The organism is Arthrobacter sp. 10N44_2, assembly GCF_056394385.1.
Genome location: NZ_JBFTHT010000005.1, coordinates 1 through 57671, shown reverse-complemented (window position 1 = coordinate 57671; position 57671 = coordinate 1). Strand labels below are relative to the sequence as shown.

General features: G+C 67.5%; 45 protein-coding genes and 1 rRNA gene (1 of these 46 running past the window's edge). 31 read left to right on the top strand and 15 right to left on the bottom strand.

The genetic code is table 11. The annotated features are described in order from the left end of the window. Positions 1–485, top strand: partial view of a PucR family transcriptional regulator gene (locus AC1DBX_RS07690; RefSeq protein ID WP_476931470.1) — the 3' portion only. The gene continues 1291 nt to the left of window position 1, outside the view; the window shows 485 of its 1776 coding nt (coding positions 1292–1776); the start codon falls outside the window, past its left edge; it ends in the stop codon at positions 483–485. On the opposite strand, the gene AC1DBX_RS07685 is transcribed toward AC1DBX_RS07690, so the two are convergent. Beyond that, entirely contained in the window at positions 464–1270 is an 807-nt protein-coding gene (locus tag AC1DBX_RS07685) for a nitrilase-related carbon-nitrogen hydrolase (protein ID WP_476931469.1), read from the bottom strand. The genes AC1DBX_RS07690 and AC1DBX_RS07685 overlap by 22 nt on opposite strands. 241 nt (positions 1271–1511) lie before the next feature. Between AC1DBX_RS07685 and AC1DBX_RS07680 the strand changes: the two genes are divergently transcribed. The 10 genes from AC1DBX_RS07680 to AC1DBX_RS07635 all read left to right on the top strand — a co-directional run bounded on the left by AC1DBX_RS07680 (position 1512) and on the right by AC1DBX_RS07635 (position 14171). Continuing rightward, positions 1512–2702 carry an ROK family transcriptional regulator gene (locus AC1DBX_RS07680; protein ID WP_028277321.1) on the top strand — a complete coding sequence of 397 codons (1191 nt, stop codon included), beginning with the start codon at positions 1512–1514 and terminating at the stop codon, positions 2700–2702. 131 nt (positions 2703–2833) lie between these two features. After that, on the top strand, positions 2834–4390 hold the full coding sequence (gene mmsA, locus AC1DBX_RS07675; protein WP_476849130.1) for a multiple monosaccharide ABC transporter ATP-binding protein: 1557 nt from the start codon (positions 2834–2836) through the stop codon (positions 4388–4390). Positions 4391–4444: 54 nt separating this feature from the next. Continuing rightward, positions 4445–5713 (top strand): multiple monosaccharide ABC transporter permease, encoded by a 1269-nt coding sequence (gene mmsB, locus AC1DBX_RS07670; RefSeq protein ID WP_476849131.1) that lies wholly within the window; start codon positions 4445–4447, stop codon positions 5711–5713. Between the two features lie 65 nt (positions 5714–5778). After that, a complete protein-coding gene (locus AC1DBX_RS07665; RefSeq protein ID WP_476849132.1) occupies positions 5779–6882 on the top strand; it encodes a substrate-binding domain-containing protein in 1104 nt (367 codons plus the stop codon). Positions 6883–7159: 277 nt separating this feature from the next. Further along, positions 7160–8608: an ABC transporter permease gene (locus AC1DBX_RS07660; RefSeq protein ID WP_476931468.1), complete on the top strand. Its 1449-nt coding sequence runs from the start codon at positions 7160–7162 to the stop codon at positions 8606–8608. 2 nt (positions 8609–8610) lie between these two features. Then, positions 8611–9318 (top strand): ABC transporter ATP-binding protein, encoded by a 708-nt coding sequence (locus AC1DBX_RS07655; RefSeq protein ID WP_476931467.1) that lies wholly within the window; start codon positions 8611–8613, stop codon positions 9316–9318. 184 nt (positions 9319–9502) lie between these two features. Beyond that, positions 9503–10573 (top strand): Gfo/Idh/MocA family protein, encoded by a 1071-nt coding sequence (locus AC1DBX_RS07650; protein ID WP_459384147.1) that lies wholly within the window; start codon positions 9503–9505, stop codon positions 10571–10573. A gap of 152 nt (positions 10574–10725) precedes the next feature. After that, positions 10726–11961, top strand: coding sequence for a hypothetical protein (locus AC1DBX_RS07645; RefSeq protein ID WP_476931466.1), 1236 nt, complete (start codon positions 10726–10728; stop codon positions 11959–11961). Positions 11962–12435: 474 nt separating this feature from the next. After that, positions 12436–13638, top strand: a complete 1203-nt coding sequence (locus AC1DBX_RS07640; RefSeq protein WP_476931525.1) for a serine/threonine-protein kinase — start codon at positions 12436–12438, stop codon at positions 13636–13638. Then, on the top strand, positions 13635–14171 hold the full coding sequence (locus tag AC1DBX_RS07635) for a mucin-associated surface protein (protein WP_476859179.1): 537 nt from the start codon (positions 13635–13637) through the stop codon (positions 14169–14171). The genes AC1DBX_RS07640 and AC1DBX_RS07635 overlap by 4 nt, the downstream gene beginning before the upstream one ends. Before the next feature lie 213 nt (positions 14172–14384). Here the strand turns inward: AC1DBX_RS07635 and AC1DBX_RS07630 are convergent, their stop codons facing one another. Next, on the bottom strand, positions 14385–16607 hold the full coding sequence (locus AC1DBX_RS07630) for an NADP-dependent isocitrate dehydrogenase (protein ID WP_476931465.1): 2223 nt from the start codon (positions 16605–16607) through the stop codon (positions 14385–14387). 245 nt (positions 16608–16852) lie between these two features. Between AC1DBX_RS07630 and AC1DBX_RS07625 the strand changes: the two genes are divergently transcribed. After that, positions 16853–17851 (top strand): trypsin-like serine peptidase, encoded by a 999-nt coding sequence (locus tag AC1DBX_RS07625; protein ID WP_476871215.1) that lies wholly within the window; start codon positions 16853–16855, stop codon positions 17849–17851. Between the two features lie 1030 nt (positions 17852–18881). On the opposite strand, the gene purH is transcribed toward AC1DBX_RS07625, so the two are convergent. Continuing rightward, complete coding sequence (gene purH / locus AC1DBX_RS07620) at positions 18882–20567, bottom strand: bifunctional phosphoribosylaminoimidazolecarboxamide formyltransferase/IMP cyclohydrolase (protein WP_476931464.1); 1686 nt, start codon at positions 20565–20567, stop codon at positions 18882–18884. A gap of 150 nt (positions 20568–20717) precedes the next feature. Here purH and AC1DBX_RS07615 point away from each other — a divergent pair, with 150 nt between their 5' ends. Further along, entirely contained in the window at positions 20718–22070 is a 1353-nt protein-coding gene (locus AC1DBX_RS07615; protein ID WP_243180242.1) for an MFS transporter, read from the top strand. A gap of 1156 nt (positions 22071–23226) precedes the next feature. Here AC1DBX_RS07615 and purN read toward each other — a convergent pair. Next, positions 23227–23802 carry a phosphoribosylglycinamide formyltransferase gene (gene purN, locus AC1DBX_RS07610; RefSeq protein ID WP_476931463.1) on the bottom strand — a complete coding sequence of 192 codons (576 nt, stop codon included), beginning with the start codon at positions 23800–23802 and terminating at the stop codon, positions 23227–23229. Positions 23803–23841: 39 nt separating this feature from the next. Between purN and AC1DBX_RS07605 the strand changes: the two genes are divergently transcribed. Next, positions 23842–24285 (top strand): hypothetical protein, encoded by a 444-nt coding sequence (locus AC1DBX_RS07605; RefSeq protein WP_476931462.1) that lies wholly within the window; start codon positions 23842–23844, stop codon positions 24283–24285. Between the two features lie 22 nt (positions 24286–24307). Here AC1DBX_RS07605 and AC1DBX_RS07600 read toward each other — a convergent pair whose 3' ends face one another. Beyond that, entirely contained in the window at positions 24308–25627 is a 1320-nt protein-coding gene (locus AC1DBX_RS07600; protein WP_459384140.1) for a cell division protein PerM, read from the bottom strand. Positions 25628–25847: 220 nt separating this feature from the next. Here AC1DBX_RS07600 and AC1DBX_RS07595 point away from each other — a divergent pair, with 220 nt between their 5' ends. Continuing rightward, positions 25848–26267, top strand: a complete 420-nt coding sequence (locus AC1DBX_RS07595; protein WP_476859188.1) for a DUF4383 domain-containing protein — start codon at positions 25848–25850, stop codon at positions 26265–26267. A 231-nt stretch (positions 26268–26498) separates the two neighbouring features. Here AC1DBX_RS07595 and AC1DBX_RS07590 read toward each other — a convergent pair whose 3' ends face one another. Together AC1DBX_RS07590 and AC1DBX_RS07585 are read right to left on the bottom strand one after the other, a co-directional pair. Continuing rightward, positions 26499–27008, bottom strand: coding sequence for a cytidine/deoxycytidylate deaminase family protein (locus tag AC1DBX_RS07590; protein ID WP_476859189.1), 510 nt, complete (start codon positions 27006–27008; stop codon positions 26499–26501). Positions 27009–27114: 106 nt separating this feature from the next. Beyond that, a complete protein-coding gene (locus AC1DBX_RS07585) occupies positions 27115–28419 on the bottom strand; it encodes an MFS transporter (protein ID WP_459384138.1) in 1305 nt (434 codons plus the stop codon). Positions 28420–29009: 590 nt separating this feature from the next. Between AC1DBX_RS07585 and AC1DBX_RS07580 the strand changes: the two genes are divergently transcribed. The 8 genes from AC1DBX_RS07580 (at position 29010) to fdxA (ending at position 36986) form a co-directional block, all read left to right on the top strand. Next, a complete protein-coding gene (locus AC1DBX_RS07580; protein ID WP_028277301.1) occupies positions 29010–29618 on the top strand; it encodes a helix-turn-helix domain-containing protein in 609 nt (202 codons plus the stop codon). Positions 29619–29882: 264 nt separating this feature from the next. Further along, on the top strand, positions 29883–31265 hold the full coding sequence (locus AC1DBX_RS07575) for an FAD-dependent oxidoreductase (protein WP_476931461.1): 1383 nt from the start codon (positions 29883–29885) through the stop codon (positions 31263–31265). Beyond that, positions 31262–32509 (top strand): CaiB/BaiF CoA transferase family protein, encoded by a 1248-nt coding sequence (locus tag AC1DBX_RS07570; protein ID WP_476871207.1) that lies wholly within the window; start codon positions 31262–31264, stop codon positions 32507–32509. The genes AC1DBX_RS07575 and AC1DBX_RS07570 overlap by 4 nt, the downstream gene beginning before the upstream one ends. Further along, entirely contained in the window at positions 32506–33336 is an 831-nt protein-coding gene (locus AC1DBX_RS07565) for an enoyl-CoA hydratase-related protein (RefSeq protein ID WP_476931460.1), read from the top strand. Before AC1DBX_RS07570 ends, AC1DBX_RS07565 begins: the two co-directional genes overlap by 4 nt. Before the next feature lie 61 nt (positions 33337–33397). Further along, complete coding sequence (locus tag AC1DBX_RS07560; protein WP_476931459.1) at positions 33398–34330, top strand: dihydrodipicolinate synthase family protein; 933 nt, start codon at positions 33398–33400, stop codon at positions 34328–34330. Then, complete coding sequence (locus AC1DBX_RS07555; protein WP_223915886.1) at positions 34330–35118, top strand: SDR family oxidoreductase; 789 nt, start codon at positions 34330–34332, stop codon at positions 35116–35118. Before AC1DBX_RS07560 ends, AC1DBX_RS07555 begins: the two co-directional genes overlap by 1 nt. A gap of 56 nt (positions 35119–35174) precedes the next feature. Then, the gene (locus AC1DBX_RS07550; protein ID WP_476931458.1) at positions 35175–36650 is read left to right on the top strand and encodes an aldehyde dehydrogenase family protein; all 1476 of its coding nucleotides are present in this window, start codon (positions 35175–35177) and stop codon (positions 36648–36650) included. A gap of 6 nt (positions 36651–36656) precedes the next feature. Beyond that, positions 36657–36986, top strand: coding sequence for a ferredoxin (gene fdxA, locus AC1DBX_RS07545; protein WP_476872663.1), 330 nt, complete (start codon positions 36657–36659; stop codon positions 36984–36986). A 41-nt stretch (positions 36987–37027) separates the two neighbouring features. Here fdxA and AC1DBX_RS07540 read toward each other — a convergent pair whose 3' ends face one another. The 3 genes from AC1DBX_RS07540 to AC1DBX_RS07530 all read right to left on the bottom strand — a co-directional run bounded on the left by AC1DBX_RS07540 (position 37028) and on the right by AC1DBX_RS07530 (position 39928). Beyond that, on the bottom strand, positions 37028–38740 hold the full coding sequence (locus AC1DBX_RS07540; protein ID WP_476931457.1) for a SulP family inorganic anion transporter: 1713 nt from the start codon (positions 38738–38740) through the stop codon (positions 37028–37030). A gap of 156 nt (positions 38741–38896) precedes the next feature. Then, complete coding sequence (locus AC1DBX_RS07535; RefSeq protein ID WP_230012177.1) at positions 38897–39334, bottom strand: VOC family protein; 438 nt, start codon at positions 39332–39334, stop codon at positions 38897–38899. A gap of 54 nt (positions 39335–39388) precedes the next feature. Next, positions 39389–39928, bottom strand: coding sequence for a GNAT family N-acetyltransferase (locus AC1DBX_RS07530; RefSeq protein WP_476931456.1), 540 nt, complete (start codon positions 39926–39928; stop codon positions 39389–39391). Between the two features lie 211 nt (positions 39929–40139). Here AC1DBX_RS07530 and AC1DBX_RS07525 point away from each other — a divergent pair, with 211 nt between their 5' ends. Together AC1DBX_RS07525 and AC1DBX_RS07520 are read left to right on the top strand one after the other, a co-directional pair. After that, positions 40140–41366, top strand: coding sequence for a serine hydrolase domain-containing protein (locus tag AC1DBX_RS07525; RefSeq protein WP_476849153.1), 1227 nt, complete (start codon positions 40140–40142; stop codon positions 41364–41366). Then, positions 41363–42310, top strand: a complete 948-nt coding sequence (locus AC1DBX_RS07520) for an HNH endonuclease (protein WP_476931455.1) — start codon at positions 41363–41365, stop codon at positions 42308–42310. Before AC1DBX_RS07525 ends, AC1DBX_RS07520 begins: the two co-directional genes overlap by 4 nt. A gap of 23 nt (positions 42311–42333) precedes the next feature. On the opposite strand, the gene AC1DBX_RS07515 is transcribed toward AC1DBX_RS07520, so the two are convergent. Next, the gene (locus AC1DBX_RS07515; protein ID WP_476931454.1) at positions 42334–43755 is read right to left on the bottom strand and encodes a phenylacetate--CoA ligase family protein; all 1422 of its coding nucleotides are present in this window, start codon (positions 43753–43755) and stop codon (positions 42334–42336) included. Between the two features lie 355 nt (positions 43756–44110). Here AC1DBX_RS07515 and AC1DBX_RS07510 point away from each other — a divergent pair, with 355 nt between their 5' ends. The 6 genes from AC1DBX_RS07510 (at position 44111) to AC1DBX_RS07485 (ending at position 54038) form a co-directional block, all read left to right on the top strand. Beyond that, entirely contained in the window at positions 44111–45547 is a 1437-nt protein-coding gene (locus AC1DBX_RS07510) for a flotillin family protein (RefSeq protein WP_476859199.1), read from the top strand. A 66-nt stretch (positions 45548–45613) separates the two neighbouring features. Next, entirely contained in the window at positions 45614–45868 is a 255-nt protein-coding gene (locus AC1DBX_RS07505; RefSeq protein ID WP_476931453.1) for a hypothetical protein, read from the top strand. Positions 45869–46239: 371 nt separating this feature from the next. Then, positions 46240–47412 carry a glycosyltransferase family 4 protein gene (locus tag AC1DBX_RS07500; RefSeq protein WP_476931452.1) on the top strand — a complete coding sequence of 391 codons (1173 nt, stop codon included), beginning with the start codon at positions 46240–46242 and terminating at the stop codon, positions 47410–47412. A gap of 148 nt (positions 47413–47560) precedes the next feature. Then, positions 47561–49834, top strand: coding sequence for a putative bifunctional diguanylate cyclase/phosphodiesterase (locus tag AC1DBX_RS07495; protein ID WP_476931451.1), 2274 nt, complete (start codon positions 47561–47563; stop codon positions 49832–49834). Between the two features lie 103 nt (positions 49835–49937). Continuing rightward, positions 49938–52073: a putative bifunctional diguanylate cyclase/phosphodiesterase gene (locus AC1DBX_RS07490; RefSeq protein ID WP_476931450.1), complete on the top strand. Its 2136-nt coding sequence runs from the start codon at positions 49938–49940 to the stop codon at positions 52071–52073. A 147-nt stretch (positions 52074–52220) separates the two neighbouring features. Further along, on the top strand, positions 52221–54038 hold the full coding sequence (locus tag AC1DBX_RS07485; protein WP_476931449.1) for a putative bifunctional diguanylate cyclase/phosphodiesterase: 1818 nt from the start codon (positions 52221–52223) through the stop codon (positions 54036–54038). Positions 54039–54339: 301 nt separating this feature from the next. Here AC1DBX_RS07485 and AC1DBX_RS07480 read toward each other — a convergent pair whose 3' ends face one another. The 4 genes from AC1DBX_RS07480 to rrf form a co-directional block, all read right to left on the bottom strand. Continuing rightward, the gene (locus AC1DBX_RS07480; protein ID WP_223915864.1) at positions 54340–54630 is read right to left on the bottom strand and encodes an excalibur calcium-binding domain-containing protein; all 291 of its coding nucleotides are present in this window, start codon (positions 54628–54630) and stop codon (positions 54340–54342) included. Between the two features lie 94 nt (positions 54631–54724). Next, the gene (locus tag AC1DBX_RS07475) at positions 54725–55585 is read right to left on the bottom strand and encodes an SDR family NAD(P)-dependent oxidoreductase (RefSeq protein WP_476931448.1); all 861 of its coding nucleotides are present in this window, start codon (positions 55583–55585) and stop codon (positions 54725–54727) included. Positions 55586–55721: 136 nt separating this feature from the next. Then, positions 55722–57113, bottom strand: a complete 1392-nt coding sequence (locus AC1DBX_RS07470) for a CBM96 family carbohydrate-binding protein (protein WP_476931447.1) — start codon at positions 57111–57113, stop codon at positions 55722–55724. 465 nt (positions 57114–57578) lie between these two features. Beyond that, positions 57579–57671: ribosomal RNA gene (rrf, locus tag AC1DBX_RS07465) — 5S ribosomal RNA — on the bottom strand; the annotation flags it as partial.

Here is a 57671-nt window from a genome sequence, read left to right as displayed (position 1 = left end):
GCACCGATTTCGCGAACCTGCCGGAGGCTTACCGGCAGGCCGCTTCACTGCGCAACCGCGTTCTCACGAGCCGCCGGAGCGTCCGGGCGGATGACGTGACGTGGTCGGTGGCCGGCCTGTTGGGACCCGCTGCCGGCACCCTGCTGGCGGGCCATCTGCTGGCGCCCCTGCTCGCCCTCGAGCCGGAGCGCCGCGACAGCCTGCTCGGCATCCTGCGGGCCTGGCTGGGCGAAAACGGAAGCTGGGACGCCACGGCAAAGGCCACGGGACTGCATAGAAACAGCGTCCGCCGGCAGATCGGCATCATCGCTGAGTTGCTGGGCCTTGACCTCAACCAGGCCCAGGCGCGCGCGGAACTCTGGATCGCCCTGCAGTACCAGGCCGAGCCTGAGCCGCCCGCCCCGGCCACCGCAGGTCAGGCGTCCGGCGCACCGGCCAGCGCAGGTCAGGCGTCGGCTGCCGGTCAGACTCCCCAGGAGCGGTAGACCTCCGGGCGGCGGTCGCGCAGGTAGTCCACGGCGTCCTCGATGCCGTCTGCCGCGGCGTGGCCGGTCTCACCCAGCTCGGCAAACAACAGTTCCGGCCCGGCCCCGGCCGCGGCCAGGACCGAGCCGTCCGGGCCTGCGACCATGCTGCCGCCGCGGAAGTCGCTGTCATCCTCCGAACCGGTGTGATTGGCGTAGGCGACCGTCAGCTGGTTCTCCAGGGCGCGGGCCCGGATCAGCACCTGCGGCACGACGTCGAATCCGCCGGCGAGTGCCGTCGGCACCAGCAGCAGGTCCGCGCCGCGCAGTGCGGCCGCCCGCGCCGACTCGGGAAACTCGATGTCGTAGCAGATGACCAGCGCCGTTTTGAGCCCGTGGAAATCCACGACGCCGGGGGCAGCCGCGGCGGGCGTGAACGCCGCCCGCTCGTCCGGGCCGAACAGGTGCACCTTGTCGTAACTGAGCAGCTCCTCGCCCGCCTCGTCGACCAGGGTGGCGGAGATGTGCCACCCGCCGGCCGGCGTCACCGTGGGCAGGCTGTAGACCAGGGCGATGTCGTTGCGCCGCGCGATGCCGGCCAGGGCTTCCCGGAGCGCGGGCAACCTGCCGGGATCGAACGCCTCCCGCAGCCGCCGCGGCGCGTAGCCCACGGGGAAGAGTTCCGGGGTCACCAGCAGCTGCGCGCCCGCGGCGGACGCATTGCGCGCCGCGGCCTCCACCGCGGCGCAGTTCGCCTCGATGTCCAGCACGGCGGAGTTCGCCTGCATAAGGGCCAGCAGCACCATTACCACCTCACGTTTCCGGACGCCTCCGCGGGTCGCGGCGGGTTCTCCCGACCAGAGTAGCCGGGTCCCGGAACGCGGAGTGTGGTGCAATTCCACCCGACCAGCGTGCCGGCGGGGCAGAACGTCCTTGCCGCGGAGACGGCGGGTGCTGACCGCCCTCTCCCCGGCATTCGACCGGCGCGGCCGTTATCGTTGCGTTAACTTCTTGACTACAAGGCGCGAATGCGTCACGCTTCATAGCATGCCCTCACCAACGCGCTCAACGAGGAGCCGAACCAAGAACCCCGGATCGCAGTCCGCCCTCCGGCATTTGAACCAGCAGCGGATCATCGAATGCCTCCTCGCGGGCCCGTCCACGCAGGCGGAACTGGCCCGCCAGACCGGGCTTTCGACAGCCACGGTCTCGAACATCGTCAAAATCATGCAGGACGCCGGGCTGGCCTCGACTGAACCGATTACCAGTTCCGGGCGGCGCGCCCTGAACGTCCGGCTCAACAGCAACGGGGCCGTCGCCGTCGGAATCGACTTCGGCCGGCGCCACCTGCGCGTCGTGCTGGCCTCGCTGAGTTACCACGTGATCGCCGAAGAGTCGGTCCTGCTGCCCTTGGGCCATCACGCCGAGGAAGGCATCCAGGCCGCCGTCGGCGTGCTGGACCGGCTGCTCACGGACAGCGGTGTGGAACGCAGCGCCCTGGTGGGTGCCGGCGTCGGAATTCCCGGCCCGATCGACCGCCGCACCGGCACCGTGGCGCAAGGCGCGATCCTGCCCGAATGGGTGGGCATCAACATCCTCAAACGCCTCGAGGAAGCGCTGGAACTCCCCGTCTTCGTGGACAACGACGCCAACCTGGGGGCCCTCTCCGAGGTCACCTGGGGGCCGCACAGCGGCATCAGCAACCTGATGTTCCTCAAGATCGGCTCGGGCATCGGCGCGGGGCTGATCCTCAACGGCGTCCCGTACTACGGCAACGTGGGCATCACCGGCGAAATCGGCCATGCCACCATCCACGAGCACGGACTGATCTGCCGCTGCGGGAACCGCGGCTGCCTGGAAACCATCGCCTCCACCACCACCATGATCGAGCTCCTGAGCCGCGGCGAGGACCGGCCGCTCTCGCCCGGGGACATCGTTCGCAAGGCCCTGGAGAAGGACTCCGCCACGCTCCGTGTCGTGGACGACGCCGGGCTCGCCGTCGGGCGCGCGCTGGGCAACGTGGCGAACCTGATCAACCCCGAGGTCATTGTGGTCGGCGGCCCGCTGGCGGGCCTTGGCCAGCTGCTGCTGGACCCGATCCGGCGCGGCCTGATCCGCCACGCGGTGCCGGTCATAGGCGAAACAACCACCCTCACGATGTCGTCCCTGGGCGACCGGGCCGAGGCCCTCGGGGCCACGGCTTTGGTCTTCCAGCACGCCGGAATCCGGCGAAACTAACCATTTCGTTATGTGGCTGTTGCGTTAAAGACTTGACGACAAGGGCTGTGATCCAGTTTACTTTTCCATCAGACGGCCCTGCGGTTTGCAGGGGCGGACAACGAAGTCATGCATTGGAGGCGTAAGGGCAGATGACGTCCCTCAACACGCACAGTGATCCGCTAATCCTCGAGATGCGATCCATCACCAAGGAGTTCCCCGGCGTTAAAGCTTTGGCCGATGTGAGCCTGCGGGTGAAGGCCGGCGAGATCCACGCCATCTGCGGTGAGAACGGCGCCGGGAAATCGACCCTGATGAAGGTACTCTCAGGCGTGTACCCCTACGGCACGTACACCGGGGACATCGTTTACCAGAACGAAGTCCAGGAGTTCAAGGACATCAGGGCCAGCGAGCACGCCGGCATCGTGATCATCCACCAGGAACTCGCGCTTATCCCCGAACTGTCGATCATGGAGAACATCTTCCTCGGCAACGAGCCCACCAAGCGCGGCGTGATCGACTGGGCCGAGGCCCGGACCCGGTCCACCGAACTGCTGGCCCGCGTGGGGCTGCGCGAGGACCCGGACACCCCCATCAAGGAGATCGGCGTCGGCAAGCAGCAGTTGGTCGAGATCGCCAAAGCCCTGAACAAGTCGGTCAAGCTCCTGATCCTGGACGAGCCCACGGCGGCGCTGAACGAGTCCGACTCCCAGCACCTGCTGGACCTCATGCTGGGCCTCAAGGGCCGCGGAATCACCTCGATCATCATTTCGCACAAGCTCAACGAGATCGAACAGATCGCCGATGAGATCACGATCATCCGCGACGGCAAGTCGATCGAGACCCTGAACGTCAAGGCCGACGGCGTCGACGAGGACCGCATCATCAAGGGCATGGTGGGCCGGACCCTGGAATCCCGGTTCCCGGACCACGAGCCGAAGATCGGCGATGTCCTCTTCGAGGTGAAGAACTGGAACGTCGGGCACCCGCAGATCCAGGACCGCCTGGTCTGCAAGAACTCCAGCTTTTTCGTCCGCCGCGGCGAGATCGTCGGGTTCGCGGGCCTGATGGGCGCCGGACGCACCGAACTGGCCCGGTCCGTGTTCGGGCGCTCGTACGGCCGCTTCATCTCGGGCCATGTCTACAAAGAAGGCAAGGAACTGCAGCTCAAGAGCGTCCGCCAGGCGATCGACGCCGGACTCGGCTACGTCACCGAGGACCGCAAGTCCCTGGGCCTGAACCTGCTGGACGACATCAAGGCCACCACGGTCTCGGCAAACCTACGCAAGATCAGCAAGAACTTCGTGGTGGACGCCAACAAGGAATACGCCGTCGCGGAGGAATACCGGAAGTCGCTGCGGACCAAGACGCCCTCCGTGGAGGAAGGCGTCGCAAAGCTCTCCGGCGGCAACCAGCAGAAGGTTGTGCTGGCGAAATGGATGTTCACCGACCCGGACGTGCTGATCCTGGACGAGCCCACCCGCGGGATCGATGTCGGGGCCAAGTACGAGATCTACGGCATCATCCAGAAGCTGGCCAACGAGGGCAAGGCCGTGATCGTCATTTCCTCGGAGCTGCCCGAGCTGCTGGGCCTCTCGGACCGGATCTACACGATTTTCGAAGGCGCCATCACCGGCGTGCTGAACAAGGACGAAGCCAGCCAGGAAAGCCTCATGAAACTCATGACGTCCGCCCGCAAGACCGCTTGACCCTTTGGGACAAACCAGAACAATCCGAACACCCCGGACACAAGGACTGAAACAATGAACGCGCTCAAGAAGCTCTTTGGCGGCAACACCCGCCAATTCGGCATGATCTTCGCCCTGGTTGCGCTGATCGTGTTCTTCGAGATTTTCACGGAGGGCCGCACGCTCACATCGGGCAACGTCATCAACCTCTTCAACGGCAACTCCTACATCCTGATCCTCGCCATCGGCATGGTGCTGGTCATCATCGCCGGGCACATCGACCTCTCGGTCGGTTCCGTCGCGGCCTTCGTGGGTGTCTGCGTGTCACTCTTCATCCGCGACTGGGGCCTGCCCTGGTACATCGGCGTCCTGATGGGGCTGGGACTCGGCGTCCTGATCGGGGCCTGGCAGGGATTCTGGGTGGCCTACGTCGGCATTCCCGCGTTCATCGTGACGCTGTCCGGCATGCTGATCTTCCGCGGCGCCAACCAGTTCGTCGGCAAGTCGAACACCATCCCGGTCCCGGCGGATTTCCAGTACATCGGCTCCGGCTACCTGGCCGAGTTCGGCCCGAAGACCGGCTACAACAACCCCACCATGCTGATCGGCCTGCTCGCCGTAGCGTTCGTAATCTTCAGCGAGATCCGGTCCCGCCGCAACGCCAAGAAGCTCGGCGCCGAGGTCCCTGAAGCCTGGGTCATGGTCCTCAAACTGGTGCTGGTCTGCGGCGCCATCCTCTACGCGACGTACCTCTTCGCCACCGGCCGTCCGGGCACGTCCTTCCCGGTTCCGGGCCTGATCCTCGCCGTCCTCATCATCGTCTACGGCTTCATCTCCTCCAAGACCGTCATCGGCCGCCATATCTACGCGGTCGGCGGCAACCGCCACGCTGCGGAGCTCTCCGGCGTCCAGTCCAAGAAGGTCAACTTCCTGGTCATGATGAACATGTCCTTCCTGGCCGGCCTCGCCGGCATGATCTTCGTCGGCCGCTCCACCGCCTCGGGACCGTTCGACGGCGTCGGCTGGGAATTGGACGCCATCGCGGCCGTCTTCATCGGCGGCGCCGCGGTCACCGGCGGCGTGGGCACCGTGATCGGCTCGATCATCGGCGGCCTGGTCATGGCCGTCCTGAACAACGGCCTGCAGCTGCTCGGCGTCGGCGCCGACCTCACCCAGATCATCAAGGGCCTCGTGCTCCTGATCGCCGTCGCCTTCGACGTCTACAACAAGACCCAGGGCAAGAAATCGATCGTCGGCATGCTGATGAAGAACTTCGGCCGCAGCAGCGAGATCAAGGCCGACGAGACCACCCAGACCACAGAGGTCATCTCGAGGGGCATCTGACCCCCTCCCCCGGTTCCCCAACCCCACAGTTCTCCGCACACCACCAAAAGAAAGTGAACCAAGCAATGCGAATGATTGGTAAAGCAGGAAAGGCAGCAGCAATCGCTGCTATTGCGGCACTGGCGCTGACAGCCTGCGGCCGTTCCGACACCGGAACCACCAGCGGTTCCTCCACTGGAGGCGAAGCATTCCCGAAGGGATCCGCGATCGGCGTCGCTCTCCCCCAGAAGACCTCCGAAAACTGGGTCCTGGCCGAGCAGCTGTTCAACGACGGCCTCACCAAGGCCGGCTACAAGCCGGACGTGCAGTTCGCCAACGGCGGCGTCTCGGAGCAGCAGAACCAGATCAGCGCCATGATCACCAAGGGCGACAAGCTCATCATCGTCGGCGCCATCGACGGTGCACAGCTGGGCACCCAGCTCCAGCAGGCCAAGGACGCCGGCGCAACGATCATCGCGTACGACCGTCTGCTGCTGAACACCCCGAACGTGGACTACTACGTGGCCTACGACAACTTCAAGGTCGGTGAACTCCAGGGCAAGGCGCTGCTGGACGGCATGAAGGGCAAGAAGCCGGAAGGCCCGTACAACATCGAGCTCTTCGCAGGTTCCCCTGATGACGCCAACGCGAAGGTCTTCTTCGACGGCGCCATGAGCGTCCTGAAGCCGAAGATCGACGACGGCACCCTCAAGGTCCTCTCCGGCCAGACGAGCTTCGAGCAGGCTGTGACCCAGGGCTGGAAGGCAGAGAACGCCCAGAAGCGCATGGACACCCTGCTCGCCGGAACCTACGGCACCGCCCCGCTTGACGGCGTGCTGTCCCCGAACGACACTCTGGCCCGCGCGATCCTGACCTCCGTCAAGGCCGCCGGCAAGCCGCTTCCGATTGTCACCGGCCAGGACTCCGAGGTTGAGTCGGTCAAGTCCATCATGGCGGGCGAGCAGTACTCCACCATCAACAAGGACACCCGCGCGCTCGTTGAGCACTCGATCGTCATGGTCAACGACGTTCAGGCAGGCAAGACGCCTGAGATCAACGACGACAAGTCCTACAACAACACGGTCAAGGTTGTTCCCGCCTACCTGCTGGAACCGGTCATCGTCACCAAGGACAACGTCCACACGGCGTACGAGAACGATCCGGTCCTCGGCCCGATCACCAAGCAGTAGTTCCTTATCTGGCGTCCGGTTCACCGGCCGCGCCAGAGCACAGAGCCCCGGCTCTCCCGCAAGGGAGGGCCGGGGCTCTTGCGTTGGCCGTGATGCGCTGGCGGTGGTCCGCCGGCTGGGACCTTGGCGGTGACCTTGCCTGCGGCGAGGCGCTTCACAGCGGAGACATAGCTTTGCGGGGAGGTTCGCACAGCGGCCCGTACCACTGTGGGACCAGCGCCGGGCATCGGGTCCGGCAGGAGATACCCCAGAGACACCCAAGAAAACTAGGAGCACCGTGAGCGTTCTTGCCCGGAGTGTAGGCAACGCCTTTCGAAACAAGGTCAGGACCGCCGCTGTGGTGGCGGTGCTGGCCGTAGCCATTGGGCTTGCCCTGGCCATGCTCGTGGCCAACCAGGCCGTCACCGGCAAGGTTGCCGAGCTGAACGCCTCGGTGGGCACGGTCCTGACCGTGAACCCGGCCGGCGGCCAGGGCTTCGAGGGCGGCGGCGAGCCGCTGACCTCGGCGCAGGCAGCGACGGCGGCGGCCGTCCCCAACGTCAGCAGCGTGGTCGGCACCAAGGCCCTGCGCCTGCGCAACGCCGCTGACATTGCCGCCGAGGCCGCGTCAGGACGGACAGGCCAAGGCGGCCCCGGCGGCCAGTCGGCCACCTCCGTCACCACGAGCCTCACGGCCGCCGTCGACGCCGGCACCCTCGGCAACCGTAACCAAGCCAGTACCGGCGCCTCCGGAAGCAGCACCTCGGGCAGTACCGGCAGCACCGCGCAGGCCGCGCCGGCGTTCTCGCTGCCCATCACGGCAACGGGCATCGGCGCCGAGGTGGACTCCACTGGCAAGGCCCTGCAGCTGACGCAGGGCACCGGCCTGGGCAACTACACCGCCGCGTCCACCGGCGCCCTGCTGGGCACCACCCTGGCCACCAAGAACGGCCTCAGCGTGGGCTCGACGTTCACCATCGGGGACCAGAGCTTCACCGTCCGGGGGCTGTTCGACGCCGGGACCGCGTTCGGCAACAATGCGCTCTACGTGACGCTGCCGACCGCCCAGACCCTCGCCGCGCTCCCGGACGAACTCTCCACCATGATCGTCACGGTCAACAGCATGGAAAACGTCGACGCCGCCAAGACCGCCCTGCAGGCGGCATTGGGCTCCGACAAGGCCGACGTCACCCAGGGCCAGCGGAACCTTGAGACCGCCGTCAACTCGCTGGACAGCGTCAAGAACATTTCCTTCATCGCCTTCGTCGCGGCCCTTGGCACCGCCGGCCTGATCATCCTCCTGATCATGGTCATGCTGGTCCGCGAACGACGCCGCGAGATCGGTGTCCTGAAGGCCATCGGCGCCCCGAACCGCACCATCGGCCTGCAGTTTGTGCTGGAGGCCCTCGTGCTGGTGGCCCTGGGCAGCGTGGTGGGCGCCGCCGTCGCCTCCCTCGCCAGCGGCGGCATCGCCAGCGCCCTCATCAGTTCAAGCAGCAGCACGAGCGCGGCGGCCACCGGCCAGCGCGGCGGCGCTGGCGGCTTTCCCGGGGGCGGGTTCCCGGGCGGGGCGGGCGGACCGCTGGGCGGGGCCAGCCAGCTGCTGACCTCCGTGACGGCGAGCGCCTCCCCCGGCGTCATCGCCGCGGGCATCGCCGCAGTTTTCGGCGTCGCCATCATCGGCGCGCTCGTCCCGGCCCTGCTCACCGCCCGCATCCGTCCCATCGAAGTCCTCCGAGGAGAATAGCCATGATCGAAGTCAAGAACCTGGTCCGCACGTTCAAGTCCGGCGACCGGACCATCAAGCCGGTCAACGATGTCAGCTTCGAGCTGGAGCAGGGCACGCTGGCCTCGATCGTGGGCAAGAGCGGCAGTGGCAAGAGCACCCTGCTCTCCTTGCTCGGGGCGCTGGACAAGCCCACCAGCGGCGACGTGGTGGTCAACGGCGTGAGCCTGGCCAGCATGCCCGACGGGAAACTGACCAACTACCGGCGCCGGGACATCGGCTTCGTGTTCCAGCAGTTCAACCTGATCCCGAACCTCTCGGCCGTGGACAACGTGATGCTGCCGATGGAATTCGCCGGCGTGCGCAAGGCGGCGCGGGCCGAGCGGGCCCGGCAGCTGCTCGAACAGGTCCAGCTCGATCCGGAGAAGCACGGGCGGCGCATCAACCGGCTCTCCGGCGGCGAGCAGCAGCGGGTGGCGATCGCCCGGGCGCTGGCGAACGAACCCAAACTGATCCTGGCCGATGAACCCACCGGCAACCTGGACGAACAGACCGGCGAGCACATCATCGAGCTGCTCAGCACGCTCAGCCGGGACCACAACACCACCATCCTGGTGGTCACCCACGACCGTGCCCTGGCCAACAAGACGGACCGGCGCTTCCGGCTCCAGCAGGGCCGGCTCACGGAGGAAACGGCCCGGACCCGTGCGACGGCGGCCCTGACCGGCTGAGGACCGGCCGGCTGCGGGGACTTCGGCGGCGGGAGCTGCGGGCAGGCCTTGGGGGCCCACCCGCAGCTCCGGCGTCGAGCCGCCGGGGCTGAACTTCGTGAGACTGGATCTCCGCGTCGAACCTCCGCCATGCCAGGGCCGTCAACACCGCGGCCCGCCCGCCCCTGGGTGAGAAGATGGCATCATGTCTGCCCTCATCGCAAAGCCGTGGCTGTTCAGCCAGCCGGACCAGGACCCCCGCACAGCCACCGGTGCCAGGCTGCGCTGGGGTGTCATCGCCACCGGCGGGATCGCCGCTTCGGTCACACGCGACCTTGGGCTGCTGGCGGATGCGGAACTGTACGCCGTCAGCTCCCGCACACAGGCGGCCGCGGACGCGTTCGCGGCCGACTACGGCTTTGTCCACGCCTACGGTGACCAGGACGGCGCCAGTGGCTATGCCCGCTTGCTCGCCAATGACGCCGTCGACGTCGTCTACGTCGCCACCCCGCACGCCCACCATCACAAGATAGCCCTCGCCGCCCTCAACGCAGGCAAGCACGTGCTGTGCGAGAAGGCCCTCACGATCAACGCCCGGGAAGCAGCCGAGCTGATCGCGGCGGCCCGGACCAACGGAGTCTTCCTGATGGAGGCGGTCTGGAGCCGGTTCCTGCCCAGCATGCAGCGGGCGTTCGAGATCGCTGCCTCGGGCGAGATCGGCGAGGTGAAATGGGTCGGCGCCGACCTCGGCTTTCCGGCGCCGTACTCGCCCGGTTCCCGGCTTTGGGCGCCCAAGGACGGTGGCGGCGCCCTGCTGGACATGACGGTCTATCCCCTGCTCTGGGCGCTCGGCACCCTGGGGTTCCCGCAAACGGTCAGCGCCACCGGCTGGCTGAACGACGACGGCGTCGACGCCCAGAATGCGTTGACGCTCGGTTACCACCACGGCGCCCAGGCCCAACTGACCTCGTCATTGATGGCCTATGGCCCCCGCACGGCCACCGTCGCCGGCACCAAGGGCTACCTCCAGAGCCCCGGCTCCATCAACAACCCGAAGGAACTGCTGGTCCGGATCGGCTTCGAGGGGCCCCGGACGGAGCAGTTCACCGTGGTGGGACGTGGCTACACCTACGAGCTCCGGGAGGTCACGCGGTGCATCCAGCAGGGCCTCACCGAGAGCCCTGTCATGCCGCTGGAGGACTCCCTGAACACCATGCGGCTTTTCGACGGCGTACGCGCGCAGCTCGGCGTGAGCTACCCCAACGACGCCCACTAACCGCCTCGCATTTTCCACGCCCCAGGCAACGGACCCGGCGCATTCCAAGTGTCTCGGTATGCCTACAGTTTCGGCCCCGCTCTGGACTCTCCTGTTGGGGCCGACTTACCCTGTAGGCAATTGTCCAGTCTTCCGGGAGCGGGGGTGCGCGCATGGATCCTGCAGCAGCGTCCTCCCGCGCGGGCCGCACCTTGCGCCCCCTGCGCCCCTTGCGCCGCGTGCTTTTGGCCGCCGTCGCCGGCGCCGCGTGGCTGACATTGACCTGCACGGCCGCGCAGGCGGACGACGCCTGCGCGTTCCACGGGACAGCCGTCGACGCCGGGGAGAGCACGGCCGCCGCCTCCTGTACGGACGCCGACGACCTCCCTGTTCCCTCCCTCGACGGCGTGGTCTCCGTGGACATCCCTGCGGTCCCGGCGGGCACCTGGGCGGCGGGCGCTGTTCCGGGGCCGGGAGTAGCTTCCGCGGACGTCGTTCCTGCCGACCCGAACGGGCCCGCGGACACCGCCCTTGACCCGGCGGTTCCCGACGCGCCACCGCCCGCCCCTGGGCCGGCGGCACCGGACCCGGCGCTCCCCTCTCCGGCGCTCCCTGACCCTTCGCTCCCTGCGCCGGCACTCACCCCGCCGGCAACCGGGCCTGTGGTGGACCCTGCGGTTCCGGTCCCCGGTGTTGTTCCGCCGGTGGTGGACCCTGCGGTTCCGGTCCCCGGTGTTATTCCGCCGGTGGTGGACCCTGCGGTACCGGCTCCAGCACCTTCGTCGCCCGGCGACCCGGCGGCCCCGGCTCCGGATCCAGCAACTCCGCTCCCCGGCGACCCGGCGGCCGGGCCACCAGACGGCGTCGTTCCAGGCGGCGACGTCGCGGCGGGATCGCCTGCGGGGACGCCGGCCGCTGTCGATGGCGAATCGGCACCGGCGGGCGCCGCAAAAGCGACCGCCGTCAACTCAGCACCGGCTGAACCGCCGGCGCCTGCTCCCACCGGCACCGTGGCGGCCCGTCCCTTCCCGGCATCTCCTTCCCCGGGTGCCATGGTTGCCTATCCCGCCTTGCTGATCCCTGAACCCCGGGGCGCGGCAGCTGTCCAGTCCGGCGCTGCCCCGCCGGCCAAGGCCCCTGCCGGGACCGGTGAACCGCCGGCTCCCTCCGGCAACCCGGGTCCGGGCCCATGGCATGGCGGAACGGGACTGCCTGCGCCTGACGCACTCCCGCCGGCTCCGGGCTCGGGGTCCGGCAGCGGGCACTCCGGCGGCGGGCCTGCCGGAACGGCTGCGTGGATGCCCAGCCTGGTCTTCTACGTGCCCACCATCGGGGCCGACGCCATCGGCGGACCGCTCCAGCACGAGTACGCAGCCGTTAGCGCTGATCCCGGTTCTTCTCCTGACTAGTCGGGCCGTCTCTGCCTCCACAGAGCACGGCCCGTCGGGCTGCCTTCGCCGCCCGCCAACAGTCACCCAGGAGAATCCCCCATGGACACGACCGTCCACCGCCGGGCTTCCGGCACCCCATTTCCCGCCGGCCTGACCCTCTCAGCGCCCGCCCACCCCGAGCGTTCCGGTCCGCAGCCGAGGCCCGGCTGCAAGCCCCGCCCGCCCTAGCGCATGCCACCGCTCCCATCAAGGTCCTGTACCGCCGGAGCAAGGTCGTTGGGTCCGCTGGGGGACCCAACGGCATGCTCCGGCGGAGGGGCGTCCGCGGGTGGGCGTCCGGTGAGGGAAGACGCTTCGGCGCCGGGACCGGAGGTCCCCCACACACCACGCGGACCGCAATCAGATACCCGTACCCGTATCATTCTTTAGGAGCGCCGCCGGGGCGCACACGAAAGGTACGGGGACAGCGTGGACAGTTCGCCCAACAGCATCATGGCGGAGCCCCTGGGCGGCCGCTATCAGCTGGGGGAGGTGATTGGCCGGGGCGGCATGGCATCGGTCTACACGGCCAAGGACCTGAACCTTGGCCGGGACGTTGCCCTGAAACTCTTTGCACCGCAATCGGCGGATCCTGACGAGCTTCGCCGCCAGGAAGCGGAGATCGAACTGCTGGCGACCCTGAATCATCCAAGCCTGGTGACGCTGTTCGACGCCGGGACGGACACCCGGATTCCCGAGGAGCCCCGGCCCTTCCTGACCATGGAGCTCGTGGACGGCCAGGATCTGCGGACCCGGATCCGCCACAGTCCCCTGCCGCTGGCCGAGTTGGCCGTGGTGGGCGCCGGGATCGCCGATGCCCTCGCCTACGTCCACGGCCTCGGCATCGTCCACCGGGACATCAAGCCCGCCAACATCCTCCTGGTGCCGGTCCGGCCGGGAGAGCCGCTTCGGCCCAAGCTCACAGACTTCGGCATCGCCCGGATCATCGACGGGACCCGGCTGACCGCCACGGGAACCATGGTGGGAACCGCCGCCTACCTCAGTCCCGAACAGGCCCGCGGTGCCGACCTCGGTCCGGCGAGTGATATCTACTCGCTGGGCCTGGTCCTGCTCGAATGCCTCAAGGGCGAGGTGGAGTACCCGGGCAGCGCCGTCGAATCCGCCGTGGCCCGCCTGCACCGCGCCCCCGTCATCCCGGACGCCGTGCCCGAGGAGTGGGCCCGGCTCATCCAGGCCATGACCGTCCTGGACCCGTTGGACCGCCCCGCGGCCGCCGATCTCGAGGCAGCTTTCCGTGTTGCCCTCGTTTCCCCCGGATCGCTGCCGGGACCGGTCACAACGGAATCCACCCGGGTCCTCCCGGCCCCGCCGGCAAGGCGGCCCCGCCCACCCAGGCCCGGAGCCGCAACGGCTGGGGCGTCGAGAACACGCCCCCTGAACCCGCTGGACCCGGATGCCCTGCCGCTGCGGCCGCGCCGCCGCCGCTCCGCGTCGCGCGGGGCCGCATGGTTTCTCCGGGCCCGGCCCCGCACCCGCGTGGCCGTGCTGCTCGCCGTGCTGGCAGTCCTTGCCGTCGTGGCGACGATCGCGGTCGCCCTGTCCGCCCCCGCGGCGCCCGACGTCGTCCCCTACCCCACCGTCACCGGACCGCTCGGCGATCACCTGAGGGAACTGCAGAAGGGTGTGGACCCATGAGCGATTCGCGAACCGCCGGGCAAGACCGCGGCCGGGTGAGGTATCGGGTGTCCGCAAGCCTCCTCGCCGGACTGCTGGCCGCCGGGGCTTTGGCCGGTTGCGGCTCCCCCGCCCCCGAACTGGGCAGCGGCGCGGCCCGGCAACTTCAATCCGAAGTCTTGGCTGTCAGCCAGGCTGCAGCCGCCAACGACCCGGAGGGTTCCCTGAAGCACCTTGACGAGTTGCTGACCCGGCTGGATGCCGTCGCCGCGAGCGGCGAGGTGTCCTTCAGACGCCACCAGAGCATCAAGTCATCGATTGACGCCGTCCGGGCGGACCTTACCGCGCAGCAGGCGGCCGAGGCGGCCCGGAAGGCTGCGGAAAAAGCAGCGGCTGACAAAGCGGCAGCCGACAAAGCAGCGGCTGAAAAGGCTGCCGCGGCTCAGGCAGCAGCCCAGGTCGCTGCAGCGCGGACGGCCCCGGCCGCCGTCGCCCCGGCCCCGGCCAAGGCCGCCACCGGGAAATCGAAGCACAAGGGCAACGGCAAGGGCTGACCCCGCAGCCCTCCCCCGCCCGGCTGCCCCTCTTTCCTGCCATCCTCCGACCCGCCGCCCCTCCGACCAGCCACCCCTACGACCAGCAGCGACGCGCGCACCGGAATCCCGGGCGGACAGCAGAACGCCCCGCCTCCCTTTCGGGAGACGGGGCGTTCTGCGTGGCGGCCGGCCCGGGCGCTGCCTGAGGTCTGGCGCCGGTTGAGGCTGGGACTACTTGGTCAGCGTCGCAAGCACTTCGCTGAACTTCGCCGACGGGCGCATGACCGCTGCAACCTTGGCCGCATCCGGCCGGTAGTACCCGCCAAGGTCCACCGGGGAACCCTGGACGGCCAGGAGTTCGCCGGTGATGGTGTCCTCGTTGGAGTTCAGCGCGTCAGAAACGGCGGCGAAGGCCGCGGCGAGCTCGGCGTCGTCGTTCTGGCTGGCCAGTTCCTGGGCCCAGAACTTGGCCAGGTAGAAGTGGCTGCCGCGGTTGTCCAACTCGCCGGCCTTGCGCTTCGGGGACTTGTCCTCCAGCAGGAACGTGCCGGTGGCCCGGTCCAGGGTGTCGGCCAGGACCTGGGCGCGGGCGTTGCCGGTGCTGGTGGCGAGGTGCTCGAAGCTGACGGCCAGTGCGAGGAATTCACCCAGGCTGTCCCAGCGCAGGTGGTTCTCCTTGAGCAACTGCTGGACGTGCTTCGGGGCGGATCCGCCGGCGCCGGTCTCGAACAGGCCGCCGCCGTTGATCAGCGGCACCACCGAAAGCATCTTGGCGCTGGTGCCCAGTTCCAGGATCGGGAAGAGGTCGGTGAGGTAGTCGCGGAGCACGTTGCCGGTCACCGAGATGGTGTCCTCGCCCTTGCGGAGGCGCTCCACCGTGAAGGCCGTGGCCTCATCCGGGGACATGATGGCGATTTCCAGGCCCTCGGTGTCGTGGTCCTTGAGGTATTCCTCCACCTTGGCGATCATCCGGGCGTCGTGCGCGCGGCCCTTGTCCAGCCAGAAGACGGCGGGCGTGGCGGAGGCGCGGGCGCGGGTGACGGCCAGCTTGACCCAGTCGCGGATCGGCACGTCCTTGGTCTGGCAGGCGCGCCAGATGTCGCCCGGGGCAACCTTGTGCTCGATCAGCACGGTGCCGGCGTCGTCGACGATCTGGACGGTGCCGGCGGACTGGATCTCGAACGTCTTGTCGTGGCTGCCGTATTCCTCGGCGGCCTGGGCCATGAGGCCGACGTTCGGGACGGTGCCCATGGTGGTGGGATCGAAGGCCCCGTGGGCGCGGCAGTCATCAACCACGACCTGGTAGATGCCGGCGTAGCTGCTGTCCGGGAGGACGGCGAGGGTATCGGCTTCCTGGCCGTCGCGGCCCCACATGTGGCCCGAGCTGCGGATCATGGCCGGCATCGAGGCGTCGACGATGACGTCGGAGGGCACGTGCAGGTTGGTGATGCCCTTGTCGGAATCGACCATCGCGAGTTCGGGGCCTTCGTTGAGGCCCTTTTCGATGGCTGCCTGGACCTCGCCGCGGATCTCCTCCGGCAGGTCCTCGAGGCCGTTGAGGATGGAGGCAAGGCCGTTGTTGGGGCTCAGGCCGGCGGCGGCGATCTGCTCACCGTAGGTGGCGAAGAGGTCCGCGAAGTAGGCCTTGACGACGTGGCCGAAGATGATGGGGTCCGAGACCTTCATCATGGTGGCCTTGAGGTGGGCGGAGAACAGCACGCCCTCGTTCTTGGCCCGGGCGACCTGGGCTGCGAGGAACTCATCCAGCGCCGCGGCACGCATCACGGTGCCGTCGATGACCTCGCCGGCCAGGACCGGGAAGGCACGCTTGAGGACCTTGACGGTGCCGTCTTCCTTGACGAGCTGGATCTTGATGTTGGTGTCGGCCTCGATCACCACGGACAGCTCGTTCGAGCGGAAGTCGTCGGCGTCCATGTGGGCCACGTTGGTCTTTGACTCCGGAGTCCAGGCGCCCATGCTGTGCGGGTTCTGGCGGGCGTAGTTCTTGACCGAGAGCGGGGCGCGGCGGTCCGAGTTGCCTTCGCGCAGGACCGGGTTCACGGCGGAGCCCTTGATCTTGTCGTAGCGGGACCGGATGTCCGTTTCCTCGTCCGAGGAGGGGTTGTCCGGGTAGTCCGGCAGCGCGTAGCCGTGGCCCTGGAGTTCGGCGATTGCGGCCTTCAGCTGGGGCACGGAGGCGCTGATGTTGGGCAGCTTGATGATGTTGGCTTCGGGCGTCTTGGCGAGGGCACCAAGCTCGGCCAGGGCGTCGCTGACGCGCTGCTCTTCGGTGAGGTAGTCGCCGAACACGGCGATGATGCGGCCGGCCAGCGAGATGTCGCGGGTCTCCACTTCCACACCGGCCGTCGAGGCGAACGCCTCAATGATCGGCAAGAACGAATAGGTGGCCAGCATCGGCGCTTCGTCGGTGTGGGTATAGATAATCTTTGCCATTGCGCGGGCGTCTCCCTGAAGGTCTGGGTATTTCCGGAATCTTGTGTTATCTCAACACCCCTAACTTACCCGAGGTGCCCCCGTTGGCGCCTACCGGCGTCGTGCGCGGACGGATGAGTGACATCACGACACGGCATAACAAGAATTGACAAGCGACTTTACAGGTTAGTCAAATTGTCGTAGTTTCGTTCCATCCAGCGGCCGCCAACAGCGGCCGCCCCGCTTTTCCACCGGTTAGGACACCCATGAGAACACCCAAGACTCTGGCCACCAGCCTGCTGACTCTTTCGGCCGCCGCGCTGCTGGCCCTGAGTGCCGCGGGGGCGGCCACGGCCTCCCCCGCACCGGCCAAGGCACCGGTTTCCACCTCCGATGTCGCCAGCCACACCGTCACCGAGACGGGCGCGGCCGACTACTGGACCGCGGAACGCATGCGCAGCGCCGTCCCCGGCGACGTCCTGGCCGACAGGGCCATGAAGCGCAACGGCAAGGCCACCGCGGCCAGGGGCCCGGCGGAAACGGGCGCGCCGAGCAAGGTCGAGGCCGCGGCTCCCAAGCTGCAATCCCAGACGCTCCAGACCAAGACCAATGCGAGCGAAACCCCCGTCCCGCACATCGGCAAGGTCTTCTTCACCCTCGGCGGGACGAACTACGTCTGCTCCGGCAACTCGGTCTCCTCCGGCAACAAGAGCACGGTCTCCACGGCCGGGCACTGCGTGAATGAGGGCCCGGGCGCCTTCGCCACCAAGTTCACGTTCGTCCCGGCGTACCTGAACGGCGCGGCCCCCTACGGCAAGTGGACGGCCAAGGCCCTCTACGCCCCCACCCAGTGGAGCTCCTCGGGTGACATGACCTACGACACCGGCTTCGCCGTCATGTCCACGCTCAACGGCCAGTACCTGAGCGACGTCGTCGGCGGCTCCGGGCTGCAGTTCAACGCCGCCCGCGGCCTGAGCTACAAGTCATTCGGCTACCCCGCCGCAGCGCCCTTCAACGGTGAATCCCTCAAGAGCTGCTCCGGCACCGCCACGAACGATCCCTACAACCCGCAGTTCAACACCCAGGGGATCCCCTGCAACATGACCGGCGGTTCCTCAGGCGGTCCGTGGTTCATCGGCACCAGCGCCGCCGGCTACCAGAACTCCATCAACAGCTACGGCTACGGCAGCAACTCCACCAAGATGTACGGCCCGTACTGGGGCAGCGTGATCCAGCAGGCCTACACCACGGCGGCCGCTTCCTGATCTGAGGGCGCGGGGCCCCGTTCGCGCGGGGCCCGCGCTCCGTTCGCGGGGGCCTGTTCGCGGGGCCCGCGCTCCGTTCGCGGGGGCCTGTTCGCGGGGCCCGCGCTCCGTTCGCGGGGGCCTGTTCGCGGGGCCCGCGCAGCCGGGCTTGTCTACCCTGTTTACCCTGTTTACCCCAGCGCGGGGTCATTGCGTCCCATCTTCAGCAGTGGGGAGGACGCAGTGGCCCCGCGCTGGCTTTATGTGCGACGGCGGATCGCCCCCCCCCCTGGACATGCCCTCCGCTAACACCAAGGCCCGGACATATACCCCACATGTCCGGGCCTTGCCATGAGGAAAGGACATGTCCTCCCGGGCGGCTTCTCGGCGCTTGGGAACGAATGAGCATGTCCCCCGGATGGCCCGCTGCGCTCCAGAAAGAACGGGCATGTCCCCCGGCTGGCCCTGGCAGCCGAGGGTCGCACGGGACATGCCCTCTCCACACTCCGAAGCCTGGACATATCCCCCATATGCCCACTCCTTGCCGCGAAAAATGAGCATGTCCCGCGGAAAGAATGAGCCTGTCCCAGGGTCCGGCCACCAGCCCGCTCGATGGCACAAAAAATGGACATGTCCCCCGACCAGGGAGGGCATGTCCCGGAAAGGAATGGGCATGTCCGACCGGGTCGGTCTCGAGCTCCTGAACCCGTGAGCACGTCCTTTGGGTTGGCCCGGTACGCACCGAAAAGAATGAGCATGTCCCCCGGATGGCCAAGGCAGCCCAGGGTCGCACGGGACATGCTCTCTCCACACTCCGAAGCCTGGACATATCCCCCATATGCCCACTCCTTGCCGCGAAAAATGAGCATGTCCCGCGGAACGAATGAGCATGTCCCAGGGACCGGCCACCAGCCCACTCGATGGCACAAAAAATGGACATGTCCCCCAGCCAGGGAGGGCATGTCCATTTTTTGTGCCGGTCTCTTGCGCGCGGGTCCCTTGTACGCGAACCGCAGCCCGAGTGGAAGAGCACTACCCGAGTGGAAGGGCCCTAGTGGAAAAAGTGGCGTGCCCCGGTGAAGTACATGGTGATGCCGGCGGCGTTGGCCGCGGCGATGACTTCCTCGTCCCGGACTGAGCCGCCGGGCTGGACGACGGCGCGCACGCCGGCGTCGACCAGGATCTGCAGTCCGTCGGCGAACGGGAAGAACGCGTCCGAGGCCGCTACAGCGCCCCGGGCACGCTCCGGCGAAGCGGCGGCGTCGGCATTCGAGGCCCCGCCAGCACCCTCGACATCGGACTCCACGGTGACGCCGAGGGTGTTGGCGCGCTCGACCGCGAGCTTGCAGGAATCGAGCCGGTTGACCTGGCCCATGCCGATGCCGACGGCGGCACCGTTGTCCGCGAGCAGGATGGCGTTGGACTTCGCCGCGCGGCACGCGGTCCAGGCGAACGCGAGGTCGGCCAGAGTGGCGGCGTCGGCGGCGGCGCCCGCGGCCAGGGTCCAGTTCGCGGGGGTGTCGCCGTCGGCGTCGACCTTGTCCGTGGCCTGTACCAGCATGCCGCCGGAGACCTGGCGGAACTCGGTCGGGTAGCGGCCGTATCCGTCCGGGAGGGCCAGGAGGCGGATGTTCTTCTTCTTGGACAGGATCTCCACTGCCTCGTCGTCGAAGCCCGGCGCGATGACGACCTCCGTAAAGATGCCGGCGACGGTCCGCGCCATCCCGGCGGTGACCGTGCGGTTCGCGGCGATGACGCCGCCGAACGCGGACACGGGATCGCAGGCGTGGGCCTTGGCGTGGGCGTCGGCGATCGGGTCGGCCGCCGCCGCGGACCCCACGGCCACGCCGCACGGGTTGGCGTGCTTGATGATGGCGACGGCGGGCTCGGCGAAGTCGAAGGCGGCGCGCAGGGCGGCGTCGGCGTCGACGAAGTTGTTGTAGCTCATGGCCTTGCCGTGCAGCTGGTCGGCCTGGGCGATGCCGGCCGGGGCGGCCTTGTCCACGTACAGTGCGGCCTGCTGGTGCGGGTTTTCGCCGTAGCGGAGCACCTCTGAGCGTTCCAGGGCCAAACCGGCGTAGGCGGGCCAGTCGATCACGCCGTCGCCGTCCTCGTCGCGGAACTGGCTGGCGGTCCAGGTGGCCACGGCGGTGTCGTAGGCCGCGGTGTGCGCGAACGCCTTGGCGGCGAGCCGGCGGCGGGTCTTCAGGTCAAAACCGCCCGAGGCGGCGGCCTCCACCACGGCACCGTAGGACGCCGGGTCCACCACGATGGCGACGGCGGCGTGGTTCTTCGCGGCGGAGCGCACCATCGCGGGACCCCCGATGTCGATCTGTTCGACGACGTCGTCCGGCGCGGCACCGGACTTCACGGTCTCCACGAAGGGGTAGAGGTTGACGACGACGAGGTCGAACGGCTCGATCTCCATGTCCGCCAGGGTCTGCATGTGGGCCGGGACGCGGCGGTCCGCGAGGATGCCGCCGTGCACGCGCGGGTGCAGGGTCTTGACGCGGCCGTCCAGCATTTCCGGGGAGCCGGTGACTTCCTCGACTTCCTGCACGGGGATGCCCGCGGCGGCGATCTTCTTGGCCGTGGAGCCGGTGGAAACGATCTTGACGCCGGCGGCGTGCAGGCCCTGAGCGAGCTCCTCCAGACCGGTCTTGTCGTAGACCGAAATCAGTGCCCGGTGGATGGGAACTCGGTCGATGGATACACGGTCAAGCTGCGTGAAGCTCACAAAAGTCTCCGTCTTATATCGCGGCGGGGCCGCGGGTGGTGGGGATGCGGCCAGTTTATCGCGTCCCGCCGCCGGGCCCTCCCGCGCGCCGGAGTGTGAAGCACGCGCAGGCCGCGGCCCGGCCACGTAGAGTTTTCACAGGAGGCCAAGATGAACACGTACACCACTGTGCCCAGCGGCGAACAGGTGGTCCAGGAACTGCCGTGGCGGTGGAAGGTCCAGGGCCGGATCTTCCTGATCGGCGGACTGGGCTTCATGTTCGATGCCTGGGACGTCACCCTCAACGGCATCCTCATTCCGTTGCTGTCCAAGCACTGGTCGCTGAGCCCGGGCGATGCCGCCTGGATCGGCACGGCGAACCTCATTGGCATGGCCCTGGGCGCGTTCGTCTGGGGCACCATCGCGGACACCATCGGCCGCAAGAAGGCCTTCACCGCGACCCTGCTGATTTTCTCCATCTTCACCGTGCTCGGCGCCTTCTCCCCCGACTTCATGTGGTTCGTCGTGTTCCGGTTCCTGGCCGGGTTCGGCCTGGGCGGCTGCATCCCGGTGGACTACGCGCTGGTGGGCGAGTTCACCCCGCGCAAACAGCGCGGCCGGGTGCTCACCGCGATGGACGGCTGGTGGCCGATCGGCGCGGCCCTCTGCGGTTTTGTCTCCGCCGGGCTGGTCGCGGCCTTCGCGGACTGGCGGCTGACCATGCTGGTCATGGTGCTCCCGGCGCTGCTGGTGTTCTGGATCCGCCGCAGCGTGCCGGAATCCCCGCTGTTCCTGATCCGCAAAGGCCGCCGCGACGAGGCCGCCAAGGTGATCGACGCCCTGGTCCAGGCCACCGGCGCCGAGGCCCGCGTCTACAGCCTGCCCGCACCGCAGGATGCACCACGCCTCTCGGCGGGGAGTGCGTGGACGCAGTTGCGCGCCCTCTGGCAGTTCAACTGGAAGATCACGACGGCGGCATGGGCCCTGTTCTTCAGCATCCTGCTCGTCTACTACCTGTCGCTGACGTGGATGCCGCGGATCCTGATCGGCGCCGGCTTCGAGGAGTACAAGGCCTTCCTGACCACGGCGTCGATGGCCGCCGTCGGACTCCTGGGCGTGGTGGTGGCCGCCCTGCTGGTGGAGCGGGTGGGCCGCAAGTGGATCCTGGCGATCACCGGACCGCTGTCCGCGCTGACGCTGGTGATCGTGGCGATCGTGGTGGACATTCCCACCGCCGCCGTGTTCTGGCTCCTGGTGTTCGGCTTCGTGGTGCAGGTGGCCATCCCGGTGCTCTACACCTACGTCTCCGAGCTCTACCCCACGGAACTGCGCGGCTCCGGCTTCGGCTGGGCCTCGACGTTCTCCCGGCTCGGCGCCGGGTTCGGTCCGCTGATCTTCGCGGCCTTCCTGTGGCCGGAACTGGGGCTCGCGACGTCGTTCGCCCTGGCCGGCGGCCTCGTGCTGCTCTCCGTGCTGTGGATGGCGTTCTTCGCCCCCGAGACGAAGCAGCGCCGGCTCGAGTAACGCCCTTCCGCCCCTGCGCTCACCCTCTCCCCTCCCCCAACTGACTCGCAGCAGGGGCTGCCAGCCGCGGTAGGCGAGAGCGGCGCGGACCTTGGCCACGGCGGCGCGCGCCTCGTTCTCCATGTGCCGTTTTGAGATCCTGACCAGGATCCAGCCACTGCCTGCGTAGTCCTCTTCCTTGGCAATATCACGTACGACCTGGGCCGCGTCGGAGTGCACGGCCCCCTCATACTCCACAGCAACCCGGTGTTCCGGATAGGCAAGATCAGGTTGACGCACGACGCCGGAGCGCAGGACCGTGCGCACGTTCAGTTCCGGTTCCGGTAGTCCTGAGCGGCAGAGGGCAAGCCGGAGTCTCGTCTCGGGGGCCGAATCCGCGCCGATCCGGGCTTGGTCCAAGGCGAGACGCGCCTTGCGGATGCCGGGCGTACCCTTGTGTCGGTCCAGCATTTCGGCCAGTTCCCCAGGACCGGCATAAGGCTCCGTCCGGCCTTCAAACTCAGGCCGAGGATGACGCAATAAGTGGTCAGCCACCACGGTCAGCTCGTCAATGCTCATCTTCCGGGCGCAGTCCAGCCACGTCCTGGTCCGAGTGGTGACCAGCAGCCCGTCGATCGTGGTGATTTCGTCGGCGAAGAATTGCCCGACATGGCCAATCACGCCCCTGCGCCGCGGTATTGCCATCGTGTCCGGACGGGAAATGTGGATGCCGAGGGCGTCGGCACCCGGGAGGAAGCCCGGAAAGTCCCAGATCAAGAAGGCGGTCGCGTGGGAGGCTGCAGAGAATTGCGTCACAAGGGTGAGGGGCCGCGCATGGTGCGCTAGTTCAACGGGGTGTTCTGCTGGCAACCGGATCCCGCGGCTCGGAACGTGGAGCGAGCGATGCTTAAGCCGGCGCCGGCTGACTCCGGCGTCGACGGCCTCCCTGACTGTAAACGGCGCCGAACCGAGCGGGGACGGGAGCGGCCGGGGTGTCTTCATCGACCCATCGTCGCAAAACCGAGGACTGCCTCGGAGGGTTATCCACAAGCCGCGGCCCGTCTACCCAACTGGCCAGCAGCAGGGGCCGTTTTGAGCGCCCAAAACGGCCCCTACTGCGAGCTAGTTGGGTCAAGCGGGGGAAACCCGGCAGCGCGGAAATCAGGCAGGGCGGAAATCAGGCAAGGGTGTGGGCCGCGGCGAGGGAAGCCAGAGTGGAGACCAGGAGCCGGCGTTCCACCACCTTGATGCGCTCGTGCAGGGATTCCTCGCTCTCGCCGTCCCCGACCGCCACGGCTTCCTGCGCGATGATGGGGCCCGTGTCCACCCCGGCGTCGGCCCAGTGCACCGTGCAGCCGGTGACCTTCACGCCGTAGGCCAGCGCGTCGCGGACACCGTGGGCGCCGGGGAAGGACGGCAGCAGCGCCGGGTGGGTGTTGAGGTATTTGCCGCCAAACGCGTCGATGAAGTCGGCGCTGACAATCCGCATGAAGCCCGAGGACACCACCACATCCGGGGCGAAGCCGGCGACGGCTTCGGTCAGGGCCGCGTTCCAGGCCGTCCTGTCCGGGTAGGCCTTGAAGTCCACCACAAACGTGGGAATCCCGGCGGCGGCGGAGCGTTCCACCCCGAACGTCCCCGGCCGGTCGGCGCCGACGGCGGCGATCTCGACGTCGAGCGCGCCGGACTTCACGGCATCGATTACTGCCTGGAGGTTGGAGCCGGTGCCGGAAACGAGGACAACTATGCGCATGGTCCTAGCTTATGGGGCCGCTCGCGTAGGCTGGAAAACATGAATCCCCCCACGGAATCCGGCAGCGGCCAGTCGGACCGGCAACCGGCCGGCCAGGCAGCACAAGATCCCGCACGGCTGACGCGCACCCTGTTCCGGCTGTTCGTCATCGCGGTCCTGGGCTCGTTCTTCGTCTTCCAGCTCGACGTGGGTTACGTGTGGCTGACGGCGCTGCTCACGGTGGCGGGGATTGTGCTGGGCATCGTGGTCCTGGTCCGGGCGGTGAAATACAAAGAATCGCGGCTGGTTCTGTACGGCGCGATATCCGGGCTGGTGGTTTCGGCGGTGATGCTGCTGGTGGTCCTGGCCTCGACACTGTTCTTCAACCAGATCCGCGATTACCAGCAGTGCGTCCGCTACGCCCTGACGCAGCAGGCAACCTCGGAATGCAGGACGCAGCTGGAGAAGTCCCTGCCGAGCCAGCTGCCCACGCAGCTGCGCTAACGGCTGCACCCACGCCGCTGCCCTAGCGGCTGCTGACCGTCTCCAGGTCTGCCTCGCGCAGCTTCTGCTGGCGTTCCAGCCACGGTCCGGCCGCGTAGCCGATCACGACGCCGATTCCGACCTCCGCGGCCACGAACAGCGCCGTGCGCAGCGGGTCGGGCCCGATCTCCGTCAGCCGACCGATGCCGGCCGAACCGCGGGCCAGCCAGGCGAGCCCCGCCGCGAGCAGCCCGGCGACGGAGCCGATCACCGCGCCCAGCACCAGGGTGGAGGCGGCGGCGGTAAACCAGCGGGCCCGGATCTTGATGGACAGCCATTCGTCGAAGTGGTTTTCGCCTTCGCGCAGGAACCACCAGCCGGCCAGCGCCCCGGCCAGCGCCGGCACCACCAGGGCCACGAAGCCGAAGTCGAGGGAACCGGCCGGCAGCGCGGCGAACACCGGAACGGACGGCAGCGGCCCGACGGCGGTCCCGAGCGGTCCGGCCAGCGACCCGACGCCCAGGGCGAACCCAGCGCCGGAGATCCAGGCCAGGGCAAAGACGACGAGGTTGGGCAGAAAGCCAAGCTGCACGATGGTGAGGACACCGCCGCCCATGGCACCGGCGTCGAGCCCCTCATAAACGGCGACCACAAGGTTCCAGTGGATGAAGAGGTCGACGGCCAGCAGCGCGGCGGACATCGCCAGGCTCGCCATCAGCGCCACCGAGCCTGCCTTGATGGCCGAACCCAGGTAGGACCCGGCCCAACGCGAGTGCTGGCTGGTACGGGAGAGCCAGGCCACGGCGTCCACGCCGATCAGCCGGCTCCACGACCCGGCCTCGCGGCGCGCGCCCACCACCATGCCGAGCCCGAACGGGACGAGGGGAATGAACGCGGCGGCCCACAGGCTGATGCCGACGTCGGCCGTGCGGCAGACGAAGCCCGTTGCAATCCCGAATCCGGCATACGCCAGCCAGGAGCCGAGCAGGGCCTGCCAGAGCTGGTCCGTATATGAGGCGCGGGCAAGGCGCCGACCGGCGCGCCAGGCGAGCAGGAACGGGATGAGGGCCAGGCCCAGCGGGATGAGCGAGAGCGTCCCGGATTCCGGCTGCGCGGCGGACCCGGCACCGGCGGTGTCCAGCAGCAGGGGCACGCCGTGGATCAGCAGCCAGGCCTGGCCGGCCAGGCGCGCCAGGACATCGAATCCGTCATGCTGGAATCCGGCCGTGGCCCAGACCATGACGATCGGGGCCACCACCACGAGGGCGGAAATGACGGCGGCCTGGGCGGACTCGAGGGCACCCTGCAGCCACAGGGGCATGGGAAGGCCACGTTGTCCGGTCTGATCAGCGCGCAGTTTCATCGAGATCCATGGTGCCACGGGCCCGGCACCCGGCCGGTTTCCGACAGGCACATTGGCCGGATCCGCCGGATTTGCCGTCGGTGGCCCCCGGCGCTTTTTGCGCACCCCGGTCGTAAAATTGTAAATGTCCGCAATCAGTGGTTGGAGGCAGATAATGACTACCGCATCTCCTCATGCGCACGGCGTTCATTTTGGTCGGACAGATGTACAGAACGTCGGCATGGGTGCAGGTATCGTCCTGATCGTCGTGGGCATCCTGGGGTTCATCCCCGGCATCACTACGAATTACAGCGAACTGAGGTTCTTCGGGCCCGATTCCAAGGCCCTGTTCCTGGGCCTGTTCCAGGTGTCGATGTTGCTGAACATCGTTCAGCTCGCGATCGGCGCCACCGGCCTGACCATGTCCCGGACTGCCATGGGCGCCCGGAATTTCCTCATGGGCTCCGGTCTGCTGTACATCGTCCTTAGCATTTACGGTTTCATCGTCGGCGTGGATTCGGCGGCCAACTTCCTGTCGCTGAACACCATGGACAATTGGGCCTTCATGGTGATGGGCGTAATAATGGCCGGCGCAGGCTGGCTGATGACAAGGCACCTGGAAGAAGACGTAAAGACCCGGTCATCAACCCCCGGGACATAGGGAGCCGCGAATGAGTAACGTTTCATAGTATTCAGAAAATTCGTACTACCTGCTGGTGCAGCGGTTTAGCGGAAACGCGGCGGCTGCACCAGCTTTCTGTGTGGCGTCTGGGGCCGCCCGACGGCGGAACCTCCCGGCACGGCGGAAGGCCGGGACTTTGTGAGTCCCGGCCTTCCGTGATGCCCTACCGCTGCCGTTGCCGCCGGATGATGCGGGTGCCGCGGCGGCTCGTTAGCTTGCGTGTTCCTGAACGCGGGGCGGAACAGTGTCCCACTCCGTTTCGGTGGCACGCATCCAGGGAAAGGGCAGCAGTTCCTTGATCCGGACCTTGCCCACCTCGCCCCCGGCATCGACCAGTACAGACGTCTCAGTTCCGTAAGAACGCAGCAGCTCCCGGCAGAGGCCGCACGGGTTGGTGACTTGGGGGTGTCCCTGCCCGTCCATGCTGACGGCTACCACGGTGTGGATTGCTGGCTCCTGGGCCATGCGGGCATTGGCGAGGGCGCTGGATTCGGCGCACACATTAATGCGCTTGGCGCCAATGTGCAGTCCGAGATAGATGGCCCCCGACTCACCGCGCATGGCGGCCGCCACCCGGTGGTTCTCGCTGTGGTGGGCGGTGAGCAACAGCGCGCGCGCTGCCTCGTAAAGCTCCACGTCGGAGGCGTCGAGATCAAAGGAGATCACGTTTGCCTGCAAACCGTTTGTGTCCGGGCGACTGGCGTCCATGAGGGTTCCCACTTTCCGTTCCTGCTTACCGCTGTTCCTGCGTGCCTGTGTTCTGGCCTGGCTGTTTTGGTAACCGGCTGTCTTCGTAACCCGCCGTGGTCGTAGCCGGCTGTTTGCTCTACCGGCCGATGAAGATGCCGTTCTTCTTCCGGGCGAGCAGGTAGAAGACGATGCTGAGCGCCGACAGGACAGCCACGTATACGGGGAAGATCCAGGAGGCGTTCATGGACTGGAGCCAGACCAGGAGGTAGGAGGCCGTGCCACCGAAGAGGGCGACGCCCAGGCCGTAGCCGAGCGCGGTGCCGGCACCGCGGCAACCCTTCGGCATCAGGGAGCTGGTGACCACGTTGTACAGGGTCATGTTCAGGACCAGCACAACCGAGCCGCCGAGGAGGACGGCCGCGAAGCCGGCGATGCCGGGCTTGACGTACATCAGCATCAGGAACACGGACGGAATGGCCAGCGCACGGGTGATCAGGAACCACTTGGACATTGACTTGCCGTCAGCGACCTTGCTGATGATGAGGCTGCCGACAACCAGCACGACGCCGAGGATGGTGGTGAGCGCGAAGACGGCGGTTGCGTCCTCCTTGAAGCCGGTGCGGGCCGCCGTGGGAAGTCCGGTGTTCCAGGCGTAGTTGTAGGCCTGCGCCGCGCCGACGACGAAGGTGATGGCCAGGACGCTGAGCCAGTGCTTGCGCACTCCACCCCAGACGGTCTTGGCGGAGTTGTTCGCCAGTTCTTCCGGTTTCATGGTTTCCGGAAGCGTCCGGCGAAGGTAGACAACGACGAAGCCGAAGGCTGCGCCGACGATGAACGGCACACGCCATCCCCAGTCGGCCATGACGGCCCCACCGAGCATCAGGGACGAGAGGTAGCTGACCAGCGAGGCGAGCAGGATGCCTGCGTTGACGTAGAAGGAGATGATGCCGGCGACAAAGCCCTCGCGTCCCTCGGGGACGAGTTCGACGGCGTGGGCGGTGGACAGCGGAGCTTCGACACCGGTGGAGATGCCCTGAACGATGCGGCAGACCAGCAGGATGACGCCGGCCGCGGGGCCAATCTGGTCATAGGTCGGCGACACGGCAATGATCAGGGTGGTGATCGCCATCATCATGATGGACCAGAGCATTACCCGCCGTCGTCCGATCCTGTCGGCGAAGGTGCCGAGCAGGATGCCGCCCAGCGGACGGAACGCGAAGCCGACGGCAAAGACTGCCAGCGCGCTCAGCGTCGCGGCAACGGGGTCCTGCGACGGGAAGAACTTGGGTCCGATGAAGGCCGACAGCAGGCCGAAGACCATCCAGTCGTACCATTCCAGGGTGTTTCCAAGTCCAAGGCCGAGCAGTCCCCGGCGGACTTCCGGAGATAGCCGGGACTTGCGGCCGGTCTCCAGGTCAGTCTTGACGACAGTGTCAGTCATGATTCCTTTTTCCTTCCCCCGCACTTTCGGGGTGCGTGAGGGTACGGACTGCCGGCGGGCACCCCTGTTGGGGTCGCCGGCAATCGAAACTATCGTTTGGCTTGGTCCGCGGGGCGGGACCGGCTCACCACATGGGAGGCGAGTTAGCCCAGATAGCTACGCATGCCTCTTCGTAGCGCTTGAATGCAAACGGGCCATCCAGCTCGGCAACAAGGAACTGGTCCCTGGTGACCGGCCAACATCGTGCTCTGCGGATGGCTTGGCAGATGTCACGGCAGCTTGGCTTAAGGAAAGGAACGTGTTCGCGGGTCGGATGCACCTTCCGCCAGAAGGCTGTGCGCCCTAACCTGTTTGAAGCGTTCTTCCCAAAAGTGTTGCGGCTCACACAACTATATTGAAGATCTTCACAGAGTCAATGGTTTTCGGAGAAGTCCCGTCCGCCCGCAGCAGGCCGGGCCCGGGCCGGATTACAAAGCCCCACGTCAGGCGCAGATTCGGCCCGGAACCGTAAAAATATTCACTAAAACCTTGATTCGCTAAAAGTTTTCACTATAGTTATGTGTGTTAGCTCACCAAGAGAGAGTCGGAGCATGACCAACGAAATCGTCACGGGACATTCCCCCGCCGGCACAAGCGTCCTTCTTGCCACCGTCGGCAACAAGGTCCGCAACATGCGCAAGGACAAAGGAATGACCCTTGCGAAGCTCTCGGAAGTCACTGGCCTCAGCCCGGCGATTGTCAGCCAGATCGAACGCGGCCTGGCCAATCCCTCTTTCACCACCTTGGCGCAGCTGGCACATGGCCTGGACATTCCGGTGGGGAAGTTCTTCCTCGGACAGGAGGAAACCAGGTCCCCCGTGGTCCGCAAGGCCGAGCGGCGGAACCTCAAGGGCGTCACCAAGAAGTCCGTGGGTGAAGCAGTCTATGAACTGCTCACCCCGGACCTCAACGGTGCGCTGGAGGCCCAATGGATCGTGAGTCCGCCAGGCCACGACACCAGCGCCACTCCTTTCCGGCACAGCGGCGAGGAATTCGGCATCGTGCTCTCCGGCCGGAAGGACATCTTCCTGGACGGCGAGAAGTACACCCTGGAAGAAGGCGATTCGATCACCTTCTCCTCGGATACGCCCCACTGGTACAAGAACAGCTACGAAGAGGTCTGCGTAGCAATCTGGGTTAACGCACCTCACGCGTGGTGATCCGCCGGCCCTAGCCGCCGTCACCTTTCTCCGGTCCGGACGCCTCTTCTATACCGCGGTGTCCGCCGGAACCCCTCCAACAGCCCGCACCACGGCCCCGCAACGGGCCGCGATGCGTCATACCCTTTGCCGGGTCGATTTCGCGGTCAGCGTTGCCGCGTTACTGCCGGGCACCGTCTTCTACGTCACCGGCACCGTTCCAACGGCACCCGTTCCCACGGCACGCCTCTAACGGCACTTCGGCCGAAACAGTAAGGATCCCCCATGAACCCGTCCACAGCCATGTCGTCGCTGGAACTCAGCACCACCACGGCGGACCTCACCGCCCCCGTCATCTCCCGCTCCGACGTCCTCGTCGTCGGCGGTGGCCCCGCAGGTGTGGCCGCAGCCGTCACCGCGGCCCGCTCGGGCGCCTCTGTCACGCTGCTGGAACGCTACTCCTCCCTGGGCGGCCTCGCCTCCGGCGGCATGGTCCTGGTGCTCGATGACATGATCAACGGCCAGGAAATCACGGTCACCGGCATCGTCTCCGAGTACGTCGAGCGGCTGCAGAAGCTGGGCCTGGCGATCGTCCCGCCGGCCGATGACCGCAAGACCTCCGAGGAACTGTGGAACAAGTGGGGCCGCTACGGCACCTTTGACTTCCACACCCACGTCAATCCCAAGCCCATCTGCTACGCCGCCGCATTCGATCCCGACGGCTGGAAGCGGGTCTCCAACGACCTCGTCCGCGAGGCCGGCGTGAACCTCCGCCTGCACTCCTGGTTCTCCCGCCCGATCGTGGACAACGGCGTGATCAAGGGCGTCATCTGCGAGACCAAGTCCGGCCCGCAGGCCTTCATGGCGGACGTCGTCATCGACACCACCGGCGACATCGACGTCGCCTCCCGGGCTGGTGCCAGCTACGTCAAGGACAGCTACCTCACCACGCTGGTCTTCCGCCTCGGCAACGTGGACACCAACGCCGCGGAGGCCTTCGAACAAGCCAATCCCAAGGAAGCCCGCGCCATCAACCGCACCATCAAGCGCCTCCTCGGCGGCGCCTGGGAACTGTGGTGGCTCAAGACCCCCATCGACGGCGTCGTCTGGTGCAACGCACCCCACATGACCGGCTTCGACGGCGTGGACCCGGCGGACATGACCGCTGCCGAGTTCGCCGCCCGCGACCGGATCACCGAGGCCGTGGACTACGTCCGTGCCAACCTGCCCGGCTTCGAGAACTGCTACATGCTCGACGTCGCGTCCCAGATGGGCGTCCGGCAGACCCGGCTGCTCGAAGGCGAGTACGTCATGACCAAGGACGACGTCACCTCGCGCCGGCACTTCGCCGACACCGTGGCCCGCGGCCGCGATTACTACTACCCGTACCGCTCGCTGCTGCCCAAGGAAGTGGACCAGCTGCTCGTCGCGGGCCGCCACTACTCCGCCACCCCCGAGGCCCAGAAGATGTCCCGCGAGATCCCGCCCTGCATGGCCATGGGCCAGGCAGTCGGCGTCGCCGCCGCCCTGGCGATCCAGAACGGCACCCTCGTCCGCGACGTCTCCGCCCTGGACATCCAGCAGGGCATGCGCCGGCACGGCGCGGACCCCGGCGACGTCCCGTCGTCGAACGCCACCCTTGACGTGGACGCGGTGGTGGGGGCATGAGCACCGTCATCGACGACCTGCTGTCAGGCACGACGGCGGCAACCGCCGCCGCTGAGGCCGGCACCCCGCTCCCCCTGGACGGAATCAAGATCGTGGACTTCACCCAGGTGTTCATGGGCCCGTCCTGCACCCAGCTGCTGGGCGACTACGGCGCGGACATCATCAAGGTGGAACGCCCCGGCGCCGGAGACATCTCCCGCAACTCGTTCCCGGACAAGGACGGCCAGGACAACCCGATCTTCCTGTCCATCAACCGGAACAAGCGCAGCATCTCCGTGGACACCCGCACCGATGAGGGCAAAGCCGTCCTCCGCCGGCTGCTCGCCGACGCCGACGTCGTGGTCAGCAACTTCCGCTCCGGCGTCATGGAGCGGATGGGCTTCGGCTACGAGGACCTCAAGGAGCAGAACCCGGGCATCATCTGGGCCTCCGGCACCGGCTTCGGCCCCGAGGGCCCCTACTCGCACAAGGGCGGCCAGGACGCGATCGCCCAGGCCTACTCCGGCGTCATGTGGCGGCGGGAGTCCGATGACATGAAACCGGCCATCTACCCCACCACGCTGTGCGACTACATCACGGGCATGCACCTCATGCAGGGCATCCTGCTGGCACTGCGCACCCGCGAGTCCGCCGGCGTCGGGCAGAAGGTGGAGGTGACCATGTACGACTCCATGCTGCACCTGCAGATGCAGGAGGCCTGCATGCAGCTCAACCGCGGCTACGAGGTCAACTGGGGCGCCATGCCGCTCAGCGGCGTCTTTGAAACCACCGACGGCGCCGTCTGCATGGTGGGCGGCTTCACCCCGGACCCGCTGCTGCGCATTTCCGAGGCCCTGGGCCTGGACGAGGACCTCACGCTGCGGCCCGAGTTCGCCAACCTCGAACAGCAGTTCAAGCACAAGCCGGCACTGCAGGCGATCTTCCGCGAGCGCATAGCCACCAACACCACCGAATACTGGACCACCCGGCTCGAAGGCCAGGGGCTGCTCAACGCCCCGGTCCACACCCTGGAACAGACCCTGGCCGATGCGCAGACACACGCCAACAACATGATCGTCGAGGCGGAACACCCCGGCGTCGGCACCGTGAAGATGCTCAACGCACCCATCCGGCTCTCCGCGACCCCGCCCACCATCCGCCGGGTGGCCCCGCGCCTCGGCGAACACAACGTCGAGGTGCTGCTGGAGAACGGGTTCGACGCCGAGACCATCGAGCGCCTGCAGCAGCTGGGGGTCCTTCGGTGACCGCCGTTTCAGAAGCCGGGACGACCGCCTCGGTTCCCGCCGCCGTTGACCAGGTCACCCTGACCATCGAGAACCACGTCGCCACCGTGGTCATCGACCGCCAGCACGTGCTCAACGCCGTCGACGGCGGCGCGCAGGCCCGGCTCAACGAGATCTGGGACCAGCTCGAAGCCGATCCGTACGTCCGCGCCGTGGTCATCACCGGTGCCGGGACCCGGGCCTTCTGCGTCGGCGCGGACATGTCCGCCTCCGCCGTGGACAAGACCGGGCTCGAATACTGGGCGGGTCTGGACCCGAACGGGTTCGGCGGGCTCAGCCTGCGCACCACGCTGGACATCCCGGTGATCGCCCGGGTCAACGGTTATGCGCTCGGCGGCGGCATGGAGATCGTGCTCGGCGCGGACATCGTAATCGCCGCGGACACGGCCCGCTTCGGGCTGACGGAACCGCGCGTCGGGCGTCTGGCGCTCGACGGCGGCATCCACCAGCTGGTGCGCCGGATCCCCTACACCCAGGCAATGGGCATGCTCCTGACCGGGCGGAAGGCCGAGGCCACCGAGATGCAGTCCTTGGGCCTGGTCAATGAGGTGGTCCCCGCGGACCGGCTCGACGCCGCGGTACAGCGCTGGGTGGACCAGATCCTCGCCTGCGCCCCCACCTCGGTCCGGGCGGTCAAGCAGATGGTCACGCAGACCGCGCACCTGACCGCCGCCGAGGCCCGCGGCCTCCGGCTCCCCGCCCTCATGGCGGCGCTGGACAGCGAAGACTCCGCCGAGGGCGTCCGCGCCTTCCAGGAGAAGCGCGCCCCGCACTGGCCGGGACGCTAGCCGTTCCACGGCCCGATATTTAGCCGCTCGAAGAACAACAAGAGCTTAGAAGGAGAAACCAATGCGGGAGTCACTGACACCCGGCGTGTGGGGCGTCGTCGCCACACCGTTCCAGGGCAGCGCCCTGGATGTCGACACGGACAGCCTGGCCGGGCTCGTGGGCTACTACGAGTCGATCGGCGCCACGGGGCTCACGGTCCTGGGCGTGTTCGGCGAGGCTGCGGCCCTGACGGCGGCCGAGCGCAGCCTGGTCCTGGAAGTGGTCATGGAGGAAACGCGCCTGCCCCTCGTGGTGGGAGTGACGTCCCTCTTCACCGGCACGGCCGTCGATGAAATCCGTTCCATCCAGGCCGCCACCGGGGACCGGCTGTCGGCCGTCATGGTCCAGGCCAACTCCGCCACCCCCGGGGTGGTCATCGCGCACCTGAACGCTATCCACCAGTCCACCGGCGCCAACGTGGTGCTGCAGGACTACCCGCTGGCCAGCGGCGTCCACATCAGCACCGAGGCGCTCATTTCGGTGGTGCAGGCCTGCGGCTTCGTCACCGCGGTCAAGGCCGAGGCCCCGCCCACGTCCGTGGCGATCGGGCACCTCACCGCAGCCCTCGACGTCTCGGTCTTCGGCGGCCTCGGCGGCCAGGGGCTGCTGGACGAGCTCATGGCCGGCGCCGCGGGGGCGATGACCGGTTTCTCCTACCCGGAAGCGCTCATCGCCTGCGTGCAGGCCTGGCAGAGAGACGGCTACGAGGCCGCCCGCGATGCCCTGCTGCCCTACCTGCCGCTGATCAACTTCGAGCAGCAGGCGAAAATCGCGCTGGCCATCCGCAAGGAATGCCTGCACCAGCGCGGACTCATCGCCGACGCCGGCGTCCGGGCACCGGCCGCGCCGTTCCCGGAGGTTCTCCGGACCGGGCTGCGCACGCACCTGGCCGAGGCCGCCGGGGCCCTCGGCCAGAACCCGGCCGCCGTGCTGACCACGGCGGGGAGGAACTGATGGATTTCGGAATCAGCGGAAAGACCGCCTTTGTGGCCGCCTCGACCGGCGGCCTGGGCCTCGCCATCGCCCGGGCCCTCGCCGCCGAAGGCGTCCGGGTGGCCATCACCGGCCGGCGCGAAGTCCGCGCCAAGGAGATCGTGGCCGAACTGACGGACGCCTACGGACCGGGCGCCGTCGCCATCGAAGCGGACCTCAGCACCGCCGAAGGCGTGGCCGCAGCCGTCGAGCAGACAGTCGCGGAACTCGGGCCCATCGACATCCTGGTCCTCAACGGTCCCGGGCCGAAGCCCGGCGCGGCCGCCACACTCGGCGCCGACGACATCGCCGCGGCGTTCGAACAACTCGTCAAACCGCACCACGCCCTGGTCTCGCACATCCTGCCGGGCATGCGGGAACGGCGCTGGGGCCGGATCCTGGCCGTCGGGTCGAGCGGCGTCGTGGCACCACTGCCGAACCTGGCCGTGTCCAACACCGGCCGCGCGGCACTGGCCGGCTACCTCAAGACCCTCGCCGCCGAGGTCGCCCTCGACGCCGTCACGGTCAACATGCTCCTTCCCGGACGCATCGCCACGGACCGGGTCGCGGAACTCGACCAGGCCGCCGCCAAACGGCGCGGCACCACGCCCGAGGAAATCCAGCTCGAATCCCGCAAGACCATCCCCGCCCGCCGCTACGGCGAACCCGAGGAATTCGGCGCCGCCGCGGCGTTCCTCTGCAGCGCCCCGGCCTCCTACATCACCGGCGTGGCACTGCGCTGCGACGGCGGCCTGATCCGCGGGCTCTAGCCACAGGCGCTGAACACCCAGCACACACCCTGCTCCGACTCTCACGAAGGAACACCATGACTTCCACCGACACAGACACCTCAACCGCAACAGCCCGGGACCTCCTCACCGCCCGGCACCTGGTTAACGGCGAATGGCTCGGCGGGGCGGACACCGAGCGGATGAACCCGGCCCGCCCGGGCGAACTCGCCGCCCTCTCCCCCAGCGGCACCGCAGCCGACGTCGACGCCGCCATCACCGCCGCCGCCGCCGCGCAGCCGGCCTGGGCAGCACTGCCCGCCCCATCGCGCGGCGCCATCCTGATGGCCGCCGGCAACCTGCTCCTGGAGCGCCAGACCGCCATCGCCGAGGACCTCGTCCGTGAAGAGGGCAAGACCCTCGCCGAGGCCAAGGGCGAGGTCAAGCGCGCCTCCGACGTGCTGCGTTTCTTCGGTTCCCTCGGCTGGGCCGCCACCGGCGAGGTGCTGCCCAGCGGCCTGCCTGACACCACCATCACCACCCGCCGCGAGGCTCTCGGCGTCGTCGGGCTCATCACGCCGTGGAACTTCCCCATCGCCATCCCGGCCTGGAAGTCCGCGCCGGCATTGATCAGCGGCAACGCCGTGGTCATCAAGCCGGCCGAGCTCACCCCGCTCTCCGCCACCCACCTGGCCCGCGCCCTGCAGGACGCCGGGCTGCCCGCCGGCGTGTTCAACGTGGTCCACGGCAAGGGCCGCGTGGTAGGCGACGCCCTGGCCCGCGATCCCCGCATCGCCGGGTTGTCCTTCACCGGCTCCACCAACGTCGGGCTGGGGCTGCAGGAGATCCTCAACGCCCGCCGCGCCCGGGTCCAGCTGGAAATGGGCGGCAAGAACGGCGTGCTGGTCCTGGACGACGCCGATCCCCGCAAGGCCGCCCAGGTGGTGGCGGCCGGCGCGTTCGGCCTCACCGGCCAGGCCTGCACCGCCACGTCCCGCGTCTACGTCACGCCCGGCATCCGCGAGGAATTCCTGGCGGCCCTCACCGAGGAAGCCGCGCAGTACACGGCCGGCGACGGCCTCGAGGCCGCAAGGATGGGCGCCGTGGTGAGCAGCCAGCAGTTCGAACAGAACCAGGCCGCGGTGCGCACCGCCGTCGAACGCGGCGCCACGCTGCTGCACGGCGAGTACGACGGCGGCACGGACGCCGGGTTCCTCTTCCCGGCCGCCATCCTCACGGACCTGCCCTTCGACGACGCCGCCGTGACCGAAGAGATCTTCGGACCCGTCGTGGCCGTCCTCGAGGTCCCGGACTACGAGGCCGGGCTCGCCGCGATCAACGACTCCCGCTACGGCCTGACCGCCGGGATCTGCACCGACTCCCTGGCGTTCTCCACGGACTTCGCCGCCCGCGCCCAGGCCGGCGTCATCAAGGTCAACCGTCCGACGGCGGGCCTGGACCTGAACGTGCCGTTCGGCGGCGTCAAGGACTCCTCCACCAACACGTTCCGCGAGCAGGGGAAGTCCGCACTGGACTTCTTCACGTGGGGCAAGACCGTCTACACGGGTGTGTAGCCAGCCATGACGTACGTGATCGCCCAGCCCTGTGTGGATGTCAAGGACAAGGCCTGCATCGACGAATGCCCGGTGGACTGCATCTATGAGGGTGAACGCTCGCTCTACATCCACCCGTCCGAATGCGTGGACTGCGGCGCCTGCGATCCCGTCTGCCCGGTCGAGGCGATCTACTACTCGGACGATGTCCCGGACGAGTGGGACGACTACGTGCGCGCCAACGTGGAGTTCTTCGAGGAACTGGGGTCGCCGCAGGGCGCCTCAGCCCTCGGAAACCTGCACCGCGACCACCCGGTGGTGGCGCGTGCGCCTCTAGGCGCACGCGCCGTCGGCTGAGCCCGTGACTGAACTGGCTGATGACCGGGGACAACCGTTCCCTACCCCTCCCTTTTCTCCCGTTGGAACGCCCTCACTGCTTCGCTCACTGTTGGGTAGAAATGTTCGGGAGAGAAGCGGGCGCCCATGCCGTACTGCAACAATCTGTCTTTGACCGGGTCTTTGAGCTCGGCGAACACCAGGTCCACGCCGTGCCGGTCCAGCCATTCGTCAAGCTGCACCAACTCGTCCAGTGCAGTCGTGTCGATTCCCGTCACTGGTTCTGCCGCCAGCACCACGCGTTCTATGCCGTCCCCTGCCTGGTCCAGTTCGTTGCGCACGAAGGACCCCAACAAGGCGCCGTTGCCGAAGAACAGCGGTGCGTCGAAGCGCAGGATCAACAGGCCGGGGATGCGTTCCCCTTCCGGATGACGGCTCACGTCGTGGTACCCCGGTACCCCGGGCACGTCCACCAGTTCAGCACGGTAGGGGTCCCAGGCCTGCCGTAGGAAGTCCAGAATTGCCAAGCCGATGGCAACGGCGATGCCCGGGAGGACGCCCAGTATGGTCACCCCCAGGAACGCCGCGAGCATCACCAACGATTCACTGCGGCTCATGCCGATGAGCCGTCGCACACCGGCCGGGTCGGCTATTGCGGCGGCTGCGGCGATGACAATGGCTGCAAGGGTTGTGGCCGGCAGGAACTCGGTGACGCCAGGCGCCACAAGCATGAAGCCGAGCACCAGGACGGCGCCTACGGCCCCCGTGAGCTGGGATTTCGCCCCGGACTCGACTGCCACCGGCGTGCGGGACGTGCTGGCCGACACCGGGAAGCCACCGAGCAGCCCGGTGGCAGCGTTCGCCGCGCCCAAGGCTGCCATTTCGTGGTTGCCGGATACCCTGCCGTCCTCTGCGGCCGCCAGGGATTGTGCCAGGGTACCGGTATCAACGAAGACGATGAGGGCGATCGCGGCGGCGGCGGGCAACAGTGTCAGGACGTCGGCCCAGCCAATTCCGCCCAGGGCCGGTGCAGGGAGCCCCTGCGGGAGGGCACCTGTGACCTTCAAACGCTCTTGGAGTCCCAGCACGGCCACGGCGATGCAGGACACAACCACCGCAATGAGCACGCCCGGAACCTTCCATTTCAGCCGGCGGGGAACCCAGATGAGCGCCAGCGAGACCAAGCCGAGCAGTAGTGCCGTCAAATTGGTCTCGCCGGCAAGCACCTTCGGCACGGCGGCGATGAGTTTTTCCCAGGGTGTACCGCCTTCCACGGAGATCCCCAGGAGGGTGGGAAGCTGGGACACGGCCACCAGCAAGGCGATGCCGTTGAGATAGCCGAGCCGGATGGGCTTCGACAGCAGTCCAGTGACGATTCCCAACCTCAGCACTGAGCCGAGCAGCAAGATGCCGCCAATCAGTATGGCGAGGAGACCGGCCAGGGCCACGGATTTCTGCACGTTATCCGCGGCCAAGGGAATCAAGGCTGCCACGATCATCGGAGCGAGCGCGGAATCCGGGCCCAGCACCAGCACACGCGATGGCCCGACTGCCGCGTAGACAAGCAGGGGCACTACCGTCGCGTACAGGCCGGTCACCGGTGGAAGGCCGGCGGCCTGGGCGTACGCCATGCCAGCTGGGACCAAGATCGCGAAGAGCGCGGCGCCCGCCACCAAGTCGTGGCGCAGCCACTCGATCCTGTAGCCACGCAGGGCCGGCGGGACCGCCCAGAATGCAGTCCTTCCGGATCGGCGCATCTTCTGATCATGTCCCATCACGCCCCTTCTCGCCATCCATCATCGGGCGACCCCAGCCTTGCGCAGATAACTGTGGGCTGCCGGTTTGACTCTGGTGAAAACTGACCCGGATGGGCCGCCAATCAGCTCGATCGCATGGCCGCGATTCACAGGCTAATCGGGCCGATCCGGGTGTCAGTCTTTTTTCAGTTTCTCGGCGAGCATCACGAGGATTCCGCTGGGACCTCGGAGGTAGGTGAGTTTGTAGACGTCACCGTAGGTCGCCACACCGCGTAGCGGACGGCATCCGTGCTTCGCAGCTACCTCAAGGGCCTCGTCGATGTCGTCAACCGAGAAGGCCACGCGGTGCATGCCGATGTCGTTGGGACGGGTTGGGTTCGACTCGATCGCTTTAGGGTGGATGTACTCGAAGAGCTCAAGTCGACCATGACCGTCCGGGGTCTGGAGCATCGCAATCTTGGCATGGTTGCCATCAAGTCCGACGGCAGTGTCGGTCCACTCGCCGCTGACGGTATCACGGCCGACGACGGTGAGACCGAGGTCGGTGAAAAAGGCGATTGTTGCTTCGAGGTCACGAACCGCAATACCGACGTTTTCAAGTTTGATGGCCATGCGTTGAAGCTACCAAGACGGACCGACTAGCTCCAGTGCCGGGCCGGATTATGGTCAGAGTGTCTTCGTAGTGAAGAGAGAATCGCCGTGGATTTCGTCAGGTTCTACTTGCCCGGTTTCGACAAATCCGAGTTTGGCCAGCACACGGCGTGACGCGGTGTTCCAGTCACGGACTGTAGCCCACAGGCGTCGGTAGCCCGACGCCTGCGCCCGCTGGAGGACGGTCCACGAGGCCTCGGTCGCAAACCCCTGGCGCCAGACTTCGCGGAGGAACTCGAACGCGAGTTCTGGCTCTCCAACCCGTCCGTGCTCGTTGGGAATCAGCCCGCAGTAGCCGATGACCTGCCCCGAACTCTTTTGCTCTGCGGCCAGCAACCCAGGGAAGGGGTGTCGGCTATCACGACGGATCCGGTCCTCGATATCTTTCAGCGTGGGGTGACCATCGGGACTGATGCGACGATGCGGAGGGACGCGAGGATCGCGCTCGGTCCACAGCTCGCGCAGGACGGCGGCATCAGACACCCGCCATGGCCGCAGCAGCAGCCGATCCGTTTCGAAGACGACCTCGATCCGAGGTACTCGCGCGTGGTCCACAGCGATAATTATGGATGATCGAAGGCTTTGAGCCCGCTGCGCCGGTTGCCCGCGATCTCGGAATGTCGCAAGCAACGTCGAATCCATACCCGTGACTTATGGCTCTGGTCGACTGATGTCTGCCTGAGGACCATCACAAGCATTAGGACTGTGCCTGGCTGGGGGCGTTTTCCTGCCCTGACTGCACTCCCGACCTGCAAGAAGGACCCTCATGCCGATGGTCTGGATCCGCGAAAAATCCCGCCGGTTCACGGCCGCAATCCTCGCCGTCGTGCTTACGGCCGCCCTCGGCGGCTGCGTCCCCGGGCCGAAACCGCCGGCGCCGGCGCCGCCCGATTCCGGCTACCGGGCCGTGCTCGAACAGTTCGGCAGGAGATTGCTCGACGAGGGCGCCCCGGCCGTCCTCATCCAGGTCCGCGTGGGCGGGGACGAGTGGTCCGCGGCCTACGGGGTCCGAAACCTGAACAGCCCGTCCCGGGCCGAGATAACGGACCCGGTGCACATCGGCGGGGTCACCAAGTCCATGGTGGCCGTCTGCGTGCTCAAACTGGCCGAGGAGGGCCGGCTGGAACTGGACGCGCCGGTCAGCACCTACCTGCCGGAGTTCAACAAGGTGATGCACCCGCCGGGACCGGTCACGGTCCGCCAGCTGCTGCAGCACCGCTCCGGCATGCCGTCGGTGGACGGGCCGTTGTTCGATCCGGCCACAGTGCGCGAAGCCCTGACCACCAAGGTGAGCCTGGCGGATCTGCTGGCCATGGCGGGGCGGATCTCCTGGCAGGCGAAGCTGGCCCAGGGATTTGAATACTCCAACTCGAATTACATTGCCCTGGCGCTGATCGTCGAGCGCCTCAGCGGCCGGCGGATCGGCGAGGTGATCAGCACCGACATCATCGAGCCGCTGGGTTTGAGTGAAACCTTGATGACGGCGGCCGGGCCGGCGCCGTCGTCCATGATCCACGGCTACATCGCGCTGGACCGCAAACAACTGGACGTCACCTATCCGGCCGCCCAGATCGACAACGCCGCGGGCGGCATGGTGTCCTCCGTGGCGGACGTGAATACGTTCTACCGCGCGCTGCTGCAGAACAAGCTGCTCAAGCCGGCGACGATCACGCAAATGGAGAGCCCGCTCTACGCCAGGTACGGACTCGGCGTGGTCCGCTGGAACGATCTGTGCACCAACGACTTCTACTACGGCCATCCCGGCGACGTGCCCGGCTACGGCACCATCACCATGACCAGCGCGGACGGAACCCGGCAGCTCACCATGGCCGTGGCCTACCCGCCGGAACCGCTCCCACGCGGGGACACCCACATTCTGCACCAAATGGAGTCCATCGCGGAGGACACCCTCAACGCCACGTGCATGACCGGGCCGACCGGGCCGCTCAACAATGCCGCAGGCAGTCCGGGCACTGCGACAATGGGCAGATGACAGCAATCATCCTCGTCTGGGACCCCGACGAATGGAACGATTGGACCTACCCGGCCGTGCTGGAAGAGGTCGCCGAAACCGGCCGGCACCTGGCCAGCTGGGACGTCGGGACCTCTCTCGACAGCGGAGCCGGCAACGCGGCCGGAAGCGCCGCCGGCACGGACGCGTGGCTGGTGCTCCAGGGCCGGCACGGACGCGGCCTGATCGGCCACGGCATCATCGTCGCGGAACGGCCGGCTCCCCGCGTCCAGGCACCGGACTCCGCGAGCGCCGCCCAGACCGGCGTACCGGCCGACTCGCCGCCCGGCGCGCAGCCCGGCGCACAGGCCCCGTCCCCGCTCTACATCCAGGTGGACTTCGACGCCCTCCTGCCCGCCGGCGACCAGATCCCGACCGGGGTCCTCGCCGAGGCCGTGCCCGGCATCGACTGGGAAGCCCTCCATGGCCCCGCGCTGGCCCTCGACCCCGCCGTCGAGCCCCTGCTCCGCGGACTCTGGGGTGAGTTTGGCCCGGTGCCGGCTGACCCCACGCAGCCCGTGCCCGGCACCGTCCCGGCGGCGGCGGTCACCCGGGTCGAAGTAAACAAGTACGAACACAGTCCGGACGCCCGACGGGTCTGCGTCGCCCAGCACGGGACCAGCTGCGCCGCGTGCGGATTCTCGTTTGAAATCGCCTACGGCGAGATCGGCAAAGACTTCATCCCGGTCCACCACCTGGTCCCGGTGTCACAGCTGGGCAGCGGGTATGAACTGGACCCCATCACAGACCTCGTCCCGCTCTGCGCCAACTGCCACGCCATGGCGCACCACGGGGTACGGACCCCGCGCAGCGTCGCGGAGCTGCGCCGGATCATGGCCGCCGCCGGGTTCCTGACCGGACAGTCCGTGACCCCGGAGCAGCTCCAGGCCCAGCAGGACGCCCGGCGGATCCTGGAACAGCACTAACAGCAGCGGCGGCAGCAGCCGGCTCAGGCGGACCACACCTCGCGGAACTTGCCGCTGCGGTCCGGCCGGGGCGGCTCATCGCTAAAGCGGACGTCGACGCCGGCGGCGCCCTGGGCGGAGAAGAACGCACCCAGGCGCTCCCCCACCGCCGTCCGCACGGCCGTCGTCGCGGCTTCCGGCCAGAGCTCGAGCCGCACGGTGAGCGAGCGCGGCCCGGTGCGGATCGCCTGGAACCGGCGGACGCCGGCGGTCTCCTCGATCACCGTGCCCAGCGCCAACGGCAGCACGGTGACCACTTTCCCGTCCGACCCTGTCCTGTCGGCGGCAGCGAAGCTCAGCACGCCGCCGCTGCGGCCCTCGACCCGCAGCGTGGGAAACGGGCTGCCGCAGGCGCACGGGCTGGCAGCCAGCTGCACCCGGTCGCCAAGGTTGTACCGGATGAGCGGCTGGACCCGGTTGGCCAGGTTGGTGACCAGCACCGTGTGGGAGAGTTCGCCGGGCGGGACGGGCCGGAAGGCGTCGTCCACCGGTTCCACGATGTTCCAGTCCGCGTTGACGTGCAGCAGCCCTTGCCGGCAGCGGCTGGTCAGGGCGATCGCCTCCGAGGCAAGGTATCGCTCAGTGACCCGGCAGCCGAGGGCCGCCTCGATCTCGGCCGCTGCGTGGGCTGCCAGGCTCTCTCCGGACGCGACCGCCAGGAGCGGATGAATCCGTAGCCGTCCCGCTTTCTGTTCGGCGGCCAGTTGCACCATGGCGCTCGGATACCCGTAAAGCACTGTCGGCTGGAAGTCGTTGAGGTCCGCCACGAGGTCCGGGAGCGGCCGGAGCACGGAGAATACGCGCACCCGGCGGGCGATTCGGGGGCTGCGCCGCCGCGCGGATTCGGTCAGCACGACGCCGGCAAAGTGGTCCCCGTCCGCGATCAGCGCCGCGGCCCGCAGTCCCCGGTGCAGGAAAGCCCGCGCCTCCTTGGCCGCCATCAGGGTCCGCCGTTCGCGGATCGGGCCCAGGAGAATGGCCACCAGCTGCGAGGTCCGGTCATGGACCAGGACCGCGGGTTCACCGGTGGACCCCGACGTCGTCACCACGAGGTACTGTCCGCGGTAGAGGCCGCCGATCCGCGACGGGTCATCGAGCAGGTCTTGCTTCAGCCCGGCGAGCGTGATGTGGGGATCGGTCACCCAGTCATCGAAGTTCTCCATGAGCTCGCGCTTGCCCACCGGAGGCAGCTCCCCTAAATACCTGCCCAGATCCTTGGCCCGGTCCGTGGCTGAGTCCGGGACCATGTCCGGGACGTCCCGGTACAGCCTGCGGAAGAAGGGCGAGGAGGACCGTGCGCACTCGACCAGCGCGGCGAGCCGGTCGCGCTGCCGGCGGTCGACCTCATCCTGGCTTGCCCTCCCCGCCCGCCAGATGTCCCACGCGATCCCGGCCGTCCGTGTCATCCCGAGAGGAGAGCCGCGCATCACCCATCACCCCTTCACGGGTCCGGTACCCCTGGCGTCCGCCCTTCCCGTTCGTCCCTGCAGGCACGCTCGTCCGCCCCTCCACGCCCGCACCCTCTCCCACGCTGGCACGGCGGCGGAGGCTCCCAACAGGGGCTTTAGGCACCGGCGGGACCTGGGCGTATGCCCGGACATCGTCGAATTGCTGGACTCCCGGCCGGAAGCACCACAGACTGTGTACAACAGCTGGCTGGGCGGCGTGGGAATTCCTGCCTCCAGGCCGGCCGGGGACTACCAGCAGCATCGTTTGGGGCTTTGCTTAATTTCTTTTCCACCGCCGTGAAAGGACCTGGTTATGCCGGACTTGTCATTTTTGTATCCGCTCATTTCGATCATCCTGGGGGCGGTCGCCGTCGTCGGCGTCATCTGGGTGGCAACAAAACTGATGTGGAAGGTGGCGGAACCGAACGAGGCCCTCATTATCTCCGGCCTGACGCGCGGCACCCTGGAAACCCGTGAAGGGATGGACTTCAAGATCGTCACGGGCAAGGGGGCCCTGGTGCTGCCGGGCCTGCAGACGGTGCGGCCGCTGTCCCTGACGCTGAACGAAACCGAACTCAAGGTCTCCTGCGTCACCTCCCAGGGCATCCAGGTGATTGTCGACGGCGTGGTCATCTACAAGATCGGCGATGCCCCGCCGTTCATTGCCAACGCCGCGCGCCGGTTCCTGGGCCAGCAGCCCAAGATGGAAAGCCAGGTGTACAACGTCTTCGAAGGCCACCTGCGCTCGATCATCGGCAGCATGACGGTCGAGGAAATCATCCGCGAGCGCGACAAGCTGGCCTCCCAGGTCCGCAGCGCCAGCGGCGTCGAAATGGAGAAGCTGGGCCTCGTCGTCGACTCGCTGCAGATCAAGGACCTCCAGGACCCCACGGGCTACATCCAGAACATCGCCAAGCCGCACATTGCCATGGTCAAGATGGAGGCCCGCATCGCGGAGGCCACCCGGAACCGCGAGGCGGCGGAAAAGGAAGCGGAGGCCGAGGCCTTGATTGCCGACGCCCGGAGCTTGTCCGCCATCCGGCAGTCCGAGGCGCAGGCCAATGCCGAGCGCGCCAAGGCGAACGCGGCCCAGGCCGGGCCACTGGCCGACGCCACGGCGCGCCAGCAGGTGGTGGTCCAGGAAACCGAGGTGGCCAAGCTCGAGGCCGACCGGGAGGAACAAAAACTGCAGACCACCGTCCGCAAGCCCGCCGACGCGAGGGCCTACGCCAAGCGCACCGACGCGGAAGGCCAGAAATCCGCGGACATCAGCGCTGCCGAGGCGCTGGCCCGGCGCACCGAGCTGGAGGCCCAGGCCAACGCCCGGCGGACCGAGGTGCAGGCCCAGGCGAACGCGACGGCGGCAGCAGCAGCGGCCGGGGCCACCAAGGTCACCGGCGAGGCCGAGGCCGCCGCCACGAAGGCCCGCGGCGATGCCGCCGCCTCCGCCATCAAAGCCAAGGCACTGGCAGAGGCAGATGGCATCAAGGCCCGCGCCGAAGCACTGGGCACCAACCAGGACGCCGTCATCTCCCAGCAGCTCGCCGAGAACATGCCGGCGATCGTGGCGGCGGCGGCCGAGCCGTTCGCACACGTCGGCCAGATGACCGTTCTCAACGGCGGCGAAGGGGTCAACCGGATGATCGGCGGGATTTTGGCACAGGTGGGCGACTACCTCCCGGCGCTCTCCACGGCCCTCAAAAACACCCGGGATGGCGGCAAACGGCCGGCGAAGGCGCCTGAGGCGTAGGGGCGGGAATGCGCGCGGAGAGCCGGAGGACCTGATGTACTGGGATTCTGATGTACTGGGGTTCTGATGCATAAGGATGTTGACCGGAGCCTGACCGGAAAGATCGGCCGCGTCACCGGACGGATCGGCCCGGGCACCATCGGCGAGGTCATGCTGCCGGTCCGCGGCGGAACCAGTGCGTTCCACGCCCACCCGTTCGACAAGACCAGCGTTTTCGCCGTGGGCGAGCAGGTCCTGGTCATCTATTTTGAACCGCCGCAGACGGTGTTTGTGGACGAACTTCCGGATGTCCTCAAGGGCGATGCGCCCTCTGGACGGTAGGAGGCGACGGGCGTATTCTGAAGTTCCGTAGCCTCTGGAGGTATTTCTGATGGAAGGCAACAAGCGTGCGCGTTGCGGTCCGGTTTCCGGCATCCGTGCCCGCTTCCCGGTCGGCAACTGGCCCGACCCGCTGTAGCTCGACTTTCGTCATGCCATCCGGCACCGCTGCTTCGTAGGGTTTGCGCCGTGGACGCATGGCCGCGCTGAACTGCGCCCACGCGAGGGCGCCCGACTAGTTCCCGGCAACCGCCCGCCGTTCCGCGCGCCCTGTGGCGGGTCCCTCTTGAGTTCGCCCACCTGTTAACCCACTCTTCCCCTCCCGGTCACGCCTGCTCCCCCGCGCCGCAAACCGCCGCCCGCACCGTGGAGGGGTGAGGATCGCAATCGTCGCCGAATCATTCCTGCCGCTCATGAACGGGGTCACCCACTCCATCCTGCGCGTGCTGGAGCATCTGCACGAGCGCGGGGACGAGGTGCTGGTAATCGCACCGTCCACGCAGGACACGGATGTACCGGACGAGGTCTATGGCGCCCACGTCCTCCGGCTCCCCTCGGTCCCGCTGGCCGGCTACGCGAATCTGCGGGTGGCGATGGGCGGTGTGTATCGGGTCAAGCGAATCCTTGCCGACTACGCGCCCGACGTCGTTCACCTCGCGTCCCCGTTCGTGCTCGGCTGGCGGGCAGCGCAGGCCGCCCACCAGCTCGGCATCCCCACGGTCGCCATCTACCAGACCGAGGTCCCCGGCTATGCGGGCCGCTACGGCGTCCCCTTCCTGGAGAACTGGGCCTGGAACCGGGTGGACCAGATCCATCTGCTGGCCTCGCGCACCCTGGTCCCTTCCACGTTCGCGCTCAACCAGCTCCGCGGCCGCGGCATTCCGCGCGTGGACATGTGGCGGCGCGGCGTGGACACGCAGCGGTTCAACCCCGGGAAGCGCGACGCCGGCTGGCGGGCTGCCGTGGCGCCCGGCGGCGAGCGCCTCATCGGCTACGTGGGCCGACTGGCGGCCGAGAAGCAGGTGGAGGATCTGGCGGTGCTGGCGGATGTTCCCGGGATCCGGCTGGTGATCATCGGCGACGGGCCCCAGCGGGCCGCCCTGGAAGCTGCCTTGCCGCAGGCGGTCTTCACCGGTTTCCTCGGCGGCGACCACCTCGCCCGGGCCGTGGCCTCCTTCGATCTCTTCGTCCATCCCGGCGAGTTCGAGACATTTTGCCAGACCATCCAGGAGGCCATGGCGTCCGGGGTGCCGGTGGTGGCCACTGGCCGCGGCGGCCCGCTGGACCTCGTGGAGAACTCGCGGACCGGCTGGCTGTACGAGCCCGGCGACCTCGCCGGGTTCCGTGCCCGGGTGATGGACCTGATGGGCGACGACGCCAAGCGCCGAGCGTTCGCCGCGGCCGCGCACGCCTCGGTCCAGGGCCGGACGTGGTCCGTGCTCGGCGCCGAACTCGTTGGCCACTACAAGGCCGTGATCGGCGATTCCCAAGTGGGCCGCTCCCCCCACGTTGCCCTGTCACTTAGGGCTGCCAAACCGGGGTTTTAAGCACCCTAGGTGATAGCGCAACTGGGCGGTAAGTCCTCCGCCGCGGGCACGGATTCGGCCCCGCCCACGTGTTGACACCCTCTTGACACCCAAGGGAGGCTTCCGGCGCCTATGATTTCCCGATGGGAGGGTTCTAAATGTCTCGTTGGTGGTCTCAGGTTCGCACGGCGGTAGCCGGGTGACGGCGTCGTCGTACCCGGAGGAAGCCCCCGGCACAGTCCCAACGACAGTCCCCCAGGAAGTATCCGCCGCGGTCCCGGGCTACGGGGACCTGGTGGAATCCAGCCCCGACGCCCTGCTGGTGGTGGCCGAGGACGGGACCATCAGGATGGTCAACACCGCCGCGGAGCGCATGTTCGGGTACGTTCGCGAGGAACTCGTGGGCTCGGACCACCGCATGCTCCTGGCCGAGGGGTTCCGGAACGGCCTCGAGCGGCTGTTCTTCAACCTCCGCCGCGGCGCCCACCCCGACGGCGACGCCGCTGCCGCCGAAACTGACACTGACACTGCCCCCGTGGAGGCTTACGGGGTGCGGCGGGACGGTACGGAGTTCCAGGCCGAGGTGGCCGGATCTATTTTCTTCACCGGTACAGGCGCCCGGGACGGGACGGGTAAAGGGACCGCGAGCATGATCGCCGCGGTCCGGGACACCTCGCACCGGCCGGAGAACGATGACAGCCTCCGCGAGGCCATGTCGCTGCTGAGCGCGACGCTCGAATCCACCGCCGACGGCATCCTGGTGGTCAGCAGCGACGGCGAGATCGCCGGTGTCAACAATCAGTTCGTCACCATGTGGGGCATCCCTCGGGAGATGCTGGCCACCGGGGAGGACGAGGCGGTCATGGCCTTCGTCCTGGACCAGTTGCAGGATCCGGCCCAGTTCGTCGAGAAGGTCGAGGCCCTCTACGCCGACCCCGCGGCGGAAAGCCACGACATCCTGGAATTCCGCGACGGCCGGACTTTTGAACGCTATTCCCGCCCGCAGAAAGTCGCGGACCAGGTGGTCGGACGCGTGTGGAGCTTCCGGGATGTGACCGCGGCCAAGGTGGCCCAGGACCGGATCACCCGGGCCATGGCCGACCTCGCCGCACAGTCCGCGCAGCTGACGGCGCTGGCGTTCCGGGACGGATTGACCGGACTGTCCAACCGCCAACTGTTCAACGACCGCCTCGCAAGCGCGCTGGCGGACCAGCACGGCGGCGCCGTCGACGTCCTGCTCCTTGACCTGGACGACTTCAAGGAAGTCAACGACATCCTGGGCCACCACGCCGGGGATCAGATGCTCATTGAGGTCGGCCGGCGCCTGCGCGCGTGCGTGCGCCCGAGCGACATCGTGGCCCGGCTGGGCGGCGACGAGTTCGTGGTGCTCCTGCTCGACTCGCTGGAGCCCGAGGCGGTCGCCGCCCGGATCGTCGACTCGCTGCGCGTCCCGGTGTGGATCGACGGCACCATGCTGCGGCCCAGCCTCAGCCTGGGGCTCGCCTCGATCGGCGAGTCCGCTGTGGACGCCTCCGAGCTCCTGCGCCGTGCCGACGTCGCGATGTACGCGGCGAAGACTGCCGGGAAGAACCGGTACATGCGCTTCAAGCCGGAGATGATGAAGGCCCTCGTGGACCGCAACGACCTCGAGGCCGGCCTGCGGCGCGCCGTGGACAGCGGACAGATCGCCGTCCACTACCAGCCGATCGTCTCCGCCGGCAGCGGGACCGTGACTAAGGTCGAGGCCCTGGCCCGCTGGGTGCGCGATGGCGCGCTCGTCCCGCCCAAGCATTTCATTCCGGCGGCGGAACGCAGTGGCCTCATTGTCGAGATCGGCACCGAGGTGCTGCTTCGCGGCTGCACGGAGCTCAAGCCCTGGCTGGACGAGGACTCCACCCGGTCCCTGGCCGTGAACGTCTCCGGTGTCCAGCTGCAGCACGGGGACTTCGCCGAACTGCTCATGGCCGTGACGGAATCCTGTGGCGTGGACCCGCGCCAGCTGATTCTGGAGGTCACGGAGAGCGTCTTCTTCGGAGACGACTGCCACGTCATCCAGCAGCTCATGACCCTGCGTGCGGCCGGCGCCCAAGTGGCGCTGGACGACTTCGGCACCGGTTTCTCCTCCCTGGGACGCCTGCAGGGCCTGCCCGTGGACACGCTGAAGATCGACCAGTCGTTTGTGTCCATGATCAACACCGGCACCGAGCAGTTGCCCATCCTGAACGCCATGATCGGGATGGCCCACGGACTGGGGCTGACCGTCACCGCGGAGGGCGTGGAAACGGCCGCCCAGGCCCGCTACCTGATGGGTCTGCACTGCGATTCGCTGCAGGGTTTCCTGTTTTCAGGCCCCCAGCCGGAGGCCACGCTCCAGCCCGCGCTGGACCGGGCGGCCCTGGCCATCGCCGCGCTGCGGGGCGATCGGGTGCCCGGCAACCGGTGACCCGCAAAGTTCCGTGGCCGATGTGCTGGACACGGGGCCGAAGGACCCTATGATTCAGTGAAACGCATTGCTCTGGGCCCTCGGCCGGGAACATCATCGCTCTATGAACTTCCGTCGCTTGGGGGCCGGTATCGTCGTGGGAACTGGATTTGGTGAAGACCTGCTGGAGCAGGGTCCTGATGCGTTCCTGCTGCTGACCGCGGACGGGACCATCGCCTTCATGAATTCGGCCGCGGAACGGCTGTTCGGCTACCCCCGCGAGGAACTCCTCGGCGTTCAGCACACCATCCTGCTCTCGGAGGAAGCCCACAGCGGCTTCCTGCGGGTCTTCGGCCGGCTGGGACGCAAAAGCCCGGCCGGAAGCCGCCCGTTCGCGGCCGCCGGACTGCACCGCGACGGTTCGGACCTCGCGCTGGAGATCACGTGCTCGCTGGTGAGCGTCGACGGCGGCACGGCCATGGCGGTAGCCGTCCGCGACGCCGAGCACCGCAACGACCCCGATTCCGGCCGCCGGCTGGCCCTCTCCCTCGTGGACGCCACGCTGGAATCGACGTCGGACGGTATCGTCGTGCTCTCCAGCGAAGGCCAAATCACCGGGATCAACGACCAGTTTCTGTTGCTGTGGGGCATGCCGCCGGAACTGATCGCGGCCGAGGACCCCGATGCGCTGGTGCGGTTCATCGCGGACCAGCTGGTGGATTCCGACTCCTTCCTGCAAAAGGTTGCAGCGCTCTCCGCGGACAACCTGATGCAGAGCCATGACATCCTCGAGTTCGCCGACGGCCGCACCGTGGAGCTGTACTCGCGCCCGCAGAAGGTGGCGGACGCGATCGTGGGACGGATCTGGAACTTCCGGGACATCACCTCACGCCGGCGCGCCCAGGACCAGGCCCGCCGCGCCATGGACGAACTGGCCGAGCAGGCGGGCAAGCTCAAGGAACTCGCGTTTCAGGACCCGCTTACCGGGCTGGCCAACCGGATGCTCTTCAACGAACGGGCCGCCGCGGCACTGCTGACCCCGGAACCGGTGCACGTGTTGCTCCTGGACCTGGACGACTTCAAGGAAGTCAACGACGTCCTGGGCCATCATGCCGGCGACGAGATGCTGGTCGAGATTTCCCGCCGGCTCCAGAACTGTGTGGGTCCGCACGGCACCGTCGCCCGGCTGGGCGGGGACGAGTTCGTGGTCCTGCTGGTCGGCTGCCGGGACGCCGACACCGTGGCCCAGCGCGTGGTCAGCACCCTGAACGCCCCCGTCTCCATCGAGGGAACGCTCATGCGGCCCGGCCTCAGTCTGGGCGTGGCATCGCGCGACGCCGGCACCGAGACGTCGTCGGAACTGCTCCGGCAGGCGGACCTGGCCATGTACGCGGCCAAGGAGGCCGGGAAGAACTGCTATGTGCACTTCCGGCCCGAGATGCTGGCCGCGCTGCTGGAGCGCACCCAGCTCACGGCCGGGCTGCGGCGGGCGGTGGAACTGGGGCAGATCACCGTGCACTACCAGCCCGTCATCTCCAGTGACAGGCTCGAGGTGGTGCAGTTCGAGGCCCTGGCCCGCTGGGAGTGGGACGGCGAGCTGATTCCGCCGGACGAGTTCATCGAGACCGCCGAACGCAGCGGCCTGATCCGGGAAATCGGGGCCGAGGTGCTCAGGCGCAGCTGCACCGAGCTCGCCCCGTGGCTCGGGGAGGACCCGTTCCGGAGCGTGGCCGTCAACGTCTCCGGCGTGCAGCTGCAGCACCGGGACTTCGCCGAGCGCGTCCTGGACATTGCGGCGTGGAGCGGCGTGGACCCGCGCCAGCTGGTCCTGGAGGTGACCGAGAGCGTGTTCTTCGACGCCCATTCCCACGTGATCGGCCAGCTCGAGACCCTTCGTGAGGCCGGCATCCGGGTGGCCCTGGACGACTTCGGGACCGGCTATTCCTCGCTGGGCCGCCTGCAGGACCTGCCGGTGGATGTGGTGAAGATCGACAAGTCCTTCGTGTCGATGCTGCAGACCGGCGTCGAAAAGCTGCCCATCCTCACCTCCATGATCCACATGGCCCGGAGCCTGGGGCTGAAGGTCACGGCCGAGGGCATCGAGACACCGGCCCAGGCACGCTATCTCATGGACCACGGCTGCGATGCCCTGCAGGGCTTCCTCTTCTCCCGCCCGGAACCCGGGGCGGCCAGGCACCGCGCGGTCCGGAACTCCGCGGCGGCCATCGCCGAGCTCGAGGGCGTGCCGCTGCCCGGGTAGCCGGGGCCGTTCGACACATTTGATTGCGGCATGATGGCCAGCACGTCCGGGAAGCCCGCACCGCATATGATTCAGTCAGCGCAGTGCGCCCTGCTTTCCGCAAGGTGCCCGCTATCCGTATTCATCGCCGGGGGGCTGTTAGACATCGTGGAAGCTGGTTTCGCACAACAACTGCTGGAGTACAGCCCGGACGCACTTTTGCTGGTCGCCGAGGACGGAGCCATTTCCTTCCTCAATGCGGCCGCGGAACGGCTCTTCGGCTACCCGCGGGCGCAACTGCTCGGCGCGGACCACAGCATGCTCCTGGCCGAGGCCTCGCGGGAGAAATTTCACGGCGTCCTGGCCGGGCTGGCCAAGTCCGCAAGCCCCGGCTCCCCGCCCCCAGGCTCGCCGTTCGCCGGCTCGGGCCGCCGCGCCGACGGCACGGAACTCCCCGTCGAAATCACGTGCTCGCTGGTCCCCGCCGCGGCCGGAGCAGCCGACGCCGGAACGTCCATTGCCCTCTCCATCCGCGGCGCCGCGGGGCGGAACCCGGGCGCCGGCAGCGCCGGGCGCACCCTCAGCGGCGACTTTGCCCGCCGTCGTACTTCCGGTGCAGCGGGAGCTTCACTTTCCGGAGGTCCAGCGGCTGCCGCTCCTGCGGCGTTTGCCGAGCACGACGACGAACTCAAGGCGGGCTCGCTCCGCGACCCCTTGACGGCGCTGCCCAACGGCCCGCTCTTCAACGAGCGGCTCGCCGCGGCCCTGCGCCGCCCGGATCCGGTCGACATCCTGCTGCTGAACCTCGATGACTTCAAGCACCTCAATGACGTGCTGGGACGCTCCGCGGCCGATGAACTGCTGGTGGAGGTGGCATCCAGGCTGCGCAACTGCGTCCGCCCGCATGACACGGTGGCCCGGCTCGGCGGCGACGAGTTCGCGGTGCTGCTCACCGAATGCCTCAACGCGGACGCGGTGGCCAAACGGATCGCCGAGTCCCTCTACGCCCCCCTGCGCGTGGGCGGCTCCATGGTCCGGCCCGGCGTCAGCATGGGCCTGGCGTCGAAGTCGGGGCAGACGCTGGACGGCGCGGAACTGCTGCGGCAGGCCGACGCCGCCATGACCGCCGCGAAGGCTGCCGGGAAGAACAACTGGATGCGGTTCCGGCCGGAGATGCTGAACACCGCGGCCCACAAGGCCGACGGCGATTCCGGGCTGCGGCGCGCCGTCGAACTGGGCCAGATCTCGGTGCACTACCAGCCCGTGGTCTCGCCCGGCATCGGTTCGGTGGTGCAGTTCGAGGCGTTCGCGCGGTGGGAACGGCACGGGCGGCTGGTGCCGCCGAACCAGTTCCTGCCCGTCGCGGAGCAGAGCGGCCTGATCCGCGAGATCGGCGACGAGGTCCTGCGCCGCGCCTGCGCCGAGATCCGGCCCTGGCTGGCCGGCGATCCTGCCTACAGCGTCGCCGTGAACGTCTCGGGCCTGCAGTTCCAGCACCGGGACTTCGCCGCGGACGTGCTGGCGATTGCCGCGTCCACGGGCGTAGACCCGCGACAGCTCACCCTTGAGCTGACAGAGAGCGTGTTCTTCGACGCCTCCTCGGACGTGCTGGGCCAGCTGCGGCAGCTGCGCGGCGCCGGCGTCCGGATTGCCATGGACGACTTCGGCACCGGGTATTCCACGCTCGGCCGGCTCCAGGAACTGCCCCTGGACAAGGTCAAGATCGACCGCTCCTTCGTGGCCATGATCAAGACCGGCCAGGAACAACTCCCGTTCTTCGCCACCATGATCAGCGCAGCGCATGCCCTCGGCCTGAAAGTCACGGCGGAAGGCATCGAGACGCCCGCGCAGGCCAAATACCTGATGGACCGCGGCTGCGACTCCCTGCAGGGCTACCTGTTCGCCAAGCCGGCCCCCGCCAGCCACCTGGCCGGGACCATGGAGAGTGCCCTGAACGCCTTGGACAAGGTCGACGCCGCGCAGTAGGCGGGCTTACCGCGGTGCCTGTGCCCTGGTTGTGCTCTGCGCCCCGCTTGGACCGTGGTTGTGTCCCCTGCTCCGCCCCCGCTTGGCCCGCGCTTGCTGCCGGGCGTAGCCGGATCGGGTCGCGTTGACGCCGCCACACTCTGCCATTGGACGCAAACGGCCGCTAAGCATCATGGCTTAGTGGCCGTTCTTGGCAATTCGTTGGATGGTCCGGGCTGGCCCCAGAAGTTAGAGTCCCGGGGCCGTAGCCGCTTAAAGCAGTCGGGATCCCCGCCGTTGGCGAGGATCCCGACTGGTCATATCAGCGCTTTTCGCAGGCGATGCCGTCGTTGTCGCGGTCGAGATCGTACTGGCGGAAACCGCCGTCGTTGAGGCTGTACAGGGTGTTGTCGACGCGGAACGTGGTGACCGGCTTTCCGCTGGTCTTGTCGCGGGCGCCCTTCTTGCCGACGCCGTGCGGGTAGACCTTGTTCAGCTCCGTGCAGTTCTTGTACGACTTCGGCGCGGGCGCGGCGGATGCCGGCACGGCCGTAGCGCTCAGGACGACGGCGGATGCCGCCAGGGACGCAATAAGCAATTTCTTCAGGCGCACGTTTAAGAGCACTCCCCCAGGTAGAAGCCCTCGGCCGCGGATCGGCGAGGGGCAGGAAAATGCTAACCCACGAATTCGGCGTTTCCGGTCAGGCTCAGGCGCCGTGATCCGAGCCCTGGTCCAGCTTGTCGAGGTCCTGGGCCACCATCGCCTCGCTGCGCTGCCACAGGGCCTTGGCTAGGCCCGCGTCGTAGGCCTGCCTGTTGGCCTTGGAGAGCGTCCGCTTGGCGTAGTAAGCGCCGGAGATCCAGTCGTGGCCCGGGGTGGCGTTGGCGAGCCACACAAGGGTGTCCGCGCCCTGGTCAGGGGTCAGCATGAAGCGCTTGAGGAAGGACTTGTAGGCCAGGCGCATGGGGCTCGTGGAGTCGGCCGCGAAGTTGGTGGCCACGCCGCCGGGGTGGAACGCCGCCGTCGAGATCCCCTCGGTGTTGTAGCGGTTGTGGAGTTCGGCGGTGAAGAGGATGTTGGCGAGTTTGGCGTTGCCGTAGGCGCGGTTGGTGGAGTAGCTCTTGGCCGCGTCGAGGTCGTCGATGTCGAACTTGGCGAAGAGCGAATTCGCGACGCTCGAGGTGTTGATGACGGTGGCCTGGCTGGCGGTCAGCACCTCGATCAGCTCGGTGGTGAGCAGGAACGGGGCCAGGTGGTTAACCTGGAAGGTTCTCTCGTGGCCGTCCACGGTGAGCTCACGGGGACCCATGATGCCGCCGGCGTTGTTGGCCAGGACGTCGATCCGCGGGTACTTTTCCTTCAGCTGCGTGGCCAGGGTCCGCACCTGGGCAAGGTCGGCGAAGTCGCTGACAAAGAATTCCGCGCCGATTTCGTTCGCGATCGCCTCGGTCTTTTGCGCAGAACGCCCGACGACGACCACACGTTCCCCCTGCCGGGCGAAGGTCCGCGCGGCGGACGCGCCGATGCCGTCGCTGGCTCCGGTGATGACGATAGTGCGCTCGGGCATTGAGGTGTCCTTAGAACGAAGCGATGAACTGGTCTTTTGGAATCCAGCCCCGTCGAATTCTAACGAGTGCAACTGAGAGTTCGTTCCGCCGGAGCCGGGAGCTTTCCGAGACTCTGCTGGGAATCCCCCGCAGCGCCTAGATGCGCAGCGGCGACCGGAAACTCAGGGCCGTGCCGGCGTTCTGCAACTTCAGGCCGATGGCCAGCATTTCTTCGGTGGTCCGGAGCAGGGAGTAGTGGCTGTAGTTGCCCTGGATAACGGTGCCCGGGACCACGGATGGTGCCACCACGAAATTGGGTACCGGAGTATCTTCGTCAAAAAGCACGAATATCGCCGTGCGTCCCGCCAGGTAGCTTTGGCTGTTCAAGATGACCGGCAGCCATTGCGAGAGCCAGGTGTCGCCCGTCGCGACGCTGCAGTCATGCATGTCATTGCAAACATTCGGCACCACCACGGAGAAATTCGGCAGAGTGTTGTTGGCGAGGTCGCCCGCCAGCTGCCCGGCGCTCACCGTGCCCAGGGGCACATTGTTGACCGCGCATGCCGCCCTGTCCCCCGTCCCTTGGTAGTAGATTTCGGGGTTGTGCCGCTCGGCATACAGCCCGGACGCGCTCAGCCGGCAATTCGATGGCATGTCCTCCATATAGCTCTTATAGGACTGCCCGGACGTGCGCACCTGCCGGAAGATGTTGTCGGCCGTAATAGGCGGCAGGCCGCTCGGGCTCGAATCGGACGTGACCCCCTGCGTGCTGCCGGAGGTCATGGCCAGATAGCTCGGCAACGAGGGCAAACCCAGGCCGGCGTCAGCCCAGGCGGAAACCGAGGCGCACTGGGTCGCCTTCGTACTCATGTACGGCGCGCTGGCGTTCCCGATGACCTGGGAATAGGTCTTGTTCTCAAAAAGCACCCACATGACGTGGTCGTATTTCGCCGGAGGGGCGGTCGCCGTGCCACACGGGTTGTCGCCGGGGGGCGGAGGCGGCGGAGGTGGCGGCGGAGGAGGGGGCAGCGGCGTCGCGTTCGTGGTGACAGTCAATCGAGGCCGTTGCGTGGTGACGGAAGTTTCCTTGGAACTGTAAATGACGCCGTCAGAGGATGTGTTGCTGATGCGGAACGAATACGTCCCGTCACCCTTAATCGCGCCGAAGAGATCGAACTCCACATAGGTGTTATCGGCAACAGCGCCGCGCGAAGCCACAATCGGCGTTTCCGCAACGGGCGCGTTGTTGAACGTGATCGTGTTCTCACTCCAGGAGTTGTTGAGGACCCGTCGGACTTGGCCGCCCGAGTTGGATGGATCCGTAGCGAACAGCCGGAGCTTGGCACCAGTCACGGTACTGCCGGCGGTGCCGGTGACCGTGAGCTTGAGGAAGATCATTTCGACCGGCGAATTATCAGCCTTGAGGCCTGTCGCCGTGCGGAAATTGATAGTGGGACTGTCGCGCTTCACGACGGCATCAGCCGTGGTGGAAAAGGTCAAAGTGGCGGCTTCTGCGGGGCCGGCAATAAGTGAAATTGTGGCAGCCATCAGGAAGACAACTGACGCCAGGGAAATCCCTCGGCGCCCCACAAAGGACCGGGCAAACCGATGCCTCTTAGTTGCCTTCTTGCCCGAGGCGAATTTAGGATCTACGCGCATCGCGGGACTCCTATAAGGTCCGGTCGACGCACCCTGCGCCTTAGTGGTCCGTAGGAATCCAAACCCTAGCCGGTCAAATCCTGCCCCTCAATGCGCATGACCAAAATAGCTGGCCGTTTAAAGGTATTCCCAAGGTCTCCATCGATTAAGGAAATGCCCAAGGTTTTCCCATGGTCCTTACGCATGGCCAGAACTGCCCGCCTGTTTCATCAGGGGCCTCTTCCCAACTGACTCGCAGCAGGGGCCGTTCTGAGCCTCAGAAACGGCCCCTGCTGCCAGTCAGTTGGGTGTTTTGGGCGGTTAAATGCGGGAGGACCCCCACCTGGTGGTGGGGGTCCTCGACCGTTAATGGTGTTCCGGCGGTGACCTACTCTCCCACACCCTCCCGGGTGCAGTACCATCGGCGCTGTGGGTCTTAGCTTCCGGGTTCGGGATGGGACCGGGCGT

Bases quoted from the DNA above. Each gene is read 5' to 3' on its own strand.
- AC1DBX_RS07640 (WP_476931525.1), top strand. From the start codon at position 12,436: ATGGCGGAGCCCCTGGGCGGCCGCTATCAGCTGGGGGAGGTGATTGGC.
- AC1DBX_RS07555 (WP_223915886.1), top strand. From the start codon at position 34,330: ATGGATTTCGGAATCAGCGGAAAGACCGCCTTTGTGGCCGCCTCGACC.
- purN (WP_476931463.1), bottom strand. From the start codon at position 23,802: ATGCGCATAGTTGTCCTCGTTTCCGGCACCGGCTCCAACCTCCAGGCA.
- AC1DBX_RS07525 (WP_476849153.1), top strand. From the start codon at position 40,140: ATGCCGATGGTCTGGATCCGCGAAAAATCCCGCCGGTTCACGGCCGCA.
- AC1DBX_RS07535 (WP_230012177.1), bottom strand. From the start codon at position 39,334: ATGGCCATCAAACTTGAAAACGTCGGTATTGCGGTTCGTGACCTCGAA.
- AC1DBX_RS07665 (WP_476849132.1), top strand. From the start codon at position 5,779: ATGCGAATGATTGGTAAAGCAGGAAAGGCAGCAGCAATCGCTGCTATT.
- AC1DBX_RS07680 (WP_028277321.1), top strand. From the start codon at position 1,512: ATGCCCTCACCAACGCGCTCAACGAGGAGCCGAACCAAGAACCCCGGA.
- mmsB (WP_476849131.1), top strand. From the start codon at position 4,445: ATGAACGCGCTCAAGAAGCTCTTTGGCGGCAACACCCGCCAATTCGGC.
- AC1DBX_RS07645 (WP_476931466.1), top strand. From the start codon at position 10,726: ATGGATCCTGCAGCAGCGTCCTCCCGCGCGGGCCGCACCTTGCGCCCC.
- AC1DBX_RS07560 (WP_476931459.1), top strand. From the start codon at position 33,398: ATGCGGGAGTCACTGACACCCGGCGTGTGGGGCGTCGTCGCCACACCG.
- AC1DBX_RS07515 (WP_476931454.1), bottom strand. From the start codon at position 43,755: ATGACACGGACGGCCGGGATCGCGTGGGACATCTGGCGGGCGGGGAGG.
- AC1DBX_RS07540 (WP_476931457.1), bottom strand. From the start codon at position 38,740: ATGGGACATGATCAGAAGATGCGCCGATCCGGAAGGACTGCATTCTGG.
- AC1DBX_RS07650 (WP_459384147.1), top strand. From the start codon at position 9,503: ATGTCTGCCCTCATCGCAAAGCCGTGGCTGTTCAGCCAGCCGGACCAG.
- AC1DBX_RS07615 (WP_243180242.1), top strand. From the start codon at position 20,718: ATGAACACGTACACCACTGTGCCCAGCGGCGAACAGGTGGTCCAGGAA.
- mmsA (WP_476849130.1), top strand. From the start codon at position 2,834: ATGACGTCCCTCAACACGCACAGTGATCCGCTAATCCTCGAGATGCGA.
- AC1DBX_RS07655 (WP_476931467.1), top strand. From the start codon at position 8,611: ATGATCGAAGTCAAGAACCTGGTCCGCACGTTCAAGTCCGGCGACCGG.
- AC1DBX_RS07605 (WP_476931462.1), top strand. From the start codon at position 23,842: ATGAATCCCCCCACGGAATCCGGCAGCGGCCAGTCGGACCGGCAACCG.
- AC1DBX_RS07470 (WP_476931447.1), bottom strand. From the start codon at position 57,113: ATGGCTGCCACAATTTCACTTATTGCCGGCCCCGCAGAAGCCGCCACT.
- AC1DBX_RS07625 (WP_476871215.1), top strand. From the start codon at position 16,853: ATGAGAACACCCAAGACTCTGGCCACCAGCCTGCTGACTCTTTCGGCC.
- AC1DBX_RS07585 (WP_459384138.1), bottom strand. From the start codon at position 28,419: ATGACTGACACTGTCGTCAAGACTGACCTGGAGACCGGCCGCAAGTCC.
- AC1DBX_RS07580 (WP_028277301.1), top strand. From the start codon at position 29,010: ATGACCAACGAAATCGTCACGGGACATTCCCCCGCCGGCACAAGCGTC.
- AC1DBX_RS07520 (WP_476931455.1), top strand. From the start codon at position 41,363: ATGACAGCAATCATCCTCGTCTGGGACCCCGACGAATGGAACGATTGG.
- AC1DBX_RS07475 (WP_476931448.1), bottom strand. From the start codon at position 55,585: ATGCCCGAGCGCACTATCGTCATCACCGGAGCCAGCGACGGCATCGGC.
- AC1DBX_RS07550 (WP_476931458.1), top strand. From the start codon at position 35,175: ATGACTTCCACCGACACAGACACCTCAACCGCAACAGCCCGGGACCTC.
- AC1DBX_RS07685 (WP_476931469.1), bottom strand. From the start codon at position 1,270: ATGGTGCTGCTGGCCCTTATGCAGGCGAACTCCGCCGTGCTGGACATC.
- fdxA (WP_476872663.1), top strand. From the start codon at position 36,657: ATGACGTACGTGATCGCCCAGCCCTGTGTGGATGTCAAGGACAAGGCC.
- AC1DBX_RS07510 (WP_476859199.1), top strand. From the start codon at position 44,111: ATGCCGGACTTGTCATTTTTGTATCCGCTCATTTCGATCATCCTGGGG.
- AC1DBX_RS07635 (WP_476859179.1), top strand. From the start codon at position 13,635: ATGAGCGATTCGCGAACCGCCGGGCAAGACCGCGGCCGGGTGAGGTAT.
- AC1DBX_RS07505 (WP_476931453.1), top strand. From the start codon at position 45,614: ATGCATAAGGATGTTGACCGGAGCCTGACCGGAAAGATCGGCCGCGTC.
- AC1DBX_RS07570 (WP_476871207.1), top strand. From the start codon at position 31,262: ATGAGCACCGTCATCGACGACCTGCTGTCAGGCACGACGGCGGCAACC.
- AC1DBX_RS07575 (WP_476931461.1), top strand. From the start codon at position 29,883: ATGAACCCGTCCACAGCCATGTCGTCGCTGGAACTCAGCACCACCACG.
- AC1DBX_RS07490 (WP_476931450.1), top strand. From the start codon at position 49,938: ATGAACTTCCGTCGCTTGGGGGCCGGTATCGTCGTGGGAACTGGATTT.
- AC1DBX_RS07630 (WP_476931465.1), bottom strand. From the start codon at position 16,607: ATGGCAAAGATTATCTATACCCACACCGACGAAGCGCCGATGCTGGCC.
- AC1DBX_RS07600 (WP_459384140.1), bottom strand. From the start codon at position 25,627: ATGAAACTGCGCGCTGATCAGACCGGACAACGTGGCCTTCCCATGCCC.
- AC1DBX_RS07595 (WP_476859188.1), top strand. From the start codon at position 25,848: ATGGGTGCAGGTATCGTCCTGATCGTCGTGGGCATCCTGGGGTTCATC.